This is a genomic window from Anaeromusa sp., assembly GCF_028691475.1.
Classification (GTDB): domain Bacteria; phylum Bacillota; class Negativicutes; order Anaeromusales; family Anaeromusaceae; genus Anaeromusa.
Genome location: NZ_JAQUZF010000004.1, coordinates 1 through 57,671 on the forward strand (window position 1 = coordinate 1; position 57,671 = coordinate 57,671).

The 57,671-nt window shown below is 52.5% G+C and carries 48 protein-coding genes and 1 riboswitch (1 of these 49 running past the window's edge); of the genes, 17 read left to right on the forward strand and 31 right to left on the reverse strand.

Annotated features, from left to right (window positions below; translation table 11 throughout):
• The first annotated feature begins 478 nt into the window (after positions 1-478).
• The 8 genes from phoU (at position 479) to metF (ending at position 8,508) form a co-directional block, all read left to right on the forward strand.
• Positions 479-1,141 carry a phosphate signaling complex protein PhoU gene (phoU, locus tag PHF27_RS01300; RefSeq protein ID WP_300065112.1) on the forward strand — a complete coding sequence of 221 codons (663 nt, stop codon included), beginning with the start codon at positions 479-481 and terminating at the stop codon, positions 1,139-1,141.
• The gene (locus PHF27_RS01305; protein ID WP_300065114.1) at positions 1,138-1,806 is read left to right on the forward strand and encodes an MgtC/SapB family protein; all 669 of its coding nucleotides are present in this window, start codon (positions 1,138-1,140) and stop codon (positions 1,804-1,806) included. The genes phoU and PHF27_RS01305 overlap by 4 nt, the downstream gene beginning before the upstream one ends.
• A gap of 258 nt (positions 1,807-2,064) precedes the next feature.
• A complete protein-coding gene (locus PHF27_RS01310) occupies positions 2,065-3,444 on the forward strand; it encodes a sensor histidine kinase (RefSeq protein WP_300065116.1) in 1,380 nt (459 codons plus the stop codon).
• 1 nt (position 3,445) lies between these two features.
• Positions 3,446-4,522: a cache domain-containing protein gene (locus tag PHF27_RS01315; RefSeq protein WP_300065118.1), complete on the forward strand. Its 1,077-nt coding sequence runs from the start codon at positions 3,446-3,448 to the stop codon at positions 4,520-4,522.
• 233 nt (positions 4,523-4,755) lie between these two features.
• Positions 4,756-4,864, forward strand: a riboswitch (SAM riboswitch).
• 76 nt (positions 4,865-4,940) lie between these two features.
• The gene (locus tag PHF27_RS01320) at positions 4,941-6,107 is read left to right on the forward strand and encodes a homocysteine biosynthesis protein (RefSeq protein WP_300065120.1); all 1,167 of its coding nucleotides are present in this window, start codon (positions 4,941-4,943) and stop codon (positions 6,105-6,107) included.
• A gap of 1 nt (position 6,108) precedes the next feature.
• Positions 6,109-6,552, forward strand: coding sequence for a 4Fe-4S binding protein (locus PHF27_RS01325; RefSeq protein WP_300065122.1), 444 nt, complete (start codon positions 6,109-6,111; stop codon positions 6,550-6,552).
• Entirely contained in the window at positions 6,549-7,298 is a 750-nt protein-coding gene (locus PHF27_RS01330) for a UPF0280 family protein (protein WP_300065124.1), read from the forward strand. The genes PHF27_RS01325 and PHF27_RS01330 overlap by 4 nt, the downstream gene beginning before the upstream one ends.
• Before the next feature lie 352 nt (positions 7,299-7,650).
• Positions 7,651-8,508, forward strand: coding sequence for a methylenetetrahydrofolate reductase [NAD(P)H] (gene metF / locus PHF27_RS01335; protein ID WP_300065126.1), 858 nt, complete (start codon positions 7,651-7,653; stop codon positions 8,506-8,508).
• Positions 8,509-8,651: 143 nt separating this feature from the next.
• Here metF and PHF27_RS01340 read toward each other — a convergent pair whose 3' ends face one another.
• Positions 8,652-9,962 carry an amidohydrolase gene (locus tag PHF27_RS01340; protein ID WP_300065128.1) on the reverse strand — a complete coding sequence of 437 codons (1,311 nt, stop codon included), beginning with the start codon at positions 9,960-9,962 and terminating at the stop codon, positions 8,652-8,654.
• A gap of 196 nt (positions 9,963-10,158) precedes the next feature.
• Between PHF27_RS01340 and PHF27_RS01345 the strand changes: the two genes are divergently transcribed.
• The gene (locus PHF27_RS01345) at positions 10,159-13,113 is read left to right on the forward strand and encodes a flagellin (RefSeq protein WP_300065131.1); all 2,955 of its coding nucleotides are present in this window, start codon (positions 10,159-10,161) and stop codon (positions 13,111-13,113) included.
• 301 nt (positions 13,114-13,414) lie between these two features.
• Entirely contained in the window at positions 13,415-14,641 is a 1,227-nt protein-coding gene (locus tag PHF27_RS01350) for a PLP-dependent aminotransferase family protein (RefSeq protein ID WP_300065133.1), read from the forward strand.
• Positions 14,642-14,663: 22 nt separating this feature from the next.
• Here the strand turns inward: PHF27_RS01350 and PHF27_RS01355 are convergent, their stop codons facing one another.
• The 5 genes from PHF27_RS01355 to PHF27_RS01375 all read right to left on the reverse strand — a co-directional run bounded on the left by PHF27_RS01355 (position 14,664) and on the right by PHF27_RS01375 (position 18,293).
• Positions 14,664-15,140 (reverse strand): GNAT family N-acetyltransferase, encoded by a 477-nt coding sequence (locus tag PHF27_RS01355; protein ID WP_300065135.1) that lies wholly within the window; start codon positions 15,138-15,140, stop codon positions 14,664-14,666.
• The gene (locus tag PHF27_RS01360; RefSeq protein WP_300065137.1) at positions 15,127-15,597 is read right to left on the reverse strand and encodes a MarR family transcriptional regulator; all 471 of its coding nucleotides are present in this window, start codon (positions 15,595-15,597) and stop codon (positions 15,127-15,129) included. Before PHF27_RS01360 ends, PHF27_RS01355 begins: the two co-directional genes overlap by 14 nt.
• A gap of 139 nt (positions 15,598-15,736) precedes the next feature.
• Complete coding sequence (locus PHF27_RS01365) at positions 15,737-15,985, reverse strand: hypothetical protein (protein WP_300065139.1); 249 nt, start codon at positions 15,983-15,985, stop codon at positions 15,737-15,739.
• A gap of 245 nt (positions 15,986-16,230) precedes the next feature.
• Positions 16,231-16,689, reverse strand: coding sequence for a DUF188 domain-containing protein (locus tag PHF27_RS01370; protein ID WP_300065141.1), 459 nt, complete (start codon positions 16,687-16,689; stop codon positions 16,231-16,233).
• A 14-nt stretch (positions 16,690-16,703) separates the two neighbouring features.
• Positions 16,704-18,293, reverse strand: a complete 1,590-nt coding sequence (locus PHF27_RS01375; protein ID WP_300065143.1) for an autotransporter outer membrane beta-barrel domain-containing protein — start codon at positions 18,291-18,293, stop codon at positions 16,704-16,706.
• 264 nt (positions 18,294-18,557) lie between these two features.
• On the opposite strand from PHF27_RS01375, the gene PHF27_RS01380 reads away from it, so the two are divergent.
• Both PHF27_RS01380 and PHF27_RS01385 read left to right on the forward strand, forming a co-directional pair.
• Complete coding sequence (locus PHF27_RS01380) at positions 18,558-20,048, forward strand: hypothetical protein (RefSeq protein ID WP_300065145.1); 1,491 nt, start codon at positions 18,558-18,560, stop codon at positions 20,046-20,048.
• A gap of 112 nt (positions 20,049-20,160) precedes the next feature.
• Entirely contained in the window at positions 20,161-23,388 is a 3,228-nt protein-coding gene (locus tag PHF27_RS01385; RefSeq protein ID WP_300065147.1) for a S8 family serine peptidase, read from the forward strand.
• Between the two features lie 9 nt (positions 23,389-23,397).
• On the opposite strand, the gene PHF27_RS01390 is transcribed toward PHF27_RS01385, so the two are convergent.
• The 4 genes from PHF27_RS01390 to PHF27_RS01405 all read right to left on the reverse strand — a co-directional run bounded on the left by PHF27_RS01390 (position 23,398) and on the right by PHF27_RS01405 (position 26,507).
• Complete coding sequence (locus PHF27_RS01390) at positions 23,398-23,823, reverse strand: VOC family protein (protein ID WP_300065149.1); 426 nt, start codon at positions 23,821-23,823, stop codon at positions 23,398-23,400.
• Between the two features lie 171 nt (positions 23,824-23,994).
• A complete protein-coding gene (locus tag PHF27_RS01395) occupies positions 23,995-24,888 on the reverse strand; it encodes a dihydrodipicolinate synthase family protein (protein ID WP_300065151.1) in 894 nt (297 codons plus the stop codon).
• Between the two features lie 31 nt (positions 24,889-24,919).
• Positions 24,920-25,573 carry a hypothetical protein gene (locus tag PHF27_RS01400; RefSeq protein WP_300065153.1) on the reverse strand — a complete coding sequence of 218 codons (654 nt, stop codon included), beginning with the start codon at positions 25,571-25,573 and terminating at the stop codon, positions 24,920-24,922.
• A 112-nt stretch (positions 25,574-25,685) separates the two neighbouring features.
• Positions 25,686-26,507 carry a class I SAM-dependent methyltransferase gene (locus tag PHF27_RS01405; protein ID WP_300065155.1) on the reverse strand — a complete coding sequence of 274 codons (822 nt, stop codon included), beginning with the start codon at positions 26,505-26,507 and terminating at the stop codon, positions 25,686-25,688.
• Between the two features lie 319 nt (positions 26,508-26,826).
• On the opposite strand from PHF27_RS01405, the gene PHF27_RS01410 reads away from it, so the two are divergent.
• A complete protein-coding gene (locus PHF27_RS01410) occupies positions 26,827-28,011 on the forward strand; it encodes an amidohydrolase (protein WP_300065157.1) in 1,185 nt (394 codons plus the stop codon).
• 61 nt (positions 28,012-28,072) lie between these two features.
• Positions 28,073-29,629: an AbgT family transporter gene (locus tag PHF27_RS01415; protein WP_300065159.1), complete on the forward strand. Its 1,557-nt coding sequence runs from the start codon at positions 28,073-28,075 to the stop codon at positions 29,627-29,629.
• Between the two features lie 88 nt (positions 29,630-29,717).
• Here PHF27_RS01415 and PHF27_RS01420 read toward each other — a convergent pair whose 3' ends face one another.
• The 21 genes from PHF27_RS01420 to PHF27_RS01520 form a co-directional block, all read right to left on the reverse strand.
• A complete protein-coding gene (locus PHF27_RS01420; protein WP_300065161.1) occupies positions 29,718-30,743 on the reverse strand; it encodes a phosphotransferase in 1,026 nt (341 codons plus the stop codon).
• Complete coding sequence (locus PHF27_RS01425) at positions 30,740-30,949, reverse strand: hypothetical protein (protein ID WP_300065163.1); 210 nt, start codon at positions 30,947-30,949, stop codon at positions 30,740-30,742. Before PHF27_RS01425 ends, PHF27_RS01420 begins: the two co-directional genes overlap by 4 nt.
• Before the next feature lie 133 nt (positions 30,950-31,082).
• Positions 31,083-32,342 carry a C4-dicarboxylate transporter DcuC gene (gene dcuC / locus PHF27_RS01430; protein ID WP_300065165.1) on the reverse strand — a complete coding sequence of 420 codons (1,260 nt, stop codon included), beginning with the start codon at positions 32,340-32,342 and terminating at the stop codon, positions 31,083-31,085.
• 581 nt (positions 32,343-32,923) lie between these two features.
• The gene (locus PHF27_RS01435; RefSeq protein WP_300065167.1) at positions 32,924-34,501 is read right to left on the reverse strand and encodes a DHA2 family efflux MFS transporter permease subunit; all 1,578 of its coding nucleotides are present in this window, start codon (positions 34,499-34,501) and stop codon (positions 32,924-32,926) included.
• Between the two features lies 1 nt (position 34,502).
• The gene (locus PHF27_RS01440; protein WP_300065169.1) at positions 34,503-35,552 is read right to left on the reverse strand and encodes an HlyD family secretion protein; all 1,050 of its coding nucleotides are present in this window, start codon (positions 35,550-35,552) and stop codon (positions 34,503-34,505) included.
• A 5-nt stretch (positions 35,553-35,557) separates the two neighbouring features.
• Entirely contained in the window at positions 35,558-36,181 is a 624-nt protein-coding gene (locus PHF27_RS01445; RefSeq protein WP_300065171.1) for a TetR family transcriptional regulator, read from the reverse strand.
• A gap of 246 nt (positions 36,182-36,427) precedes the next feature.
• Positions 36,428-38,050, reverse strand: a complete 1,623-nt coding sequence (locus PHF27_RS01450; protein ID WP_300065173.1) for an amidohydrolase — start codon at positions 38,048-38,050, stop codon at positions 36,428-36,430.
• Between the two features lie 22 nt (positions 38,051-38,072).
• Positions 38,073-38,480, reverse strand: coding sequence for a hypothetical protein (locus tag PHF27_RS01455; protein WP_300065175.1), 408 nt, complete (start codon positions 38,478-38,480; stop codon positions 38,073-38,075).
• On the reverse strand, positions 38,480-41,152 hold the full coding sequence (locus PHF27_RS01460; RefSeq protein ID WP_300065177.1) for a UvrD-helicase domain-containing protein: 2,673 nt from the start codon (positions 41,150-41,152) through the stop codon (positions 38,480-38,482). Before PHF27_RS01460 ends, PHF27_RS01455 begins: the two co-directional genes overlap by 1 nt.
• Positions 41,153-41,487: 335 nt before the next feature.
• The gene (locus PHF27_RS01465) at positions 41,488-42,108 is read right to left on the reverse strand and encodes a helix-turn-helix transcriptional regulator (protein ID WP_300065179.1); all 621 of its coding nucleotides are present in this window, start codon (positions 42,106-42,108) and stop codon (positions 41,488-41,490) included.
• A gap of 319 nt (positions 42,109-42,427) precedes the next feature.
• Entirely contained in the window at positions 42,428-43,027 is a 600-nt protein-coding gene (locus PHF27_RS01470; protein ID WP_300065181.1) for a YitT family protein, read from the reverse strand.
• A 79-nt stretch (positions 43,028-43,106) separates the two neighbouring features.
• Entirely contained in the window at positions 43,107-44,561 is a 1,455-nt protein-coding gene (locus tag PHF27_RS01475; protein WP_300065183.1) for an EAL domain-containing protein, read from the reverse strand.
• 333 nt (positions 44,562-44,894) lie between these two features.
• Positions 44,895-45,518, reverse strand: coding sequence for a hypothetical protein (locus PHF27_RS01480; RefSeq protein WP_300065185.1), 624 nt, complete (start codon positions 45,516-45,518; stop codon positions 44,895-44,897).
• A 201-nt stretch (positions 45,519-45,719) separates the two neighbouring features.
• Positions 45,720-46,592, reverse strand: coding sequence for a hypothetical protein (locus tag PHF27_RS01485; RefSeq protein WP_300065187.1), 873 nt, complete (start codon positions 46,590-46,592; stop codon positions 45,720-45,722).
• 51 nt (positions 46,593-46,643) lie between these two features.
• On the reverse strand, positions 46,644-47,030 hold the full coding sequence (locus PHF27_RS01490) for a response regulator (protein ID WP_300065189.1): 387 nt from the start codon (positions 47,028-47,030) through the stop codon (positions 46,644-46,646).
• Positions 47,031-47,260: 230 nt separating this feature from the next.
• Positions 47,261-49,960, reverse strand: a complete 2,700-nt coding sequence (locus PHF27_RS01495; protein ID WP_300065191.1) for an ATP-binding protein — start codon at positions 49,958-49,960, stop codon at positions 47,261-47,263.
• Positions 49,932-50,099, reverse strand: a complete 168-nt coding sequence (locus PHF27_RS01500; RefSeq protein WP_300065193.1) for a hypothetical protein — start codon at positions 50,097-50,099, stop codon at positions 49,932-49,934. Before PHF27_RS01500 ends, PHF27_RS01495 begins: the two co-directional genes overlap by 29 nt.
• Positions 50,100-50,290: 191 nt before the next feature.
• Positions 50,291-52,183 (reverse strand): ABC transporter permease, encoded by a 1,893-nt coding sequence (locus PHF27_RS01505; protein ID WP_300065195.1) that lies wholly within the window; start codon positions 52,181-52,183, stop codon positions 50,291-50,293.
• A complete protein-coding gene (locus PHF27_RS01510; RefSeq protein WP_300065197.1) occupies positions 52,170-52,934 on the reverse strand; it encodes an ABC transporter ATP-binding protein in 765 nt (254 codons plus the stop codon). Before PHF27_RS01510 ends, PHF27_RS01505 begins: the two co-directional genes overlap by 14 nt.
• A gap of 22 nt (positions 52,935-52,956) precedes the next feature.
• Positions 52,957-53,970, reverse strand: coding sequence for a sensor histidine kinase (locus PHF27_RS01515; RefSeq protein ID WP_300065199.1), 1,014 nt, complete (start codon positions 53,968-53,970; stop codon positions 52,957-52,959).
• Positions 53,967-54,641 carry a response regulator transcription factor gene (locus PHF27_RS01520; RefSeq protein ID WP_300065201.1) on the reverse strand — a complete coding sequence of 225 codons (675 nt, stop codon included), beginning with the start codon at positions 54,639-54,641 and terminating at the stop codon, positions 53,967-53,969. Before PHF27_RS01520 ends, PHF27_RS01515 begins: the two co-directional genes overlap by 4 nt.
• Positions 54,642-55,080: 439 nt before the next feature.
• Between PHF27_RS01520 and PHF27_RS01525 the strand changes: the two genes are divergently transcribed.
• The 3 genes from PHF27_RS01525 to PHF27_RS01535 form a co-directional block, all read left to right on the forward strand.
• On the forward strand, positions 55,081-56,121 hold the full coding sequence (locus PHF27_RS01525; RefSeq protein WP_300065203.1) for an AbrB family transcriptional regulator: 1,041 nt from the start codon (positions 55,081-55,083) through the stop codon (positions 56,119-56,121).
• Positions 56,122-56,522: 401 nt separating this feature from the next.
• Entirely contained in the window at positions 56,523-57,041 is a 519-nt protein-coding gene (locus PHF27_RS01530; RefSeq protein WP_300065205.1) for a hypothetical protein, read from the forward strand.
• A 2-nt stretch (positions 57,042-57,043) separates the two neighbouring features.
• On the forward strand, positions 57,044-57,671 hold the beginning of the coding sequence (locus PHF27_RS01535; RefSeq protein ID WP_300065207.1) for a hypothetical protein. The gene runs 923 nt beyond the window's last position; only the first 628 of its 1,551 coding nucleotides appear in the window; its start codon is at positions 57,044-57,046; its stop codon lies off the right edge, out of view.

A 57,671-nucleotide genomic window follows, 5' to 3' on the forward strand; every position in this document is an offset into this window, starting at 1 on the left:
CGCAAAAACCACTTCACTACCAGCCTAGCCTGTCTAGCCAAAGAATCTACAAAAACATATATCGAGAAATACTGCGATTAAAGAAGAAAATCGAAGCTACTGCTTGTTTATTAAGGGAGTAACAGAGGTAACAGAGAAAAGCCAGAGGGAAATGGAAATTTGAACAGGAGAACCGGAAGGTACGTATGAGGGTTACGAAACAATGTTATTGGACAGGATTCGAATCCCTCCGCCGCTGTGGCGGCACCTCCCTTTAACAAGGGCGGCAAAGCTAAAGTCCCCCTTGCCAAAGGGGGATGGCCCGCAGGGCCAGGGGGATTTTAAGCGAACGCTGTGGCCCTGTTCAATCCTCTATCTTCTCCCACTCAAAAAGACGCTGCTGTCTTCCAAGACGCAGGCGTCTTTTGTCTTTTCAGGCAGGATGCCTGCCTCCTGTGTCGAACTAAAGAATAAAGAAAATAAAAAGGAGGCCCGCGCCATGACCGACCAACTTCGTCTTACGGCAGACGTTTGCCAACTTCACAATATGGTACATACTGCATTGCGCGACGCCTTGACTGCGCTGCTTACCCTTGATACCACTCTCGCCCAAGAGGTTCGGGAAAAAGAAAAAGAAATTGACCGCACCTCGATTCGTCTCGACGAAGCCTGCATCGCTTGGCTGAACGAGCACCCCTCGCCGTCTGAAGTATCTCGCGCCGTCGCCAGCGTCAAAATCATCGCTGAGCTGGAACGCTTGGGCGATTATGCCAACAACATCGCTAAAATGGTGCGTCGGCGTTTTTGCTGCTACGACATGGCGCCTTTTGAAAATGTACTGGCCTTGATTCGTTTGATGATGGAGCACGCTTTGTCCATGCTCCAAGACATCATGCAAGCCTACGGCCAAGCGGATGCCGAACTTCTTTTAGTTTCCGCCCTGCACGAAAAAGACAATATTGTCGATCAGTTGTGCCGCGACATTTACAAAGAAATCATTATGGCCGCCATGGTCCATCCCTGGACACTGGAAGCAGCCATCGATCTGCAAATCGTCGTTCGCTTCATCGAACGCGTAGCCGACCGCACTACCAATATTGCCGAATGGCTCCACTACGCCGCTTGCGGTCAACGCTTTCAAAAGGAGGCTTCCGGCTCGTGATTATTGACGACTTAACCGCCACGCTGCGTTTGGTTCTCTCTTTGGTTCTGGCCGGTGTCATCGGCTACGAGCGCAGCTACTTCCATAAAGCAGCCGGTCTGCGCACGCACATTCTTGTGGCGCTGGGCTCTTGCTTGATTATGATTTTATCTATGAATCTTTACGGCGGCGTCGAAGGCAAAACTAATGCCGACCCCGCCCGCCTAGCCGCACAGGTAGTCAGCGGCATCGGCTTTCTCGGCGCCGGCACTATCATGAAGGAAGGCGCTACCATCAAAGGCCTGACCACCGCAGCCAGTCTTTGGGTGGTAGCCTGCGTCGGCCTCGCCGTAGGCAGCGGTTACTACTTGGGAGCTATTGTCACTACCGTCCTCTCCGTAGTGACCTTGACTTGGCTGTACCGCGTTGAATCGCACCGCGCCACAGGACCGAGCGAAGCCGTGTTGGTCATTCATTCGCTGGATAAGCCGGGGCAAATCGGCAAAGTGGCTTCCTGCCTCAGCAGCGCCGGCTTGACTGTCACGGATATGCGCCTGGAAAAAGGCGACAAAGGCCACACAACCTTCTTCGTCGCCATTAAATCGCCGGATCCGTCTGTTACCAAAACCGCTCTTAAAGATTTAAGCCTCCTCGAAGGCATTACTGAAGCGCAACTCGCAGAGTAGAGGATTATTGAACAAGAGAACCGGAGTGACCAGAGGGTACGCAAGAGAAATAATAAATTTTTTGTAGCCCTCATTCACACCCTCCCGTGACTCTCGCGACTCTTGTTCAATCCAATCGCTACCGTCTACCCCCTTTACTTGTTAAAAAACATCGTACCCCGAACCCCCTCATTCGTATCCTCCCGTGACTCCCGCGACTCTTGTTCAAAACCTCGTTCTCATTCCCCGTATCTCTAGCAGAGAAAGGCGTGAGGCAGCATGTCCAAGGACGAAATTGGCCAATTGGCGGAAGCCCACCAAGTCATGTTGTCCGGTATTACCAGCGTCATCAGCCGCCTGCAGCAGGTCAACCAAAACCTAAAGCTTAGCGAAGAGCGCTGGCAGTTGGCGCTGGAGGGCAGCAGCGACGGCCTGTGGGACTGGGACATCCCCACAGGTCTTGTTTTTCTGTCCTGTCGGGCGCAGCATCTGCTGGGATTGGAACAGACGGACAAGCTTCTCCCCCTGCGTCATTGCCTGCAGCAGGTCATGCCTGAGGACCGCAAACAGCTTTCCTTATTGATTCGCCGGCATCTCAAGGGAAAATATCCTTTGCTGCGGGCTGAATTTCGTGTTGCTACCGCCGAAGGCCCCTCTTGGCGTCTTCTCAAAGGAGACAGCTTGCGCACAGAAGATGGCTGCCGCCCTTTGCGCATGGTGGGCTCGCTGTCTAATATCCAGTACCGCAAAAACGCCGAGCGGCAGCTGCGCGAAGCCAATGAACAATTAGAAAGCAAAGTCCAGGAGCGCACGCAGGCGCTGGCGCAAAGCAATCAACAATTAACGCAAACCCTGGAACATCTGCGCAGCGCGCAAGAGCATGTACTGCAGGCGGAAAAGCAGGCCGCTTTAGGCATTTTGGTCAGCGGCATCGCCCACGAGCTCAACACTCCCCTGGGCATCAGCATTACCGCGTCGTCCCATGCCCAGCAAGTACTGCAGGAAACGCAGGAATTTCTGAACGCCCCTGCCGTCAGCCGCCAACAGTTGCAGGGCCACATGGAATTGTTGGCGCAAAGTCTGCAGCTTTTGGAAGACAATCTGGGACGCAGCGCCGATTTAGTACGCCGGTTTCGCACGGTGGATGTGGAAAACAGCAGCGCTTCTCAGTGGTTTGATGTCAAGCAATACCTCTACGCCATCGCCCACAGCCTGGAAAACGAATTGAACTACACGCCGCATCACCTGTCTATCTCCTGCCCGGATCACGTGCAGCTCTTCGGCCCCCCCACCGCCTTTTCCCAGATTATCACCAACCTGATCCGCAACTCCTTGCAGCATGCTTTTCCAAATAAACAGACAGGCGAGCTAACCCTAGAAGTCCGCCCCGCTGAAACATCGCTGGAACTCATCTACAGCGACAACGGCGTCGGCATGACCCCGGAGGTGCTGGCTAAAATTTTCGATCCTTTCTTCACCACGAAACGCGGCCAAGGAGGCACCGGCTTAGGCCTGTATATCTTATATTCTTTAACAACCAAAAGCTTTCGCGGCAGTGTTACCTGCCAAAGTGAACCAGGGCAAGGCGCGCGCTTTCTTTTCTCCTTCCCCTTAAAAGAAGGAGCAGCGCCAGTGACGCCGCTGCAAGGAGGAAGCTAACATGGGCATTCGCATCAAGCTAACCCTCCTATTTTCGCTGCTTCTTACAACCAGTTTGGTGTTGGCCAGTTTGGTGGAATATCAGTTTGCCCGCCAACAATTGCTGCTGCACCTGCAAAAGGAAAGCAACGCCATTACCCAAGCAGAAGTAGCTCGCCTTGATTTCTGGCTGCAGCGCAAAGCGATTTCCTTGGAACAAACCGCCAGTTTGCTGCCGCTTCTCCCGCGTTCGCCGGAAACCTTGCAACCATTATTGGCGCGTCAAATGAGCCTTGACAGTGATATTAGTGATCTCTATTTCGGCACGGAAAACGGCGAGGTTGTTGACGGCTCCCACTGGCAGCCTCCATCTGGCTACGATCCCCGAAAGCGCCCCTGGTATCGCCAAGCGCTTTTATCCGCCGACAGGGTCTTCATTGAACCTTATATGGATTTAGTAACCAATCAATACACTATCTCCATCGCCAAGCAGGTCCGCCTTGATAACCAAGAGCTGGCCGGCGTCCTCAGCCAAGATGTGCCGCTGTCTCGCTTCTTGGAATATATTCGTCATATCCAGCCTTTTGACGGCGGCTATGCGTTTTTGCTGGATCAGCGCGGCATCATTCTGGCCCACCCTGACCCCAGTTTGCAGTCGCTGGACATCAATCAAGCGGAACCGCTGCGTTCGCTGCCGCCGCAAATGCGCAGCGACCTGCTGCGAAAAAGCGAAGGCTTTCTGGAATATTCCTTCCAAAATGAAGATCGCTTAGCCTATTTCGGAAAGCTTCCCAGCACAGGCTGGACCTTGGTCATTACCTTGCCGCGCAGCTATCTTGACGAACCATTGCGCGAGCTCTTGCTGCGCTACCTCTTTTTAACGTGTTTCGCACAAATTTTAACTCTCTTTTGCATTCACCGTTTGGCGAATCAATTCATTCGCCCCTTGGAATCCCTCACTCTGCAAGCCCGCCAGGTTTCCGGCGCTGTACAGCGGCTCCAGGATCGCCTGGATGCCGGTGAAAATCCGGCCCAGCTCTCCAACTGGCTGCAAGAAGAGCCTCCAGAACGAACTACCGGAGAACGGAACTCAGAGTAACAGAGTAACGGAGAAAAGCCAGAGAAAAAGCAAAAAAGCAGTAACCCACCCCCTTGGAAAAATGTAATTCTCGGTACTCCCTCTGCCTTTCTCTAATACCTCTGTTCCTCTGTGTAAACGTTCCCCATACCCCGATCCCAAGCCCCCAGGAGAAAATTGTCCCGGAAAGCCTTGACAAACAATACATTTGCGCCGTATTATTAGTTCTAGTTACAAAAAACTGTATAGAGTAACTCTTATCAAGAGCGGTGGAGGGACTGGCCCTTTGAAACCGCGGCAACCGGCCTCCCGAGGCGTCCGGTGCTAAATCCAGCGGAATGCATGCGTTCCGGCAGATGAGGGAGAGCATTACCGCCATTACGCGTCTCTTTTCTTCTGAAAAGAGACGCTTTTGCATAATAAGAAGAGGAGGCCTACTATGTCCACGCAAAAAAGCTATGAAGAAATCAACGAGCGCATCCGCAAAGGCCAGGCGGTCGTGCTCACCGCAGAAGAAGTCAGCAAAATGGCCCAAGAGCAAGGCGTAGCCGCCGTAGCCCGCAAGGTCGATGTCGTTACCACCGGCACCTTCGGTCCCATGTGCTCCTCCGGCGCCTTCTTAAACTTCGGCCACAGCGAGCCTCCCATCCGCATGAAGCGCGTCTGGCTTAACGACGTGCCGGCTTATGCAGGTATTGCCGCCGTAGACGCTTATATCGGCGCTACGGAAGTCTCCGACAGTGACGAGCACTACGGCGGCGCCCATGTCATTGAGGAGCTCATTGCCGGTAAAAAAGTGCATCTGCGGGCTACGTCTCCCGGCACGGACTGCTATCCCCGGCGCAGCATCGACACCTGGATCTCTAAGGACGATTTAAACGAATGCTTCCTCTTTAACCCCCGCAACGCCTACCAAAATTACGGCGCCGCCACCAATACGTCCGAGCGCATTCTCTACACCTATATGGGCATGCTGCTGCCCCGCTGCGGTAATGTTACTTATTCCACCGCAGGCGAGCTCAGCCCGCTCCTCAACGATCCGTATCTGCGCACCATTGGCCTGGGCACGCGCATCTTCTTGGGCGGCACCGAAGGCTATATCGCCTGGAACGGCACACAGCACAATCCCTCGCGTCCTCGTAACGATTGCGGCATCCCCACCGGAGGCGCAGCCACCTTGTCGCTTGTGGGAGACCTCAAAGCCATGAGCCCGGATTTTATCCGCGCCGCAGTCTTTGAAAAATACGGCATCAGCCTTTCCGTGGGCGTCGGCATTCCTATTCCGGTGCTGGACGAAGACGTCGCCAGGGCGGTCTCGGTAACTAATGCCGACATCGAGACCTCTCTTTTCGATTACAGCGTACCCTCGCGCAACCGCCCCGCTTTGGGAACCTACACCTATGCACAGCTGCGCAGCGGCAGTATCTCCTTCAAGGGCCGCAGCTTACGCACCGCGCCCATGTCCAGCCTCCCGAAAGCGCGGCAGATTGCCGGACAGCTCAAGGACTGGATTGCCGCCGGGCGTTTTGAAGTCAGCCGCCCTGTAGCGCCATTGCCGGAAACAGCGAAACTGAACAGCCTGGAAATCCGCAAGGAGGGTGAATAACATGCCGGCTACTGAACGAATTTTACTGAATTTCACCGCCGAGTCTTACGATAAAGCCATCGCCTACCATTTGGTCAAAGACTTTGAACTGAAAATCAACATTCTCCGGGCGGAAATCACCCCCGGTGAAGAAGGACACCTGCTGCTGGATCTGGTGGGAGAAGACGCCCAAATCGCCGCGGCCCTGGAATTTCTTACGTCCGAAGGCATTGAAACCACTTCGGTCCGCCGCCAGATTCGCGTAGACGCAGAACGCTGCACCCATTGCGGCGCCTGTACGGCAGTCTGCTTCTCCAAGGCGCTGATCTTAGAACAGCCTTCTTGGGAGCTGTCCTTCCGCCCGGAAAAATGCATTGCCTGCGGCCTCTGTCTGCAAGCCTGTCCTATGCGAGCCATCCGCCAGGGAATGGTCGCGCCAGCAGCGCAAGAAACGCCGGAAGCATGAGTTCCTTTGAACCGCGCTGGTACCGCAAAGAGCTGCACCGTTCCAGCCTCGCGCCATTTGCCGTGCGCTTTCGCGAAACCGATCTTTGGGTAGCCGTGCCGCCGCGTCAAAACACACCGGCCTTGCGCCAATGTTGCGAAGAAGCGGCCACCGCCCTTTGGGAAGAACTGCACGCTTATATCTTAAAAGACCCGGTATTTTTGCATTCTCTGACGCCCCATACGCCGCATTTCGGCGCACCGCCGGTAGCCCTGAAAATGGCGGCCGCTGCCGCCAAAGCCGACGTAGGCCCCATGGCTGCCGTAGCCGGTGCTTTTGCCGAGGAAGTAGCCCAGCAGTTGATGCAAAAATTTAAAGTCCAAGACATTATCGTCGAAAATGGCGGTGACATTTATCTGGCCACTACCGAATCCAGGCGCATCGCCATCTGGGCCGGTCCGTCTCCCCTCTCAGGGAAATTGGCCCTTGAACTGGAACCAAACCAATCACCCCTAAGCCTCTGCACCTCTTCGGCCACTGTCGGTCCTTCCCTTAGCCTAGGCCAAGCCGACGCCGCCACCATCTTGGCTAAAAGCGGCGCGGTCGCTGATGCCTACGCTACGGCTGTCGGCAACCAGGTGCGCTCCGCCGCCGACATTGAACCCGCCTTGGCCTACGCCGACGCCCAAGAAGACATCCTGGGCTGCGTTATCGTCATTGGCGACCGCATCGGCGCTATCGGAGAAGTCCGGCTTTCACCGTTATAAGGAACCAACAAGAGTCAAGGGAGAACCGGAGGGCACGAAGGAGGGTTACGGTTCTCTTATTCACTCCAAACCAATCGAAACCTGCCTTTCAGAAGCCAGAAGAGATTGCCGCGCTGCGCTCGCAATGACCCGCAAGCCAGCCTGGCACTGTCATTGCGAGGATCGCCAGCAACGCAGCAATCTTCCTGCCAATATCGTTTATTTTTTTCTAACCTCTCCATACCCTCACTCTACTCCCTTTACTCCTGTTCAATTTCGCATTTCTCTTGCGTGCCCTCCGGTTCTCCGATTCTCCTGTTCACACCTCGTTCCCCGCCACTCCTCATTATTTTCTTATAGAAAGGACTTTTATATGCTGATTCACGAACTGTTTCAACAAAAAAAACCAGTTGTTTCTTTTGAGATTTTCCCGCCCAAGCCAGATTCGCCGCTGGAGTCGATTTTCCAATGTATCGAAGAGCTGCAGCAAATCAAGCCGGACTTTATCAGTGTCACCTATGGCGCTGGCGGTTCCACCCAAGGACGCACGCTGGAAGTAGCCCGTCATATTCAAGATGACCACGGCATCCCCGCTTTGGGTCATCTTACCTGCGTCGGCGCCACACCCGCCCAAAGCCAAGCGGTTTTGGACGACTTTGCCGCTCACGGCATTCAGAATATCCTGGCCCTGCGGGGCGACAAGCCTAAAGACGCGCCGCCTGGCCCTTTAAACTGCTACGCCCAGGATCTTGTCCGTCTGATTCGCGGCCGTAACCAGCCCTGCAGCATCGCCGCAGCCGCCTACCCGGAAGGCCACCTGGAAAGCCCTAACCGCGAAGAAGACTTAAAACACCTCAAGGAAAAAGTAGACAGCGGCGCTGATTTTCTCATCACCCAAATCTTTTTTGACAACGCCATGCTCTACCGTTTCTTGGACGGCGCTCGCGCCCACGGCATCGCCGTCCCTGTCACCGCCGGCATTATGCCGGTCTTCAGCCGCGCGCAGGTGGAACGCATCTGTTCGCTCTGCGGCGCGTCCCTGCCGCCGGCGCTGCTCCTCATCATGGACAAGTACGGGCACCAGAAAGAATCCATGGAAGAAGCCGGCCTGGAATACGCCAGCCAGCAAATCGAAAGCCTCCTGCAGCACGGCATCGAAGGCATCCATCTCTACACCATGAATCGTCCGCATCTGGCACGCACCCTGGCCTGGAACACGGGACTGCGCTGAGATAATTGAACACTACAAACAACAGGCAAGCTGCGCCCCACGAGCGCAGCTTGCCTGTTTCTTTATAGAATTTATAGGCGACTTTGAGCACAATTTTTCGTACTTTTCTGCCTGCACTTACTTTTTTAAACTCGTTTTAAGAGTTAAGCTTCTTCCTGCTCCCGCAGCAGCTCCGCCGCGGCGCTGGCCATAAACTGCATCGCCTTTCTTAGGCAGGCTTCGTCAATATCGAAAGCCGAATTATGATAGGGAGCCGCAGCGGCGGCGCCGTAAATGACAAACGCCGCCTGGCCGCCCTGCTGCTGCACGCGCTGCATATAATAGGAAAAATCCTCGCTGCCATTGAGCGCATGGAACGGCGCAATCTTATCAAAAATACCCAGCCTACGCCCCAGCCGCTCCAAGCGATCCGACAAGTCCGGCGAATTCGTTGCGCTGGCCGCACCGCCGGCTTTGGTAATGGCAACGTCAATATCGTACATTTGCGCAGCCCCTTGCAAGATTCGGTACGCCGCGGTACGCACGAAATCGTCAATCTCGGACGTTTCGCCCCGAGTCTCCACCTTGAGCAGAGCCTGGCCGGGAATGACGTTGCGGCCGCTCCCCGCCGTCAACACCCCGACATTCACTCGCGACGCGCCCTGGCTATGCCGAGAAATGCCTTGAATGTTCAAAGCCGCCGTGGCCGCAGCCATCATGGCATTCTTGCCGCACTCCGGCGCGCCCCCTGCATGAGCGGGCACGCCCGTAAAGACAGCGTCAAATTTACTTGTCGCCAAAAAATGCCCTACATGGCAGGCAATGCTCCCCGCCGGCGCTTCCCCCGTATGAGCGCCCAGCATATACTGGACGTCATCTACTACACCTTTGTCCACAATGGCTTTGGCGCCGCGCGTTCCTTCTTCTGCGGGCTGAAAAATCAGCTTTATCGTCCCTGCCAGCTCTTCTTGCAAGGATGCCAAAATTTCCGCCACCCCCAGCCCTACGGACGTATGCGCATCATGGCCGCAGGCGTGCATCAGCCCCGGATGAATAGAGGAAAACCCTTTTTGACAAGGACGATGCTCTTCCGCCGCCGTTTCGGCAACTTCGTTGCAGTCCATATCAAAACGCAGTGCCACCACCGGCCCGGGCCGAGAAAAACGCAGCGTTCCCACGACCGCCGTACGGCCGCCTTCCATTTGCTCCACAAGATCCGGGTCCGCGCCTTCCGCCACCGCCCGCTTGGCATGCGCCGCCAACACGTCCGCCTCCGGCACGCCCATACGGCTCTCCTCGCGCAGCACTTCCTTGCCGATGGCCACTTCATACCCTAGGGCACGCAGTTCCTGAATCACTAAGGAAGCTGTACGATATTCCGTCCAGCCCGCTTCAGGATGTTTGTGCAAATCCCGTCGCCGCTGTATGGTCTTTTCTTCTAAGAACTCCGCTAACATTGCAATTTTTTTATCCATAAACGCCACACCCTTATTGAATAGTTTAGGTGAAATTAACTTCCATTTTTCTTTGCAGAAACCCTTCTAACTCTATTTTCTTATTTTCTTTCACTAAAAGCAGGAATTAGCTGTTTTTTTTCGAAGTTATAAAAATCACATAATCTGTCTGTTTTCCGTCATTTTATCGTATAGCAACTGTCTAAGGAGTTTTTTTGTGAGAATTCTCGATACTACTTCTGCCTTACATGCTGTAAACCAGCTAAATAAGAATACCGCCGCCAGTACTAAGATGCTGCAAAAATTAGCCAGCGGTTATCAAATCAACTGCGCTGCAGATAACGCCGCCGGCCTGGCTATCAGCGAAAAAATGCGCGGACAAATCCGCGGCTTAGAACAAGCTGCCCGCAATATCCAAGATGGCATGAGCTACCTGAATACAGCTGACGGGTATTTAGAAGACATTCAGAATCCTGCCTTGCTGCGTTTACGCGAATTGGCAGTACAAGCGTCTAACGGAATCTTAACGCAAAGCGACCAACAAGCTATTCAAGACGAAGTAGATGAAATTAAAGCGCATTTGCAGCAAACCTTTCGTTCTGCTCAATTTAATACAATTCCCATTTTTGCCCAAGACATCAAAAAGATAAAAACACCCATTCCAGGCGTTTTGTCCGGGGACACTCTCATTCGCCAATATGGCTTAACAGTGACCACCGATAACAATGATCATCTCACCTTTCGTTTAGACGATGCTGAGTATGAACTTACCTTAAATCCCGGTTATTATACCGCCGACCAACTCGTCACCTCTTTGAACAACAAATTTGCAGCTGCAGGAACCGACATAACCGTTTCCTTTGAAAAAGACAGTCTTGTCTATCACTCTCCCACTAAAGTTTTGGACAGCCTGGGCGGCTCCATGATGGAAATCGACTCTCCCCTTGCCTATACTTCCATCATCTACGACAATCGCAATAAGGGCCACATTCAAGGTTCCTATATACAAGGCCGGGAAGATCTCTCAGACGGTGTAACAATCAACAGTACCAACAATACCCTTTCCTTTCGCCTCGGCGATGCCGGAACCTATACAAATGTAACCATAACCTTCCTGGACGGCACCTATACGGCCGCCCAGATCGCAGATACCTTGAACAATTATTTTACAGCCAAGACTTATCCCATCACCGCTTCCCTAACCAGCGGCAAATACCTTAAAATCCAACATGATCTCTGCGGCAGCGATTATACCCTTGACCAATGGGGCGGCACAGCCAAAGCGGTCATTTTGGACCAACTCGTTACCTCAACAATTAGCGAGTCCTACAATAACAGCCCGCCTGATGCCAAAGCCATCTTTACCGGCTATGGCACGCTGCCTGGCAGCCTTGATATTCAAGCCGGAAAAAACGATACTTTCCGTTTTTCAGTTGACGGCATCTCTCACACATTAACTTTGTCTGCCGGAACCTACTCGCCAGCAACCCTTGTAGACCATCTGAACAGCTTGTTCACCGCTAATAGTATTTCGGTAACCGCCGCACTCAGCGGCGGCAAGCTGCAGCTGACCTACACCGGCTCCGCCAGCGGCTCCATTGGCGGCACCGCTGGCACGGCCGCCTACACATTGCTTGGCGGTACTGCCATCGCCCCAACAGAATCTCCAGGCACCTATTATTTTGTAGAAGGCAGCACAGAACCTCATGCAGGCAATCATGCCAGCGTCTCCGGCCACACCGCACTAAATAACGGCGTGCAAATCGTTGCTGGCTTTAACGATACGCTGACCTTCAACCTCAACGGCTCCCCCCAGAGTCTTACGCTGGCCGCAGGCTGGTATTCCTCCGGCGCCCTGGTCAGCGCCCTCAACAGCGCCTTAGGCAGTCTCGATGTCACCTCTTCCTACAACGGATCTGCACTGGTCTTTACACACAAAATGGCTGGCGGCGGCTGCCCCCAGTTCCCGTATTCACTGAACAACTTTGCCGGCAACGCCTTGTCCACCCTCATGACAACAACGATGCCCTTCGACACCGCCGCCGGCACCAGCAGCACCTACAGCAGCGTAACCGGTGCAGCCAACATCGAAAACATCACCATCACCACTGGTGTCAACGACGGCCTCACCGTCACCGTCAATGGCATTGCTCATACCATCACCCTTGATTCCGGCACGTATGCGAAAGCCGACCTTTTAACCATGCTGAATGGCAAGCTGGCCGCAGGAGACCTCGGCGGTACCATTGAGGCCCTGGCCTCCGGCAGCAACATGCAGCTAAAAGCCCTTACTCCCGGAACAGGAACTACATTCAACTCTGTCTCGGGTACATCCAGCAACACGCTTTTTCGAGCAACTACTACGTATTATAACAATGCAAGCGCCTATTCGCCCAGTGAGGATGATACCTATATCGACGGACGCCTCAACTTAGCAGAAGACACAATAACCATCAGCTCTGGGAAAAATGATGTCTTAGCTTTTGACCTGACTACCGACGGCGTTATAGAACGCAAAAGCATCACCCTGGCCGCTGGCGAGTATGATCCCGCTTCGCTGGTATCCATGCTCAATCAAAAGCTGCAGGAAGCAGGCCTCGACGTACAAGCATCCGTCAAAAGCGTAACTACGCCGCAAAAAACAATGCCTGTTTTGTCGCTTACCTATGAACCGGGAAAAAACGGCAACTTTGTCATTGACGGCGTTGGCGGCAGCGCTTCCTACAGCATTTTTTATCCAGGACCCTACAATCTTGAGTTCACAGGCGGCGAAAAACTCTATTTTCAGGTGGGCGCCAATACGGGCAATCGCTTTGATTCCGGCACCCAGCTCGTCATGAACCTGGAGGTTCTCGGCTTAAACCGGCTGGATATGACCAACTGGAGCGGCGCACAGCAAGCGCTAGAAGACATCGATACAGCCGTAGCCTCTGTTTCTGCCGCCCAGGGCCTTATCGGGTCCAAATATAACGCCCTGCAAGCTTTATCTGATAATGTCACCTTGTCCGCAGAAAATCTGCAAGCAGCCGAAGCTCGCATTCGCGACACGGACATGGCGAAAACCATGGCAGAACAAATCAAGCTATCTGTTTTAATGCAAGCCGGCACGGCCGCCTTGATTCAAGCCAACCAGCAACCGCAAACTGTATTGTCTTTACTAGAAAATCGTTAGTTTTTTTCCAAACAACGACATTTATGCAAGTACTTCTTACAGCTTAGCTTTAACGAAAACTTGAACAACAAAAAGCGGAACCCAATACTTTGTTGGGCTCCGCTTTTTATGCTTATGCGATTAAACAGATGTTTGTGTCGAGAGCAATAAACGTCATTTTGTTCTCGTTAACTTTTAAAATTGGACTCTTTTTGTAATTTTTAATTGGATATTTACGACTCACATTTTGGTGTTTATTATGAATACAAAGTACTCTATAGTCGCTCTTTTATTCTGACATACACGATGAGGAGGTTTTTGTATGAACACCATGACCGCTCCCTGTTCCCCGCCTTCATTTTCTTTTTCTAAGCGCACAGACGCCTTAAAAGCGTCCGAAATTCGGGAGATTCTAAAAATCACCGAACGAGAAGAAGTCATTTCTTTTGCCGGCGGCCTGCCGGCACCGGAACTGTTTCCCATCGAAGAGCTAAAACAGGTATCCCTGCAAGTCTTGGAAGAGTCCGGCCAAAAAGCACTTCAGTACTCTACCACCGAAGGATATGAACCGCTGCGCAGCCAGATCGCCCAGCGCATGCAGCAGAAATTTCGTACTTCCTTCCAAAGCGACGATATTTTAATTACCTCCGGCTCGCAACAAGCCTTGGATTTATTAGGAAAGGTATTTCTCGATGAGGACGACGTCGTACTCTGCGAAAGTCCCACGTATTTAGCAGCCCTCAGTGCTTTTCGAGCCTACCGCCCCCGTTTTATTGAAGTTCCCACAGACGAAGAAGGCATGGTTCCTGAAACCTTGGAATACATCCTGCAAACTACGGAACGCCTTAAATTTGCGTACGTCATTCCCGATTTTCAAAACCCAACAGGAAAAACCTGGTCACTTTCAAGGCGCCAGGCTTTCATGAACCTTATTAACAAATACCATCTGCCCGTCATTGAAGACAATCCTTATGGGGAGCTACGCTTCGAAAATAAAATCCCGCCATCCTTGCAAACCTTCGATCAACACGGTCTGGTTATCTCTTTGGGTACGTTCTCCAAAATCTTCTGCCCCGGCATGCGCATCGGCTGGATCGCCGCCCATCCGGAAATTAGGAACAAGTGCGTACTCCTTAAACAAGGCGTTGATCTATGCACTTCGTTAAAAACGCAAATGGAGATTTCCCGCTTCATCGATCAGTATGATTTTGAAGCGCGCATTCAACGCATCGTCTCCGTCTACCGCCAGCGGCGCAATGCCATGCTGCAGGCGCTGGATGACTTTTTGCCCGCTGGCGTCGCCTTTACCCGCCCCGAAGGAGGTCTATTCCTTTGGCTGCAGCTACCGGAGTCGATCAAGGCCATGGAACTTTTGCATGATTGTTTAGCACAAAATGTCGCCTTTGTTCCCGGCGATTCTTTCTTCCCTAACGGCGGCGTCACCAACACGCTGCGCCTCAATTACTCCAATACGCCGGAAGAGCAAATCCGCGAAGGCGTGTGCCGCCTGGCGCAGGCAATACAAAAAAGAACCAGAGCATTGGCATAAGCGGCTTCTCTGGTTCTGCAAACTATAAACTACACCGATAAAACCGGCTGTCCACCTTCATCACCGGGAATGAAGGTGGCAACTGTTCTTTCGCCATCTCTACAAAGCCATTTTTCTCATAAAAACGATGCGCCGCCAAAAATTTAACGGTTGTACCTAGATAAATTTCCCGCAAGCCCTGCTCCCGCGACCAGTTCAAAAGAACATCCAACAGCTTTTTTGCCGTTTGTTTAGCGCCGCGATAGTCTTTGTGCACAAACATTTTACGCAACGCCCCCTGCCCTGCGCCAATGTCGATCAGCGCAATCGTGCCCACTACAACGCCGTTATCTTCGGCCACCCAGAAATTCCCCTTCCCGGTTTGATAAAAGGAGCGTACCTGGCACAAATCCGGTTGGTCTTCCAGCGTAATGGCAATGCCGAATTCCTGCTGCTGAATAGGCACTATCAAATCCAAAACCCCTTGCTGGTCCGCTAGCTGATATTCACGAATTTTCATGCGAAGCGCCTCCTTTACTTGTCTTCCACTCCAGCCACTCGGCTTCGATATTTTCACGTATGCGCCGCAGAAGCGTTTCCACTAACGCTTGCTCTTCCTTGGTCATCCCTGCAAAGCAACAGGAGAGGTAGCGATTTTCCTCGGCAATCAGCTCTGGATATGCTTCTTGCGCTCGCGCGGTAGGAAACAGCTGATACATCCGTTTGTCTTCTGCATTTTGCACCTTGCGTACATAGCCCTCCGCCGCAAGCTTCTGCACCGCCTTCGTCGTAGTGGCTTTATCTACTTTTAAAAGATGAGACAGCTCCAGCAGGTGAATGCCTGGGTTTTCACAGATACGAGTCAAGAAAACAAATTGCCCTCGCTGGAGCGTAAGCTTTTTAAACGTTACATCACTGAGAGACTGCACGCACCGAGCGACAGCGCCGACCTCTCGCAAAAATTGATGAGTTAGCATGAAGCCCTCCTTCTTGGTTGAACTTTCAACTATATTTAAGATACCAAAAAACTAATTGAAACGTCAACTAATTTTTGAATAATACTCTGAAAAGTAAAAAACCTGGTCAAGAAAAGCACTGCTTTCTTGACCAGGTTTTTTACCATCTCCAAGGTTCCCAGGACTCCATGGCCGCTGTAATCTGCTCCGGCGTCGTCTTCTCCGGCAGATAATCCAGTTTCACCTGCCCGTTATGCCCGAATAGGGGCATATGCAGATGCACTTGATTGACTCCCGGCAAATCCAGCAAATATTGTTCCAACGCCTGCTTGCTCCCCTTCGGAATCCCCGTAATTCGCAGAACCAGGTGCGCCTCCCCCGGCGCGGAGCATCCACAGCCTTTACACATGTTCTTGCCTCCCTGCCTTTCTACACAACAAAAACAACAGCCGCCTATAAAAAAAACCACAAAGAAGAGACTCTCGCTGAAGTCCTTTTCTTAGTGGATATGTAGTGCAATGGAATCTAGCAACTAAAGAGCAATGGTATATTTTTACTTTTACTATACCGTTCAAAATCCTTGCCGTCAAGGTTCTCACTTTGACTTTATTGAAAAATTTTACTTTTTTGCTTACTACAAGACTCGCCCTCGCCTCAAGCCTTAGAATTCCCTTCTGCTGTCAATTGCTGCAACAAGCGCTCCAGCTCCGCCGCAAAACGAGCGTCATCCTCCGCCTGGCGTTTACGCGGCCCCTTCGTTCGCCCGCCGCCGCGGCGTACTTTCGCTTTGATTTCCCTCTCCTCCAACAGAAAATCCATTTTCTCGGATCGATACTCACTCCCAGAGGGGCTTAAACAGCACGCTTTCTTAGCCAGTACCAACGCCGCCAAACCCCAATCCTGAGTAATAACCAAATCATTCGCTTCCGTCAAGTTCACGATCTTCAAATCCGCCTCCTGCGAAGCATTCCCTACCGTGATATGCTGGTCCGAAACAATCTGATGGTTGAAGCTTGCCACCGTCACTACCGAAAGCCCCCAGCGAGCTCCCGCCGCCAAGCAATGCTGCAACACCGCTTTCGGACAAGCGTCTGCATCAATTATTAGTTTCATCTTTCCCTCCAACATTACCAAGATTTACTCAGCTTCCATTGTCCTTGAAGCCCCCGTTCACTGCCAAAGCTTTTTTCCACCTGCCCTTGGATCAGCCATCCTCCCGGCAGCGCTCGCTGCGCCCCTACGCTCAACACATACCGTTGCCGGCCGCCAAAGCTATGCGCTTCTTCCCCTGAAACAAGCGCGATCACATCGCCCTTAAATTCGCGGATATAATCGCCGCGAAGCCAAACACTTTGGGGTAATTGTTGCGCCGTCAGCGACGCATGGCGAACTTCCAAACCCGCACGCCCTTGCAACGACGCGCCCTGCTTGACGGAAACCGTCGCTCCCAGTTTATCTGCAAACGCCGCATGATCTACAGATACATATAAAAGCTGCACCTGCGGTTCTACTGTCAGTTCGGCCGTACGTCGCAGCGTAATCCCATGTTCCAGCGAAGCTGCCACCATGCTGCCTCCATAACGTTGACGCAAACCATAACCATAATAGCCGGGAACTTCATTATCAATGCTCAGATGCCCATACAAAAAAGATCCCTGCCAATACGGCGACACAGCACGCCCAATGCCGCTTCGCTGTACACCGTACACGCCGCCGTAGTTTGCCGACAGTTGATTCGTCACATTGGCAGCGCTCTGACTTAAACTGCCGCGTCCTTGTCCAACTACAAGCCCCCAGTAAGCCTGCTGATCCAGTCCGGTTTTTAACGGACGATCCCAGCCCAGATGCAAACCATAGGACTGATTATGAAAGGAATTCCCTGCGTTATCTACATATGCGCCATTCCTTCCATAGGGCTGCATCCACAAGCCCTCCGCAGACGCTTTATGAGTCCGCAGCTCCAGCAAATGCTGCGACACGTCGCCCAAAGCTTCTCTACCTAAACGCTGCGCGCCCACCAAAGCCTGACTGTAGCTGCTCAAATAATTAGGCGCGTACAACGCGTACACCAGCCAGTTCATCGTATTCTCCGACTGGCCGCTGCGCTTCCAGTATTGATAGGCCCCTCCGCTGCGACTTTCCCCGTTTTGGGACATCGGCGACGCCTCGCCGGCCACAAGCGTTGTGCCGGCCGGTACAGAGATAACGTAAATATCCTGCAAATCAGAGCCCCATTGCTTTAAAATAGCCTGACGGTTTCGAGAGTCCTCCACCGAATAATAAGACGGCGACCACCAAGCTCCCAAAAAGCCCTGGGCAATTTCATTTGCATTTTGATGATTGCCCCGGCGCAGGAGCTGCAGAGGCGCTGTCGTCTCTACAAGTCGCACCTGCGTATCCGTATAGCCGTTTTGGCTTGTAAAAGAATAGAAATTGCCGTACGAATTGACCGACGCAAACTTCGTAAACCCTGCATTAACCAGAATCTGGCGTTTCTGCTCCAATAGCGCCGCCGTTACTCCCGGCACAATCTTCGCCGCAGCCTGACCCGACACACTTTGGGTCGGCTCCAAACCCTGCGCTTGAATCTGCGCGTCAATAACCGCCAATTGTTCGTTCCAGACCGTCACTTGCGCTGCATCTGCCGCGGCAACGGACATAAATAACAGCTGTATGTATAGGCAAAAAACACCAATTCGAACCGCATCCTTGCGCATAAGCTCCTCCTTCGCAGAAAAAATTCCTCTCCGCCTGCTGCCCTGTACATTCTCGTCTGCCTGTGAGAATCCTGCAAAAGAAACACTGCTAACTTTATTTTCTGCACAGGAATCCTGCTTTTTCTCCAGAATATTGAGGTTCATAAGTAATTTCCGGCTCAGGGGTGGTTCAGGGGGACGGTTCTGCTGAACCAAGCCAGGGCCGCGTGGTTCACGAGAACCGTCCCCCTGAACCAAAAAACAAGAAAAAGCGAGGTTTTGAGCATGAAACATAGGGAAAAGGTCTTCACCGCGTTATGTGCGTTTTTTATACTCCTGAGCGTTCTTCTCCTTCCTGCCGCTGTCGTTTGCGCTGGCGACTCCGTCGAGAAAGACACCAGCCCCCAAGTTGCTCAATACTTTGAAAACGCCAAGAAAAACGAAGCCGAGCTTGTCGCCTTTTTGCACAAAATGCCCAAAGGCGCAGATCTGCACAATCATCCTTGGGGCGCGGTCTACACGGAAACGCTGCTAGACTCGGCCATCGCCCAAAACCTCGTTTTTGACTGCACGGCCAAAGCCTTTGTCAAAGAAACCACAAACCCCTGCTATACCGCGCAAGAGTTAAAACAAAGCAATTCTAAAATGGGCGAAGCTCTCTCCGCTCTTTCCCTGCGCAATCAACCGAAAGAAAAAGAGAATGGTCATGACCATTTCTTCGATTCCTTTGGGCGTTTTGCCGCCGCCGTACCTAGCGAAGAAGACTTGCTGCGCGAACAAGTAGGGCGAGCCATCAGTCAGAAAATCCGTTACTTGGAACTCATGACCGAACCGCCGCGTGAAGAAGAAGCGATTCGCACCTGGCTGCAGCAGATGGAGGCGGCGCGCCGTGAGACCATCTCCCAAGCCGGCGGCGCCTGGAATGTGGACGTAGCTTATATCGTTCCCATCAATCGCAACGCCCTGCCGGACTCCTTGCAAAGCGGACCATGGAACCAAGAAGTTTACGAGGAATTTTTCACGCAAGAAGTCCGTCAAGCGCTTACCTCGATTGTTCGTTTTTCTGACCAAGGCATCCGCAGCCTTACTTTTTTAGATCCTGAGGATTCCTGGATTTCCCGCACCCAGTTTACTGCGCAAATGCGTATTTTAGACCGCGAATGGCGCCGCCTGGTTGCAGAAAATCCAGCTAACGCCGATAAACTAAAGGTCAACCTTCATGCCGGCGAGCTTACTTTGGCTTATTCGCCGTATGAACCCATGCGCAACCGCATCAGCCAAAGCATCGCCTTGGGACATGCCTCACGCATCGGCCATGGCCTCAGCATTCAGTGGGAAGACGACGTCTACGGCCTGCTGCGTCAAATGCGGGACCATAAAACCGCCGTAGAAATCTGCCTAACCAGCAACGACGGCATCCTAAATGTCGCTGGCGGCGACAAGCATCCCTTCCGCTTGTATTGGAACGCCGATGTTCCTGTAACGCTCTGCACGGACGACGAAGGCATCTCCCGCAGCAATCTGACCATGGAATACGCCAGAGCCGCCCAATGGTTCGGCCTGAGCTACGGCCATCTCAAGTGGCTGGCCTTTAGCAGTCTTGAGTATTCGTACCTGCCCGGAGAGAGCCTCTTTATCAACGGCGACTTCAACCGCCTCAAAACCTCCCCGCCCCAAGGTTCCGTCAAAGCCGCCTTGGAACAGCAGCTGCGCGAGGATTTTCAGCGTTTTGAAGACGACATGGTGAAAAACATACGCCTTATGAAACGCCGCTAGGTTCACCTGGTTCAGGGGGACGGTTCTTCCGAGTCAGCCTGAGCGGTTTTTGGTTCAGGAGAACCGTCCCCCTGAACCAAAAACCGCGCACCAGCAAGAGGAGGTTTTATCTATGCCGTCAACAAACTGCTCTCGCCGCGCCTTGGCGCTGCTGATCGGTGCGTCTCTTCTTTTAAGCAGCACCGGCCACTGCACGAACGCCGACGCCTTTAAAACACCGGAATACTACGCCAGCACGGGATTGGAGTTAGTCAACGCCGCTGAAGCCTACGCCTTGGGTTATACCGGACGCGGCATTCTCCTTGGCATTAGCGACGAGTTTGCCTTGCTGTCGCATCCGGAACTTGCGAGTAAAAACCACTCTTTCTACATCGCCGGGCCGCCTATTGACTACGATTGGGTTCAATATCCCCATGGAAGTCATGTAGGCGGCATCATGGTTGCCGCAAAAAACAACGTCGGTATGCATGGCTTAGCTTTCGATGCCGATCTTCTCTCCGGAAATGCCTTTGCCAAGGAGCCTCTTGCTGCTGTTTACCAATACTACAACACCAATCCGCAAGTCCGTGTGATCAACAACAGCTGGGGCTTCAACTATGACATTGACGTCATTGGCGAAGGCAAAGAAGAAATCATTTACTTACTTAACCACGAAAGCGACACCCTGCCTACCTTGCGCAACAGCATCACAAACCACGACAAAGTACTGGTGTTCGCCGCCGGCAACCATGGTCATACTGCGGCCAGTGGCAGCAGCCTTCTTTCCTATCTGCAGCCGGAAACCGCCGGAAACTTTGTCAATGTCGTGGCTTTAAACAAAAACGCTTTCCACCTTGCTGAAAGCCGCACAGATTCACAAGCCTTAGCGGTTTTCAGTGATTTGACGAAATATGTAGAAGAAAACAGCATCGCCGCACCGGGCTGGGATATCAATTCTCTTAACTCCGCCACAGAAGGTTATCTCCTGATGAGCGGCACCTCCATGGCCGCCCCCTATGTCACGGCCGCAGTGGGACTTGTACAGCAAGCTTTCCCTTATATGACAGGCAAGCAGCTTACGGACACCGTACTCTCCAGCGCTAATAAAAGCTTTGCCCTGCCTTCGTTCACCTTAGTCGTCCAAGAAGATACGAAAGATCCCAAAAGCAACGCCGCAATAACCTACCCTACAAAGATGAATGTATTTTACTTCGGCCCGCGTCCAGCAGCAGGGCAAGTGCTTGCTGATTTAACCGCGTATTATCAGCAAAACCAAGCTTCACTCGCTTCCTTTTATGGCTATAATTCGCTAGACCAGTTTCTGGCTCTGCCCCAGCTTGTTTACGAAAACACGCCGCAGGAAATGGTCTTTGGCCAAGGCCTGCTCGATGCCGGGGCCGCCGTTCGCGGCCCTGGGCTGCTCAACGCCCGCCGCCTCGACGCTTCCAGCTTCAGCCCAGCCGCCGCTTACGGGAAAAACCAGGCTCTCTACGCCATCAATACTCAAGGATATAACAGCATTTGGAGCAATGACATCGGCGAAAAGCGCGCCGGACTTTTGGCTGCCGACAGCCCCTACGAAGACCTGCGCAGCATTTACGCCTACTACAAGCAAGGCGACGTTTTTTATGCTTTTTCCCAAGGCCAAGACTACATCAATTTCTACAATCAAAAAGCCGCTGCCAGCGGCCTGCTCGATTTGCCTGTAGGACTTTATAAAGAAGGCGGCGGCATCTTAGCCCTGACAGGAAGCAATACCTACCAAGGAAGCAGTATTGCCGCCGGCGGCACCCTGCAAATCGACGGCTCTGTCGCCGGCGATGCCTACATCCTCCCTGCCGGCACTTTGGCCGGTTCTGGTCGCATTGCGCAAAGCGTCTATAACCGCGGCATTTTGCAGCCAGGCAGCTACAGCCAACCAGGCACGCTTTCCATCGACGGCAATCTTGCCAGTTCCGGCCAACTGGCCATCGCCGTCCAAAATGGCATTGCCGCTAAAGTAGCGGTCACAGGCACTGCCGACATCAACGGAACTTCCTTCTGCGCGGTCCCTGGCAGCATCTACCGGCCCACTGCAAGCACCAGCCCCTATACCGTGCTGACCGCCAGCGCGGTCAGCGGCGCCTTCACCAGTTCCGCCTTTACCGGCCTGCTCAATGCCTCCGGCAGCCAAGACGGCAGCAGCGCCTATCTGCAGTTGACAAGGAACAACAACCTGGACGCAGTCAGCCCGCAGCAGCAGCAAACCTACGCGGCCGTAAATACTATGTACGACCGTCTGGAAGGCCAGTCGACGCAACGCCAACTGGACAGCCTCTACAGCCTGAACGCCGCCGCTGCAAAAACTGCTCTCTCCTCCATTTACGGAGGCGCCCAAGTCAACCAAAGCCTGCTAGTACAGCGCAGCTCTTTGGCCGCCAATGCCGTCACCGCCCGTCTAGACCAAACGCGGCAGCTGCAAAAATTCGAAGTCGCCGTTCCTGTCAATGGTCTCTCAGAAACCGAAGCCACCGCGAAAAGCGTCGTTTCCCTGCCTTGGGACGAACGCAACAGCTGGTGGTTCAAACTCAGCCGCAGCGGCGGCTCATTGGACGCCAAAAATGACATTCCCGGAATTCAAACCCAAGGCTTCGGCTTCACTCTCGGCTGGGACCGCGCCCAAAGCCTTGCCAGCCGCAGCGGCTGGTTTTTGTCCTACGAAAAAACAGACGCTTCCTCCGACCAGGCCAACAGCAACAGCCGCGACTACCGTCTGGGCTGGTACCGCGGTTACACCAGCGACACCTGGAGCATCGATACTCAGCTGGCCTACGGACAGCAGCGCAGCGAAAGCACGCGCACCCTGCAAAATCTGGGCCTGAACGCCAACAGCCTGTATCACAGCCGCACCTTCAGCGCCAGTCTGGCAGCCAACTACAAGACTTATCAGGAGGGACCATCCTCCTGGCGCACCATCCCTTACGGCGCTTTGGACATCACCCATTACCGCCAGGACAGCTATGCAGAAACAGGCGCTGGCGTCTACAATCAGCAGGCCGACGGCCTCACCAACACCTACAGCACCTTTGAGGCGGGCCTGAAGTTCACGCGGCCTCTGCCCCACGGCCGTCTCAGCGCCAAGCTTGGCTATAAGCACGTGCTCAGCGGCTACAATCCAGAAATGACAGTAACCTTCAGCGGCAATCCCCAAGACAAGCTGACCGTCACCGGCAGCACCCAGGATCGAAACTACCTCACCTGGCAAATAGCCAGCGAAGGCAGCTTAGGCAACAATTGGAGCCTAACCAGCCAGGTCAGCGGCGAAAAAGGACAGCACAGTCACTACTGGCAAGCCACTGCCATGCTCAAACGCGTCTGGTAACCTTTTAGTTCACGGAAGCACTAACGCATCTTTTTTATCCAATTCCAGATACGGATTCCAGGCCACTTCCCACAAATGGCCGTCCGGATCGGCAAAATAGCCGCTATAACCGCCCCAAGACACTTTCTGAGGCGCTTTAACCAAAACAGCGCCGGCAGCCCGAGCTTCTTTCAACACCGAGTCTACTTCTTTTTCGCTTTTTGCGTTATAAGCCAGAGTCAAGCCGGAAAACCCGGTCCCCGCTGCAGCGATGGTCGCATCGGCTGCCAATTCTTCCCGCGAATACAAGGCCAGCGCCACGCCGCCTAAATCAAAAAAAACGATGCTCTCCTGGCTCGCCGAAGAGGGCTTCCAGCCCAAGCCTTGTTGGTAAAATTCCCGGGATTTCGCTAAATCGCGTACTCCCAAGGTCACTAAATTCAATTTCTGCCGCATCGATTACCGGCTCCTCTCGTTTCCACTAAGTACCTCTTATTGTACCACGGAATGTTTCAGGGGGACGGTTCTCCCGAGTCAGCCTGAGGCAAATTGGTTCAGGAGAACCGTCCCCCTGAACCAGAAAAAACTCCCGGCAAGCATAAAAGCCTGCCGGGAGTTTTTTAATTCTTACATCTTATTGACGCTTTGCACCAGCTTCTCAATGGCTGCGATCTGCTCCGGCTGCAGCGCTAACGATGGCTCTTTGGTTACCGTCGCGATCTTCACGCCTCGGGCGGCTACGCCGCCTTTAATAGCCGCTATAAAGGGGGACGAAAGATCATAGAGGTTCATCAGCACGGAAATTTTAGCCTGTCCGGCAGCTACGCCGGCAAAATCCTGCTTTTCATACGCCGCCAGCAAATCCCGAAAAACGCCGGGAATGACATTGGTCAGACCGCCAATGCCCCCATCGCCTCCGGCGAGCAAGTTAGGAACCATGTACTCGTCATAACCGGACATGACGCAAAAATCAGGCCGCTCTTTTTTGACGATCTGAATGAGCTTGCGCGTATGGCTGATACCGTCAACCGTATCCTTGATCCCGATCACATGCGAAAATTCCTTGGCCAGGCGCAGCACCAGCTGCGGGTCCAGATTAACCGACGTCCGATCCGGGAAATTGTAAATCATAATCGGCATGGTGGTGTTTTTCGCCAGTTCCGCGTAGTAACGGTACAGCGCTTCGTTGCCCAGCTGGAAATAGTAGGGAGAAATGACAACTGCCGCATCGGCGCCCGCCTGCTGCGCATAATTGGTCAGCTCAATGACTTCCGCCAAGATGGTTCCCCCGGTACCGATCAATACGGGAACGCGCTTATCCACAACTCGTAAAACCAAATCGATAAATTCTTTTTTCTCGTCCATCGTAAGCGCGAAAAACTCGCCGATACTGCCCAAGAACAGAATGCCGTTGATGCCTTCGTCAATCAAGCGGTTAATGTGCTGCGTATTGCCGGCCTCATCGATTTTCCCCTGCTTGTCAAACACCGTAATCGCCGGAGTAATGGCTCCCTTGAACATGAAATCCCCTCCCTTTCCTCTACCTTTCGCTTTACGGCTGCCCTAAGAAAACGCCATTGCCGGCTGTTCCTGGCTGCCACTGAGCACGATCCGCAAATTTAACCCAGCCCTCTTCGCCAGTGCTTTTTTGCAAACAAAACCACATTTCTTCGCCGCGGTTTTCCACGCCCTTATAACCGGCCCACAAGCGGGCAATGCCTAAATCGCCGTTAAAGGGCAGCGAAGAAATACCGGAACCGGGCAGGTAAATCAGGTTATTCTTAAACCAAGCATAAAAATAACCTTCCCCGGCGTAAAAAAGAATGTACGCGGTATCCCCCGGTTTAGGAAGCTCTTTCCCTTTATTAGCCGCCAAGTTGGGCGCTATCGGCAGCTCGCCTGTGATTTGAATGCGTCCGTTATTCGGAAACGAATGCACCTCAAAGCCAACGACCTTGGCCCCTTCGCCAGCCTCTAACGAAGCTACCTTTTCGCTTTCCTCGTTAGCGCGCAAATGCAGCACCACCGGCGCTAACGGCTTCATATAAGCGCTGCCGGAAAATAAAATAGCCGGCGAATCGCCGATAATACGGTTATGCGTAATGACCACCGCTGGCGGCTCCACTACCGGCGCAGCCTCAACCGCACCGGTTGTCAGAAAAAAGCAGGCTGCCGCCAAAGCAAAAACTCTACGTACCCATTGCATATATAGTAACACTCCTTAGAAAATCCTTGTTTTATTCACAAGGTAGTCCCTTAGAAATTGTAGCAGATCCGCCTTGTTTAAGCTACCGCCGGAAGGCTATCCCATGCTATTTTCATTTTTCATCCACTCGCCAATATACTCTCGCAATCAACGACTCGGAGCGTTCCTCCACGCTGCCGGCCCGCGCCAGCGCCAATAAGCTTGCACGCAGCCTGGCTGCTAGCTCCTCTTCTGACGGGCAAACATCCTTAAAAAATGGCGCATACGTCCGAACCGCATCATCTAGAGACATTTCCCACTGCCAATTCTCTTGCTGATAGGTTACTTCCGGGTAATAACCAGCGGCAAACAACGTCGCCACGGTATAAGACAGCGTTTTCCCCCACGGCGCTTGGTAGGAATCGCCGAAAAACTGCCGCCCCAACTGCTCGCGGACGATATCGCGCCGCCTGGCAAAGGTAGTCAAAAAGCACGCCTTGCGACTGGCGCGGCAAAGAGCCAACAGCGCATCCACGCTGCTGATCCCTGGGCACATCGAAGCAAAGGTCAGATCGAAGGCGCCTTGCCAGCCTTGCGCTTGCAAATCAACCGTTTCCCAAATCGCCTGCACAAAGTCGGTTTTTCCCAACACGCCTTCTTGCTCTGCACGCTCTTTAGCATGGCGCAGCATATTGCCGGAGATGTCCGTTCCTACCACGCTGGCGCCGCATCTAGCAAACTCCAAGGCATATGCACCCGGACCGCAGCCAACGTCAAGCACGGTTGCCCCAGCGCACACTACGCCTTTTTCTTCCAAATAGGCCAGGGTAGAACGGACCCGGCCGCTGTCTCGCTCCTTCCCGGCAAACTCCGCCGCCCGCAAATTCCAAAACTCTTGGGCCTTTTTCCAATCCCCGTCTGTTTTCCATTCTTGCCGCAATTTCTCTAGCTTCATTCTGCCATTCCTCCTCCGAATGCGTACTCTTGCAATAGTTCCTTTTTTATGAAAAATATCCTGCTTAGCTTGGGCTATGCCGTTCATGATATCTTCACCGATCTCATCATTACCGTTTTATCTTTTTTCATTTTCTTTTTTTGCAAGATTGTTAAAATCTTCTTTTATTATTCTTCTCCTCGTGCTATAATGATCTCACATATTAGTATATTGGTTGTAAGCAATGAAGCTTTGATTTATTAAATCAAAGCTTTTTTTATCTTATTTTAGGAAATGTCTTTTATTTGGTCTTTATTGAAAAAGAGGAGGAGAGATTCCCATGATTCTTGAGCCTCAAATTTCTTTACCCTTTGCAATCGACTTGAGACGCCACTTCCATGAACATCCTGAGCTTAGCGGCCAAGAAAAACAAACCCGCGCTAAAATCCTCGAGGTTCTAGAAAGTTTGAACATTCCTGCGATGACGTTTCCTCATCATTATGGAGTGGGCGCCTATATCCAAGGAGATCGGCCCGGTCCTGTTATCGCCTTGCGAGCCGATATGGACGCCTTACCGATTCAAGAAGAAGTGAATGCGCCCTATCGTTCGCAAACAAACGGCGTCATGCACGCCTGCGGCCATGACGGACATATGGCCATTTTGCTAAGCGCCGCTGCATGGTTGGCTCAGCATAAACACTTGCTGGCCGGAACGATCAAGCTAGTCTTTCAACCTGCCGAAGAAGCCGCCCCCTTGGGAGGCGCCCGCTTTTTCCTAGACGACGCCTTTCTTAAAGACGTCACAAGCATTTACGGCTTGCATCTTTGGCCGGAGCTTCCTTGCGGTCAAATCGCTATCCGCGAAGGCGCATTCATGGCCGCTTCCGACCGTTTTCGTCTTACAATCCACGGAAAAAGCGCGCATGCAGCCTTGCCGCATCAAGGAGTTGACGCGATTTCACTCAGCGCCTCTGTCCTGCAAAGCTTCAGCACCATTATCAGCCGCCGAATGGACCCAATGGAAACGGCAACCATTTCCATTGGCACCATTCACGGAGGCGACCGATACAATGTTATTGCCGGTCAAGTCGTAATGGAAGGGACCGTACGCACCTTAAGCCATGACGTTCGCGAAAGCATTCCTCAGCAAATGAACGAATTAACTAAAGGCATCGTGCAAGGGTATCATGGTTCTTATGAGCTAGACTACCGCCGCGGATACCCGGCTCTTTGCAACGAGCCCGCCGCAACTGCATCGGTTCTGCAAGCCGCTCGCCAGTGCCTACCCGCAAAAGATATTCTTTCAACGCTCCCCCCTAGCTTGGGAGCAGAAGATTTCGCTTCCTATTTGCAGCACATCCCCGGCGCTTTTTTCTGGCTAGGCTGTTCGCCTTCCAACGGCGCCGTCCTGCATAGCCCGCATTTTGACATCGATGAAAACGCCCTCGCTATCGGCGCTCGCATTTTCTGCCGCTTGGCGTTAAATAGTCTTGCTTCTTCTGCTCAAAAGGAGGTGAGCGCATAGCTTCGCCGTAGTATCTTGCACTTGTAGGTTCATTATTTATTAAATCAAAGGAGGTACCATCATGTCTGCATCTACCGTCGCAACTAACAAAGGCTGGTTCCAAAAAACTCTGGATGTCATTGAATTTATCGGCAATAAATTTCCTTCTCCGTTTATTCTTTTTTCTTTACTCGGCGTAGCGGTGCTTATTCTCTCGGCGGTTCTAGACGGCACTTCCGTCACGTACATGGGCAAAGGTGGAAAGATGGTGGAGGCAAAAATCGTTACCCTGCTTAGCGCCGACGGCTTTCGCTACATCATTTCCGATATGATTAAAAACTTTACCAATTTCCCTCCCTTAGGACTGGTTGTCGTGATGATGATTGCGATGGGCTTAGCGGAAAAAACCGGCTTTGTCAGCGCCTTGGTTCGAAAAGCGCTTCTGGGAGTTCCCTCTTGGGCCATTACCGCTACCATTTTCATTATCGGTATCAACGGCAATCTCGCCTCTGACGCCGCAATGGTTTTTGTCCCCGCAGCAGCCGCAGCAGTTTACGCTGGCATGGGACGCAATCCAATTTTAGGCATGTCCGTAGCCTTTGCAGCTACTGCAGCTGGCTTCAGCGCCAATTTTCTCCCAGCCGGCACTGATGCCTTAATTGCCGGCATAACCCAAACAGCCATAGGCAGCGTTGCCGTTACCGCCAAATCCCCAACACACCCTCTGATCAACTACTACTTAATGAGTTCTTCCGTTATTATCCTGACTATTGTCGGCACGCTTGTGGCTGAAAAAGTTGTTGCTCCTCGTCTCGCCACAATTGAACTAAAAGAGTTCGGCGACGACACCAAAGATCATGCACTGACGCCAGAAGAAAACAAAGGTCTTAAATACGCAGGTTGGACCGCGTTAGTCTATGTGCTGCTTTTGCTGGCTTCCACCGTCCCTGAATGGGGCTGGCTGCGCGATCCAAAAACCCACACGCTTTTGCCGAAATCCGCATTCTTAGACGGAATTATCCCTATTCTGTTTTTCTTCTTCTTTTCTATGAGTACTGCTTTTGGCATCGGCAATGGCTTGATCAAAAACGAAGGTGACCTAACCCGCGCCCTCATTAGCGGCCTTTCTGGCTCTTTAAGCTTTATCGTCACCGCTTTTTCAGCTTCGCAGTTTGTCGCGTGGTTCAATAAGACCCAAATCGCCACGGTTGTTGCCGTCAAAGGCGCTAACTTTCTTCAATCCATGGAGTTTACAGGTATAGCTTTGGTTGTTTCACTCATCTTATTATCCGCCCTTGTCGATCTTTTTGTCATTAGCGGCTCCGCCAAATGGCTGGTACTAGCCCCAATCTTTGTACCCATGTTCGGCCTATTAGGTTATGAGCCAGCTTTAACGCAAGCAGCGTACCGCATTGGCGAAAGCTCCGTCAACTCGGTAACGCCTTTAAACTATTACGTGCCCGTCATGCTGGGTATTATGGCGCATTATATGAAAGATGACACAAAAGCAGGCATGGGTACGCTCATGGCTACCCAAATCCCTTACGCCCTCGCCTTTCTAGTCTCTTGGACTCTTTGGCTAGTTCTCTTTATAGTCTTTAATCTCCCCTTAGGCCCCGGAGCTAAGATTTTCTTGTAATCTCTCCAGGCAAGCCTTAAAAACAAAAAACCTTCTTTGGTAGCAGAGCTTCTTGGACTGCTGCCAAAGGAGGTTTTTTTATTTTCACTCAAGCTTGTACCAGCCGCCGCAAGCAAGCGGTCAGCTCGTTTATCTCCGTCATCTTCTTTCCACACAGCAGCAGTTCTTCCGCTAAACGCAGCACCAATCGCTGCCCTGCCGCCCGCACCTGTGGATCTGTCAATTCTTTGAAATCAAAAGGCAACCCCGCGTCGCACAGGCGTCCTACCGAAGCGCAGGCAATAAAACCAAGGGTATCGACCAAACGTTCTTGCCGGGAAAAACGGTTGTAAGGACTTTGAAAGGGATTGCTCTCCCCAAAATGCTCTTCCCAGGCCGTTTGAAAAGAATCGCCAAATTCCTGATAAATCTCTTCTATTACGTCCAAAAGATATGCCTGGTACGCCCTTTTCTCCGCTTCCGCCACATCGTTTTTGGCGTACAAAGCGGCATAACTCAAAACCAGACTGCTTAAAAGCCGCCCCAGGTCAAAGGCTACGGGCCCATAGGTAGCATACTCGGCATCAAATACTTTGATTTCCCCTTCACCTGCAAAAATATTGGACGTATGCAAATCAGAGTGAATCAAACATTGCCTCTGCCAGGCATAGCGCTCCTGCAAGCGTTCCACTTCCCGCCGCACCGGCGACAAGGCGCAAAGCTCCGCCAGCTCCCCCCGAACAAGCGGATTGACCGCTTCCAGCGGCGGCGTCAGCATGGCGCTTTGAAAAAACAAATGATTCCAAAACGGCTTGGTTTGCCCATCCGCAAAGGTCGCTTGCAGCAACTTCTTTTCTTCTAGATCAAGAAAAAACTCTGAGGTATAAAACGCGGTTGTCCCCAGAAATTTGCCTAGTCGCTTGGCAACTTCCGGAAACCGCCTGCGTTCCAGAATACTCTCGCTCCATAAACGAAGCCGCCCCAAATCTTCCATGATTAGCAGTTTGCGCTCATCATCCCAACGATAAATTTGCGGCGTCGTACCCGGGCAAAGACGCTCCCAAAAACGCAGCGCATACACTTCCACCGCCATGCGCGCTAATGGCAGCTCATAGACTTCCCCGTGAGAGGTCAAATTGACATGCGCATCAGCTGCTTAAGGATGACCGAGCTTCCGTCAGCCGCCTCCACGCGGGTAATCTCGTTCACATGACCGTCTACGCTGCGGCTGTCTCCTGCAAGACGCCTTGCACGAAGAGGCCCCTTCTTGCTAAATTCGGGCAACGCCTGCCGCACGTACGCCGCCGCTTCCTCCGAGCTGAAGATCTTATAGGCATCCATAGTCCGCCTTCTCCCTGCGTCATCGTTCTTTCTCTCTATGGTAAAAGCAAAGCCGCCCCCTGTAAATCCAGAAGGCGGCAAAGCCATAGCACGATCCTATTAAAGAACAAGAATTCACCAAGTCTTTCTACGGTTAGCGTACCGAGAAAACCAAGAGCACCGCGATCACGCCCAGCACCATGCCCGGCGCCGTCCGCTTGGCAATCTCAAAGGGATTGACCTTGGCAATGGTCGCGCAGACAATCAAACCGCCCGCTACGGGTGACATGGTCCGTCCCAAGGCGCCGGAAATGGTAGCCAGAGAACCCATGTCACTAATAGCCCAGCCAAATTGCGCCGCATGGGGCGTCACTGCACCGTTGAAGGCCAGCGCCGCAGCATCGCCGGAACCGCTTAGAATCGCTAAGAAGTACGGTCCAAAAGTCGCCGCATAAATAGCAATATCCTGGGAGGCTTTCATTTTCTCAATCATCGCACCGGTCAGACCAATAATCTGCATCCCCTGGGTGAACACAGCAGCCGCGATAATAATCCCCATAATATCTCCGTACGAATCGCCCATACCTTTAAAAAAGCCTTTGGAAATTTCCTGGGGATTCTGGAAGGTAGCCAAAAAGCCCAGCATAGCCCCGATAATCATGGCCTGCGGCACAGTTACCGTCGGAATCACGCCAAGCTGCTTGCTGCCCAATACCAGCAGCAGCAGCGGCAGCGCCGGAATAATGGCTTTTAAGAGATTGACCTTGAAAGCCTGACCATCTCCCTGGAAAGCAGCGGCACGCTCTGCGTCCGGGCCTTCCTTGCGCCAATACGCCACCATGGCCAACATCGGCGCGGCAATAGCCAGCACCACCAGCACCGCCGGCGCGTGGTTGGCAATGACCGTCATGACGTCCACCTGGGCCAGCTTCGCCACAAAGGGATTGTGGCTGAGACCCGGGCTCATGGTACTGCCGAAAGTCCCCGACATAACACAAGCTGCAGCCATAGCCGGATGCACGCCGGAGCGAATCAGCGTGGGAATGAGCACCGCCCCTACCGCAGCGGCGCAGCCAGCCGTACTAGGCAGGGCGATGTTCAGCACCCAGGTCACCACCACGGCGCCAGGCACCAAGATCGGCTTCACCCGTTTGAGCCCCCCCGCCAGCAAATGCACCAAATGCTTATCGCAATTGGTTACGCTCATGACATAGGAAAAACCCATAACCGTACAAATCGTCGTCACCAGACCCTCATTCACCATGGCCTTGGCAAACGCGTCCATCGCCGCCAAGGGCTTCCCTGCCGCCGCCGCCATGGCTAAACCGCCTAAAAAGAGCACCAATCTTGTTTCATAGCGTTTCACAATAGCAACGAAAGTAAGCAAGACAATAATAGCTCCCACCCAAATCATCTACCAATTCGCCTCCTTAAAAAATGTTTTTTCTATACGCACATTTGCAACCACAGTACGTTATTCGCCACATTAAGGATATTTCCTTTTTTAATTTTTGCGCAATTTGAAATAAGTATACAAAGTGCTATATAATTGCTGTTTCTATAACGCCACTAAACAGAAAAAGACCGCTACGAGATCTTTTAGAAGAGAACGTCACGCAGAACAGAGGAAAGCAGAGAAAGGCCCGAGGAGTAAAGTGAGGGAACAATGAGGCTACGGTGGCCGTGATTGTACTTGAGACTTTTATTGGAGCAAGACGGTCCGCAGGACGCAAAAACAGGGTAAGGCGGATGACAGTTTCGCCTGTTTGAGCGCAGCGAGTTAAAAAACTGCCGCCTTACCCTGCTTTTGCGAGGCGCGCGCAAATCTTGTCTCAAATACAATCATGGCCGCCGTTTGCACAGAAGCTCCCAGCCCTTGATAATTTTAGGTTTTCCAGCCATAAAAACTTACAAATGCTGGCGAAAAGAAAAAGACCGTACTCCCAAAAAGGATACGGTCTTCTCTGTAGGTTCCTTTGTTCCGCCAGTACCAGCCTAGGCTTCACTAGCCGCCGCTTTATCGGCTTCAACTTCTTTCTTTTTCAGGTTATTCGGCATGAAAAGAGCGCCTACGGCCATAAAACAGAGCAAGGTCGCCAAAAACAGGAAAGCGTCTCGGTACGCCAGAATGCCTGCTTGGTGCAGCATTTCCTGGTACAGCTTACCCATCGCCATCGGCCCGGCGTCGTTTGGCGAAACGCCCAACTGCAGCAGCGCCTGTTTCGCCGACGCTAACGCTTGGTTATAGACCGGTTCTGCGGCGCTCAAATGCTGTACCAAATACGCTTGTTCCCGCTGCTGACTGTGAATCATTTCGTTCGTCACCAAGGCAATGCCCACGCTGCCCCCCAAGTTGCGCATGAGAGAAATAATCGCCGAGGCATTACTGCTCTGCGCTGGAGGAATGCGCGAAAATGCCAGCGTCGTCACCGGTATGAACAAAAAAGGCAAGCCAATGGTCTGCAGAATACGAACCATCACAAACATTTCATAATCGCTTTGGGGCGTCAAAAGGCTGGTAGCCCACATACCGCCCGCCATCGTCGCCATGCCAAAAGCTACAAGATATCGCGCCTGTACGCGGTTCACCAGTTTGCCCACCAGGGGCATGAGGAAAAATACTACAAGCCCGCCGGGGGATAAGAGCAAACCCGCCAAGGTGGCGTCGTAGCCGTAATAGGTCTGCACCAGCATGGGCAAAAGCGCCGTCCCGGAATACAAGGCAAAGCCCACAAAAAACATCATCACGCAGGGCAAGCCAAAGCTGGGCATGGAGAGTAATCGAAGTTCCACCACCGGCTTCTCCTGCTTCAAAAGCCACATGACGGCCAAGACCAACGCCACTGCCGAAATAACGGCAAACAGCAGAATAAAAGAACTGTCAAACCAGTCTTCCTGCTGCCCTTTATCTAGAACAATCTGCAGCGCTCCCAGGCCTAAGGCAATCAATCCTAAGCCGATATAGTCGATCGAGGGCACAATCTGCTTGCGCGCCGTCGGCGGGTCTTCTACCAGCATACGCACTAAAAAAGCCGCTAAAATACCCACAGGAACATTCATGAAAAAAATCCAGCGCCAATTGAACTGATCCGTAATATAGCCGCCCAGCACCGGACCGATGATTGGCGCCAGCACCGTAGTAACGCCGGTAATGGCAAAAGCCAGGCCCAGCTTCTCCGGCGGAAAGCTGTCCTTGATAATGGCTTGCTGCGCCGGCTGCAAGCCCCCTCCGGCCAAGCCTTGCAACAACCGGCATACGATCAGCATGGACAGCGAAGTTGCAATGCCACACAAAAACGACGCCGCCGTAAAACCAAGAATGCAGACAATGAAAAAATTCTTCCGCCCCATCAACGCCGAGAGCCAGCCGGATAAGGGCAATACAATGCCGTTCGCTACAAGATACGACGTTAAAATCCAGGTGCTCTCCTCGGAGCTCGCCCCCAAAGAACCGGCGATATACGCCAAAGCCACATTGGCAATGGTCGTATCCAGCACTTCCATAAACGCCGCCAAACTGACCACTACGGAAACCAGAAAAGGCCGTTCGGGACGATGCATGGCCGCTTCCATCTTAAAGAACCGTTCCTTCCGTAAATACCGTGGGCTCTACGGACATGCCGGGCCCCAGATGGATGGAGCTTTCCGGCTGCGCTTCTAAAACGATCTTGACCGGTACCCGCTGCACCACTTTTACAAAATTACCGGTGGCATTTTCCGCCGGAAACAAGGAAAAATGCGCGCCCGTTCCCGCCTGCAAGCTGTCCACGCGCCCTTTTAGCGTAACGCCGGGGTAAGCGTCAATGCGTATTTCCGCCGTCTGTCCCGGGTGCATGCGCTTAAGCTGGGTTTCCTTAAAATTGGCCACAACCCATAACTCCGTCCCAACTAAAGAGCCCAGTTGCTGCCCCGCCTGGACGTAGTTTCCTAGTTCCACGCTGCGTTTGGTAATCCGCCCGTCCACCGGAGCAATAATTTTCGTATTTGCTAAATCCTGCTCCGCTTGCGCCAGCTCCACTTCGGCCTGACGCACCTGCGCCGACAGCTGCTCTGTTGTACTTTGCGCCGTAGCGATAACGCTGGACGCCGTTGACGCCGAACGAGCGTCGGCTTGGCTTTTTTCCAGCGCCGCCCGTAAGGAAGCTTCCGTAGCTACCGCTTGATCCCACTGCTGCTGTGAGCAGGCGCCTTCGCGAAAAAGGCTTTCCATACGCTGCCGGTCAGCCGCCGCTTTCTCCCAGTTCGCCTGCGCCGACGCCACCTGCGCCCGAGCCCCTTCTAAGCCAGACGGAGCGGAAATGGACGTCGTGGCCAGGCTGCTTTGCGCCGCACCAGCAGCCGCTTTGGCTGCCGACAAGGCCGCCGCCGCCCGATCCCGCTTAATCTGATAGTCCACAGGATCGATTTCTACCAGCACATCGCCGGCTTTCACGACTTGATTATCTTTAATATGTACCGCTTTGACATAGCCCTGAACTTTGGGACTCAATGTCACGATCGTACCTTCAATAGCCGCATTGTCCGTCGTAACCTTGCCGTCCTGCCAGATATACCAGCCGCTGGCTACAGACGCGGCCAGTAAAAAAAGCAAGGCAATCCGAAATAGTTTCTTTTTATCCTTCATTGCGCTCACCCATTCTCGTTTCCTTTTGTCTTTGAATCCACAATGCCGTATAAATACAGCTGAAACGCCTGCATCGCATATTTAGCATCCGAATCTTCCCCCAAAGGCACCATTTTTTCTGCCAGCGGTTTCGTGATGAAATAAAAATTAAGAATGCCCGCCATGGATATTGCCGCATGGGCCACATCCAGACCTTGCCGAAACAGGCCCTGCTCCATGCCTTCGCGCAACGTCTCCATGACAAATTGATATACTTCGCCTAAATGACGCTCCACGATCGGTCCGCCATAGGCAGTGGGCTTCAGCAGCTCTCTCATGATAAAACGAGACAAATAGGGCCGCTGCCCGTGAATGTAGGTTACTCGATTCGCATACATCTCCAGCTTGGCAATCGGCGTCGACGGCGTCTGCGCCTGCATCGTTTCCATGCTCTCGCGAATAGGCCGGAACTGCTCCTCCAATACCGCCTGATATAAGCCTTCTTTGCCTCCAAAATGATAGGATACCGCCGACACATTGAGCTTAGCCTGCTGCGTCAGCTCTCGTACCGATACAGCGGCAAAGCCTTTGCATGCAAACAAATCCGTCGCTATCGCCAGCAGCTTGGCGCGGCTGTCTTTATCTTCCATAGTTATTCGCCCCCCTAATTCAAACAATCGTTTGTTCGAATTAGCATAGCATGCTAAAGTAGATATGTCAATTAAACGAACCAGAGGAAGGTACGGAACACAGAGAATCAGAGAAAAGCCAGAGTAAACAGAGGTTTTTATGATAATCACTCACGACTCTATTTAAATCCTTGTCCGTCTCTGCGTCCCCTCTGTTACTCTGTTCCTCTCTGTTCCGTTTTCTTTCCCTACCGCCGGCTCTCTTGTTCAATCCTTATTTTTATAGCGAACCTGGCCGCCGACCATGGTCAGCAGCACCTTGGTCTTCGGCAACTCGTCCACGGGAACCTGAAAAACATCCTGCGACACCATAATTAAATCCGCCAGTTTTTCTGCTTTTAGCGAGCCTTTTTCCTGCTCGCCGAACTCCGCATAGGCGCCGCCCAAGGTATAGGCGCGCACGGCGTCTTCGAGAGTCAGCTTTTCTTCCGGCACCCAGCCTTCTGGATGCTTGCCATCCAGCGTCCGTCGCGTAACGGCTGTGTAAATCCCCTGAAAAGGGTCTAAGGGCACTACCGGCCAATCGGTCCCGAACGAAAGGGGCACGCCAGCCTCCAAGAGCGAGCGGAAGGCATAGGTCGTACGGCAGCGTTCCGCGCCGATGCGTTTTTCCGCCCAACAACCGTCATCCGCCACATGCCCCGGCTGCACCGACGCCAAAACGCCCAAACGCGCCATGCGTCCGATGTCCTCGCGACGCAAGTGCTGGGCATGTTCAATGCGAAAACGTCGATCCCTCGGCCCGTTTTCCGCCTCAACTTCTTCAAAAATATCCAGCAAGAGCTGATTGGCCTTGTCGCCAATAGCGTGCAGCGACGCCGCCAAACCGGCGCGATCCGCCGCGGCAAGGCGTTCTTTCATAATGCCTTCCGGCAGCATCTGCTCCGTCAACAAACCGCAGGTTTCCGGCGCGTCGTCATAAGGCTCGCACATATACGCCGTACCGGACCCCAGCGAGCCATCCACAAATCCTTTGAGACCGCCCAGGCGCAGCCAGGCATCGTCTGCGAAACCGTCTTGGCGCAGCTGCAGCTGTTTTTCCCACTCATGAATCTGGGTACGCGCATAAATGCGCACCGCTAAGGCCTGCTTTTTCTGAAAGCGCAGCAGGCACTCCCAGTCCAGCCAATCTCTCCAGGCCGTCACGTCCTGCACCGAAGTGACACCGGAACGAAGGGCGCAGTCCATCGCCGCCTGCAGCGCCTGATCGTATTCTTCCGGCGACGGAGCGGGCAGCTTCTCCTGCAGCAGTTTTACCGCATTATCCTTAAGAATACCCGTTGGCTCGCCTGTGTCCTCGTCCCGTAGAATTTGCCCGCCCACCGGGTCCGGCGAATTCTTATCAATGCCCGCCAGCCGCAACGCCGCGCTGTTGGCAAAAGCGATGTGCAAATCGCTGCGATGTAAAAAAACCGGTCTTTCCCGTGTAAAGGAATCCACCCAGGAGCGATGCGGCAGATCTGTTTGCGTCCACTGATCATTGCTCCAGCCGCCGCCTCCTAAGACAGCGTCGGACGGCAATTCTGCCGCCCGCTGCCGCACAGCTGCGATGAATTCTTCTTTGCACGTTACCGTCCGCAAGTCCAGCGACAAAAGTTGGAAGCCGCCAATCAAAAAATGGGTGTGGTTGTCGATAAAGCCCGGCAGCACCAGCTTGCCGCCAGCGTCTACGCAGGACGTTTTCAAGCCGGCCAGCTTCTTTATTTCTTCGTCTGCGCCCACCGCGACGATGCGCTCGCCGCGCACCGCCAAGGCCTGGGCCCAAGGCTGCTCCGCCTCGCCCGTCCATATGCGGGCGTTATAGAGCAGCCAGTCTGCTGCGTTTGTCATGAATCAAGTTCCTTCTTTCTTCTTACTCTACTTCTTCCGCCACCGGCGGCAGGCGGTCCAAAAGCGCCCGCTGCACGGCCAAGGATTCCTGCAAGAGCGATTTGCACTCCTTCACGTCCTGGTGCAGCGCCTCCTGCCCTCGGCTCAATTCTCCTATCTTTTCTTCCAACAACCGCACTTGAACTTGCAATTCATCTTGATCTTGGCGCAAGCTTTTGATCTCGCTTTGGACCGAAACAAAGCTGCCCAACTGCCGCTCCAAATGCTCAACCACGGCTTCCATCGGTTGATCTTCTTCAAAAGCGCTGGCCGCGTCCTGCAGCTCTTGCGCCAGGGTCTGCAAGGCAATAATCCGTTTGGTTACTTTCTTCAAAGCATTACTGCTTTGACTAAACTGGTGCAACAGCACCTGGATTTCCGTTTCTTCCATTAGGGTTTACCTCCTTCCGCTTTCGCCAGAGAAAGAAATTCCAATTCGTAGGCGCATTCCTCGCAGGCCTGTGTAAAGGCTTGCATTTTAGGCAGCCAATAGACTTCCACCGCCAGAGCCTCCATATCCTTTTCCCGGGAAATAGCCGCCATGACTGAAGGCAAGCGTTCTTCATGGGGCTCAAAATACCCTTCCACCTCTTCATAGGAGCGTTGCAAGTGCAGCATCGCCCGCAGCGCCGCCAGCTCATTCGTCGTATCCTTCGCCAAGTTCAGTACGCGCTCCCATTCGCCGGCCCGCTCATAATGCGTCAAGGCCTCTTCCGCCTGCCCTGCCGCCTCGGCTTCCGCCCCCAAGCAGCGAGAAGCGGAAACGCTATCGCCAGCTTGCGCGTACAAATCGCTGGCATCCAAGTAGTATTCTTCGCGCTCGCGCTCCCGCGCCTTTTCCAGCAGCGCCGCCGCTTCCGAAATTCCCTGCAAGCCAAGACGGGATGCATCAAACACGGCTACCTCTTCCAGCCAGTTCGCCAACGCCGCCAGCACCCCCGCCGGTGCGTCATCTTCATAGAAACACAGGCGTTCCTTGGCTCTGGTAATAGCTACATAGAGAAGATTAGCCTGATACCTAAGGCGCAGCTGCCCTCGTCCCTGACCGCCCAGCAGCTCCTCCCAAGCGTCCTTGGCCGAACTAAGCAAGCGATAAGCAATGATATAATCATCTTCCGCCCCTTTAAATTCCTGAACCGTATAGACGTTATGCCGTCCGTAACCGCCGGACAAAAGACGCTTCTTTTCTTGTTCATTGGCTACCAGCACCGTTACATAGCCGCGCTGTACATCCGCCGCCGCCGCCAAGAGTTCTCTGGCATTATCCGGCTGCGCCTGCAGCCATTGCGGTTTGAACGCCCCCGGCAAAAGCGGCTGCAGCAACTGCGTCTCTTCTTGGTCTGAAGCGCCGCACCAACGGCTGCGAAACTGCGCCAACGCATTGCCTAGAGCCACAATGGGCTCCCGGCAGCGATAATTTTTCGTCAAAACCCGCAGCTGCGTCCGCAGATGCCCGCGATAATGAAAAGGCATGCGCAGACGGCCAAAGTCGAAATACGTCGGGTTAATTGTCTGCTGCACATCACCGCTGAATAAAAAGGAATGAAAATCATGGTCGTTGTGCTTCTTGCAGGCCAGTAAAAAGTAGAGCTGCAGCTCACTTAAATCCTGCACTTCATCAATCACCAGGTAATCGAACTCCGGCTGCAGCCTTCCTGCCGCCAACCTAGCGAGACCTTGCCGAGCCATGTCGTTTTCATCCAGCAGCTGCTGGCTTTCCAGCCACTGTTGATATTGCAGCGCCACTTCATAAAGCTGCTCGCGCTGTTCCGCCCCAAAGAGAGAATGGTCCAGCGGCAGCTGCAAATACGTATCCTTCGGCAGCAAAGACATCTGATATATTTCCTGCTGCAGCCGCGCCAAAAGCGCCAAGGCTTCTTTTTTTACCGCCTTTGAAGGAGCTCCGACAGCGCCTTGAAATAAACCTTGGCTGCCGTCACGGCGCAAAATGCGCCACCAGCCGTGACCGTCTTCTTGCCAAAACCCAATGTCCTCCAGCCAGCGCGCCGTTTCTTCCTCTATTGAATACTTGCGTTGCAGCAACAAATCTTGCCGCAGCCAGTGACGCCCCATACCACCCTTTAAAAGCCCTCGAATCTCCTGCCAGGCGTCGGCAGCAGAGAAGCTGCTGGCGCTCCCATAGACCCGCCAAAATTGGCTTTCAAAAACCCGGAACGAGACTACGGCTTTTTCCCTAACGTCCAACCGTTCCCGACAGTAGGATGCTACACAATGAAACTCCGTTTGCGCTCGGACCGATTCCGACGCTCCCTCACACCACGCTTCATACAAGGCCTGGGTATCATCCCTCAGCCGCTTGGCATACGTAAAATAGCCCAGCTTAGCTTCCTGAGAACTCCGCGCCATCAGCTTATGCAGCCCCACGGTCGACTTGCCGGTACCGGCTCCGCCAGCAAGAAACAACGGCTCGCCTTCGCTAAGCACACAGTCATACTGCTCTTGGCTGAGATATAGCTGCCAGTCGCCCCGGCCTTCCTCTACCAAGCGAGCCAAGCCTTCATCGGTAGTTAAATACCAGGCGGCTGCATCAAGAATCTGCGGCACATTGCCCCAGTATTGCTGACTCCGGCGCAAAGCCTCACTTTCTCCGACTTCTTCGTAAGGTTCTTCGCAAAATGCCGCATCCTCCGCTCCGGCTGCAGCTGCAGCCGCTTGCAGCGAAACGCCTCGCCGCACCTGCGTATCATGCTTACAGTATTCTAAAAGCACCACGCTGTCCGATGCCACCTCCCGACGCAAACCGGGAATATCTCTAGCATACAAAAACAAAATTCGGTCGCCGCTGTTGACGCGAAATTTATAAACCGTCCGCGCGCCGCCCTGTAGTGAGCGAACATACATCCCTTTCGTCTGGGCAAACAACGGCCCTGAAAGTTTGGCTAAATACTCCGGCAGCCTAGCGGCGACAAAAGCCCGTTTCTCTAATGGTACGCTTTCCCAAAAATTGCGGGCCACCAACTGCCTGCGCTGCTCCGACAATCCCCAACACTCCTTGCTATGCAAAAAAAGGAAAGCCAACGCCGCCACGCTGCTTTCCCGCATTTCTCTCTACTGTGATATTATACGTTATCTCTCAAAATCCTGCCGCCTGCGCCAAGAAGGACCGATTTATTCTCCAAGTCTCCGTTCCCCTGTACTACGAAGAGATTGCTTCGCTCCGCTCGCAATGACGCGAAGCCAGCCTAACATCTGTCGTTGCGAGGAGCGCCGCGGCAACCTCTCGTCAATGTTCTCTCTGGCCTTTATCCGGCTTACTCTGTCTTCCGTACCCTGTAACCCCTCAGTCGATCCCTCCCGTGACTCCGATTCTCTTGTTCAATCCTGCTTTTTTCTCTGTTACCTCTGGCTTTTCTCTGTTACTCTGTGTGCCGTTCCCCTCAAGACCGCTCTTTTAGATACTTATAGATGGTAAAGCGGGACACATTTAATTTTTCCGCAATCGCAGGAATGCTTTTGGCAAATTGAAACGCCCCTTGCTCACTCAGAAGCGCAATCATCTGCAGCCGATCCTCACGGTTGAGCAAGGCTACGGGTTTTCCCAAACGCTGCAAGCAAGCCTCAAAAATGGAATCCAACGTAGGCGCCGAGGCATGAAGCTCCTCTTCAATCGGCGCGCCCACAGCCGTCAGTTCCGCCAGCACCGATTTTGCCAATTCCAGATGGGTATAATCGTAGTTGATGCCTATGGCATAATGATAATCTTCGCCGCGCAAATGAAAAGTGGAGCTTTTTAAAAGCCGCCCTTCCTTCGTTTTCCCCTGGCTGTTCACAAAGTCCCGGCCCTCAAAAAATTCGTCCAGCTTCTGCACGCCCAAAATAGACAAGCTGTCGCCCACCTGACGCTTAGTCACCTCGCCATGATAGATCGACACAATGGAGCTTTCTTTATTGTTCATATCATGAATTACCACTTCGCAGGACGGGCCAAACATCTGCGCCATTCCTGCCGCCAAGCGATCCAAAAATTCCAGAGCCGCTTCTTTTTGCAAAACCTTCACCGCCTTTGCCTCTATCATATCATTTCAAGACAAAAGTACGAAACGAAAATTGAACAAGAGTAGAGTGAGTAGATGGAGGGAACGAATGAGGCTACGGTGGCAGTGATTGTATTTTATACTTTTTGGAGCCAGACGGTCCGCAGGACGCAAAAACAGGAGACGCCGTTCACAAATCATGGTATAAAAAAAGCCGCTAAAAAAACGGCTTTCCATCTCTATAAACCGGATTACTCTTTCTATTCCATCGTACCCTCACTCTACTCCCTATACTCCTGTTTATAATATCATGGTATCCAGCTATCTTGTTCGTCCAACGCGTCTACGCCGCTTCGGCATGCGCCTCCGGCGTCCGATAGGAACTGGCGATGCGCTTTCTAAACAAGCTGATCACGCTAGACACCACCACAATGGACAGCGCTGAAAACAAGGCCTCTCCAGCACCGACCACTAACATACTGGAACCTACAATCACGGCATCAAAGCAAAAATTGAGCTTCCCCGGATCCCAGCCATAGCGCTGCTGCAAATACACAGTCAACACGCCGGTCCCTCCCAGCGAGCTTTGCCCCATAAAGAGCAACGACAGGCCTAATCCCGCTAGTACGCCGCCCGCAAGAGCTCCAAACAAGGGATCTAGTTGCATCGCCGGCAGGACACGCTCCACACCAGTCAGCAACACCACGGTCACAACCGACAACAAGGTGCTAGCCGTAAACTTCCAACCCAGCCGCTTGAGCGACAAAATGTAAAACGGCGTATTCACCACAAAAAACAGGCCGTCAAAAGGAATCTGCAGCCAATAGGCCAGGTTAAGGGCCAAGCCTGTCGTGCCTCCGGTGGTGATATGCGCATACTTAAAAATCAAAATGCCCAGACTTATAGACAGACAGCCCGCCAACACCGTCAAAATCCGTTTCATAAAACAACAGCCTTCTTTCAAAATGGAATACTTCCATCTTAAAAGAAGGCACATCTGTTGTCAACATTTTTTGTAATCATTAAACAGTTTGTTGATTCTTATTCTCCCGCGCCCACTCCAGCGCCGCGTCCGCCGTCAAAGGGCGCGCAATATAATAGCCCTGCACTAAATCAAAGCCGCAAATTCCAACACTCTGCCATTCTAGCTCGGTTTCCACTCCTTCGGCGACTACCTCCATATCCAACGCATGCATCATCTCCACAATGGCCGCGATATACTGCAGATGACGTTCATCGTCGCCTAAATTTTGCACCAGCGTACGAGAAATTTTCAAAGACTCAAAAGGTAACCGCAACAACTGCGCCAAAGAGGAAAACCCTTCGCCAAAGTCATCCATGGAAAGAGTTAGGCCTTGTTGCTTCAACTCATGCAAGCTAGTTACCGCTTGCCCGATCGAAGCCATGAATACGCTCTCTGTAACCTCTAAAATAATGGCGCGGCGATCTTGCAGCTTAGCGCGCAAAAGGTCTTCTACCATACCGCAAAAAGCTTCATCCTCTAACTGCTGCGCCGATACATTCACATGCACTCGTATCTGGCCCAAGCCTTGCTGCCTTAATTGGTCTGCAAACCAGCAAGCTTGCTCCATCACCCACTGCCCAATGAGCGGCATCAAGCCGCATTGCTCCGCCAGCGGAATAAACTTACCTGGCGGCACCTGCCCGTATTCTGCACTACGCCAACGCAGCAACGCTTCAAAGGCCACGAGATTTTTCGCAGCATCAACAATCGGCTGGAACGCCAGACTAAACTCGCGATTAACAATGGCGCTGCGCAAGGCGTTGGACAAAAACAGCTTCTCTCTGCTTTCCTGCACCAGTTCCCTTGTACACATGCGCCAAGCATTTTTACCGCTGTCTTTGGCTTCATACAATGCAGCATCGGCATTTTGCAATAATTCTTCCACAGTCAGACCATCCCGCGGATAGGCGGCAATGCCCATACTGGCCGTTATATGCAAAGGATGCTCTCCCTCGGTTTCACCATCCTCAATCGACTGCAGCAACTCTGACGCAACTAGTCCTGCCTCTTGACAGTCCGAAGAGGAAAGCCATAGGCCGAATTCGTCGCCGCCCAGCCTGGCCACAATACCGCTTTCCGGCACACGACACTTGAGCGCAGCCGCCACAGCACAAATAAAACGGTCTCCTTGGCTATGCCCCAGGGAGTCATTGATTAGCTTCAAGTTGTCCAAATCCAACAAAAAGACGTAGCCGCCCAAGAGAGTTTCCCCTGCCGCCAGCTTTTCCTGCAGCTGTTTATAGAAATTTCGCCGATTGGGCAGCCCGGTCAATTCGTCAATATAGGCCAGCTCATACATATACTCATGGTCTTGCGCTCTAGCCAACGCCGCCGACACAATGTTGGCGTACTGCCGCAAGATGGAATCGGTTCTGACGTCAATAACCGCCATCTTTTGCGACCACGCCACCACCAATACGCCAACAGCAGCTCCGCCAATCTGCAACGGCAATCCTAAACAGCTGCCTATAGGAAATAATACACTTCCGGAAGGCTGTATTGGCGCCATAAGAAAAAGTGCTAACGCAGCCTTTTGACGGAAAATACGGAAATTGAACAGAAGAATCGGAGGCGCGCGCAAATCTTGTCTCAAATACAGTTACGCCGCCGTTTATACAGAAGCTCCTAACCCTTCAAAACCCTTTCGCGTCTTTCGTGTGTTTCGCGGTTCGTTATCCACAAACCCTTGCCATTCCTCCTTTTGCAGCCGTAAAAGCTTATAAATTCTGCTATAAAAAAAGCCCAGACGTCTTTAAAAAACGCCTGGGTTATCGCTTAAATTTCTCTATTTATTTTCTGTATTCGCCGCCACGCGTTTCACATTAGCAAATTTCTCCGGTACCACGGCATCAAACTTGCTAAAAAACTGATCCAACGCCTTCATGCTGACCGACTTGTTGCCAAGGGCTCCGATCATGGTATTGTCCTGCCCCATTTCAACAAATTTGCCATTATATAAGTATAGCCCTGTATGCCTGTCAATAGCCTTTACCGGAATGGAAGCAGTCACTTTCTTGCCCACCGTAAAGAAGGTCATCACATCACGAACCGTAAACGGCTCTATTTCCACTACCAACAAGGCATCGGCGTCGGAATCTTTGGCTACCGCCAAAATATCCGCCCGCTCCGCCATGGTAACGCTTTGGATGCCCATGGACGCCAGCTTGTCCTTATACGCATCGCCAGCCACCAGAGTCCAGCGGCCTGCGGCTACTTTTTTCATATGTTCCAGGATTTTCGCGTCAATTTCGGCATCATAATCAGTTTTAGCATTATTTACATAGAGAAAAGCCACCCGCGGCAGCTTGCTGTTTTGCTCTTGTGACGCTTTACCTGCGTCTTCTGACGCCCAGACCGTTCCCATTCCCAAAATCATCATCAATACAAACATAAGGCACACTTTTTTCATTTAATTCTCTCCTCTTGTTAATTTTGGACACATCTCAATTCAGTAAATAGCTTTGTATTTTATTTACATTTTACTGCTTCTATGTTCTTTCTCGCTTTAGGCGCTAAATCCTGTCTGCCAACAAATAAAACCGGCATTCTTGTCACAAGGAACCAAGAATGCCGGTTTTCATTTGTTTTTATATCAGAAACTATCACTAAGTTATTGTACGGCAAACAACATTTCCAACGGTCCAAAGGAGGTGCCAATGTCCAAACGATAAATACGGCTTTGCAATTCACAGCCAAAGGGGTTAGCCTGCTGCGCCTCCAGGTCCGCCCAGACGCCTTTGCCGGAAAGAAGTCCGCAGAAAACACCGTTATGTACATTTAAAAACTCTCCGACACAATCCAGCGCCAATTCGTCTACTTTGTTCAGTTGCTCGCCGTAAAAACGGCTGGCCAACTCCAGCAAGGCTTTTTCCCTCAGCCTCAGGCCGGTAAAAAAGCTTTTATCTCCATAAATTTTTTGCGTAACCACATACCCGGCGCTGTTGACCGACAGTTTCGTTTCTTCTTCACAAGGCAAATACGACGGCACATCTAAAAACCGCTCCATATTACGCAGCAGCAGCCCCACATAGGCTTCTAAATAGATAGCTGCATCTTCTTCCACTAAAAAAGGAAACAACAAATGCAGCGGATACGGCAGCGTCGCGTCATAGCCGGGTTCCATGCCGTATTCGCTGCGAAATTCCCGCAACGCCTGCTCTAGCTTTGCTAATGGCAGATACCCTTGATCGGAAATAGTCTGCAGCAACGCCAGCGGCTCTTCTTGCTGTTGCGCCAAAAGCTGCTCCACCTCCTCCTGGTTTAAGTACCCCATCTCTACCGCCAGCTTGCCAAATAGCTGATCGCAGCGCTGTTGCAGAGCATGCACCTCTTCCACCTGCGCCGCCGTCATCAACCCCTGATTGACCGCGAGGGTTCCCAATTTAACTTTGACCTGCTTTTCCTGGCGGATGGCGTTACAAAGCTCTTCCGACGCCAGCAAGCCCCTATTTAACAAATAATGCCCAAAAAATTGATTTAACATACTCTCTCCTCGCCAGGACTGCAAGTCTTTGCTTGGCCTAGAAATCCTTTTCTAGCCATGAGCCGCCTCTTTTGTAGTTTCACTTAACAGCAGGCGCACCACCGACTGCAGGTTTTCTTCATTGATCGGTTTGACGATATAGTTTTTTGCTCCCAGCTGCAATGCTTCAAACACCGCATGCTTTTGCCCCAGCGCGCTGATGACGAGAATATTAGCCGCAGGCTCCTGCGCTTTTAGCTGCCGAATGGCTTCCAAGCCTCCCATACCCGGCATGGTCAAGTCCATGGTCACCAAATCCGGACAACATTGCGCATACTTTACCAACGCTTGCTCGCCGCTGGCGGCCTCCTCTACGATTTCACAGTCAATCTTCTCCAACATCCTCCGTAAGGTTTTACGCATCATCAGGGCGTCGTCCACAATCATCACTCTGGCCATGTGCTTCTTCCTTCCCTTCTTTAAGGGAACCGCAAATTTACTCGCATCTCCTTCAAAGCGGTTCTTTTCCCGTCAGGCGTCGTCAGAAAGCCTCGGCAGAAAGCCTCGGCAGAGCGCCGCTATGCCTGCTTTTTCTTCCTCGCCTGACAGAAAAAGCTTTCACTTTGAAAGAGCGCTCATTAAATCAGCAGCTCCCTGTGTACTTATTGTCTCTTTAAAATGCAGTCTTACTAGTAAATGAGGCTTAGGGACAGACTGCCCGCCGGTGTTTCCAGCACCCACGTAGATGTCTGCGAGTGCGAATACTTGGCGGAAGCGTCCTCTGCCAACAGGCTGAGCAAAGGCTCCACATTCACTTCGGCCGGACCTTGTGGCCAGGCTTCTAGGGCTTGGCGAAAAAGCTGTTGGGCATACTGCGAGAGCACATTCTCCAGCTTGTCTTCCGCCGCCGTCCTAACTCTCGCTTTTATTCCAGCCTGCACAATCTTTTCGTCGGCGCTCAGCAGGATCTTGCCCGCAAGACCGCCTTTGACATTCAAAAAGGAGGACACTTTGCGCAGCTGCAGATTTCCTTCGGACGCACTGTCCAAATAATGAATGCGCGTTACCGCTAGGCCGCATTGCTCTTGCAGCAGCCCTTCCGCCGCCTGGAGCAGCGGTTTGGCCAAATCTCGTATGGAAAGCGACTCGGCTTCTTCCGCCTTTTCATAGGGCAGGAAAAAGGAAAACTCCGTGCCTTCACCCAAAACACTGCGCACAGTAACCATCCCGCCCAGCTTTTCGAGCTCCATACGCACCGCCGCTAAACCGACGCCGCGTCCAGCCAGTTCATCCACCTCTTCGGCTGCGGAAAAACCGTCAGCAAAAATAAACCGCAGCCACTCTTCCGGCCCCAGCCGCTGCACGTCCGCCAAGGAGCACAGCCCTTTTTCCAACGCCAAATCCCGAATGACTTTGGGATCCATACCTCGGCCATCGTCGGCGACAGTAATGCAAACCCCGCCTTCTTCCTCTCGAACAGAGCAGGCAATAACGCCAAGCTCATCCTTGCCGCTTTCCAAGCGTTCTTCCATCGTTTCCAAGCCATGCATGACGGCATTGCGAAAAACATGCCCCATCGACTTGACAAAATCATAGTACCGCGCCGGATCCACCATCATCGTCCCGCCATGGACCGCAAAAGAATGGACCGCTTTGCCATGGCGCTCGGCCAAGCCGCATGTGTATTCAGGAAAGGATTGCAGCAGCTCCTGCAGCGGCTTATAGCGAAGGCGACGAATAGCGGTCAAGAGCATGCCGCATTCTTCCGGCGACAGTGCCGCTTGCATCTTCTCTTCGAGTTCCAGCAACCTCTCATTGTCAATAACCAAAACATTTTTCCGTTGGAAAAAATCCTGTCCCAGCTTATCTTCCAATACTCGCACATCTTCTTGGAGCCAGCTCAGCATCCGCTCCGGCGTAAAGCCAGCCAGATTCTTTTCCAGCTCGCTTTTTTCCATATCCGCCCCTTCCTGCGTCCGAATCGCCGCCAAGCGATCCTCCATCTCATGCAAGAAGCCCATGGTTTGACGCAGCCGCAATTGACCGAAAGTGCCTTTGAAGGTATGAACTACGCGAAATAAATCCGCCAATACGTCGGCCGGTTCTTTTTTGCTGCGCAGCAGCTCCGCCATACCTTCCCGACAAAAGAGAGTATATTGATTGACCGCGGCAAAGAAATCCGCCGCATGGGTCACCACCTGCACAATCATCGCCAGCACGTCGCGCTCCGCCTGCATTTGTTCCTCTAGGGCCTTCTGCGCCGTCCGATCGGTCAGGATCAGCATGATTTTACGTGACCCTCCTTGCTGCCCTCCTTCAATAACCTTGTATGTAACGCTGATATACCTTGCTCCAAGAGAAATAGCTTCCGGCAAAAGGGAAAAGTACGTTTCCTGCAAAGCAGCGCTGTTTTCCGCCAAGATCTTCGCGAGCACCGCAGCTACAAACACTTGCTGCGCCTCCGCCTCCGGGCAAAGAAGCGCACAGGCGTTTTCTCCCGCTATCTCCCGGCGGAAGATGGCGGTGCATTCGGCGCTATATTCCTTGTCGATTTGCAGGTCGCCGCCAAAAGACAAAAAGCCCTGGCCGGCGTAATCCAGCAAGTTTTGCAGCGCCGCCGTCCGCTCTTTAATCTTTCCTTCCAGCTCCAGGTTCCACCGCTCCAACGTTGCGTGAGATTGCTGCACTTCTTCGTACATCCTTTGCAGCGAATCCAAAGTGCGATTGATTTCGCAAGTCAGCTCGCCCATTTCGTCATTTGCATCACTGCGCCCTCGCGCCTGCAGACCACCTTTGGCTACGCAGGCCATCAGCGAATTTAACTGATACATCCGTTTGCGCACTGACATATCAAAGCCGCAGAATAAATATCCCAACAAGAGCAGAATGCCGCCGGCAAAAACACTAACGGCGTTACGGTAGCTTATGTAGGCATCAATGCGCAACGCCAGCAATTCGTCAATCATTTGAAAGGTCTCGTCCTGCGTCCGGATCGCTTCTTGAACGGCTCGCGTCCCTGTAGCTTTCAGCAGTTCCCGGGATATAGGGAGGCCTTGCTGTCCAATGGTTTTCTGCTCAAAATTCCAGGCAAAAATAGGCGCCGCATCAACCAGCGCGGTTGTCACCGGCTGCAGACGGCTGCGTACCGGCTCGTTATGCCGCAATACCTGTTTGACATTGTAGTCCACCAGATCCAAATCCGAACGGATCAAGCCTACATACTGCAAAAACTGATTTTTTCTCTCTCTTGAGAGAGCCTGGCTGAACAGTTCTACCTCCAAGGTCTGCGCCGCATTCAAACGTTCCAACAAATTCGGCATTTTCCGCAGAACCATATCTACCAAATACGACGTATCGGAATCAGAATCTAAGGCTAAATTGGAATTCAATATTTTTATTCAGCTCCGATACCAGCAAATACATCAAAACCGCTGACTGCAAAACGATTAAAACGCCGATCACGGCAAATTTATAGGCGTATTTCAAGCGGTTCATCCAGCGAACCGCCGGCTCTATAAGTTTATTCATGCCTGCAACACCTGCTATTATTTATTCTGATCCTGCAATTCTTATTGTAGAAGGTCCGGTCCCGGCAAAGGTGAACTTCCCGTAAATTTTTAGTTAAGTTTTCGTTCCATAGCTTAAAGTGTAAGTATCCTTACGTCAAAAAATCGCACCGCGAAAAATTTTCGCGGTGCGATTTTTTATCGGGCACAAGCTTATTCTGCTTCCAACCCCCGGATGCAGGAATGAATGGTAAGAAAATAGTACCCACAGTACACGACCGTATAAATCCCCATATTCAAAAGGGAGGAGCTCAGCACCGATACTTGAAACACGCTGCCGAACAGAAAGAAGGCGACAAAAGCATGAAAAATGGCCAAAAGCCAGGAAAACGCCACACAAGGAAAGAGCTGCGCCGCCAAAATCAGACGTACCTCTTCCGCGGTTACCCCCAGCCCCCGCAGCAGCTCATAAAACTCCTTATTCATTTGTATCTGGCTGAGAAACTGAAAGGAAAGAATGCTGCAGCTGGAAGAAATCACAATGGTGCCGATAAAAAGTCCCATAAACAGAAAAACGCCCCAAAGCTTTACGGCCTGGTGAAAATCGACATAAAAAGAGCTCAACTGCGCTTCTGCCGGCACCACGCGGTATATGTCATCTGTCAGTTCCCGGCTTTCCCGCAGATTATCGACCATATACGCCTTACCCCGTAAAGACGGCGCCCAAGGGCTCCATTGGGCATAGGTCTCATCCGACACGATTAACGCCGGTCCGCGCGCCGATTCATTCAATACCGGCCACGGCCAATGCTTCACCAGTAAAATCGTGCCTGCTCTGCCCAAATCTAAATTCCTCCCGGCTGGCATCTGCTCCTCCGGCTCCCGATAATACGAAAGATAGATGCCCTCTTGAGGGCCCAACGCCGGCAATGACACCTCCAAGCCCTTGGCCGCCGCCGCCCGGGCGAAGGCTTCCCTCGACACTACCTGCAACTCTGCTTTTTCATGCCACCCTGGCAGATCTTTCTCTGTCAACGGCAGCAGCAGAAACCGCACATCGACTTCTCTTTCAATAAAATGCTGCGGATAACCGTCGATAATAGCGCGCACTTTGGCATCCACCTGAAGGTCGTCGCTCATATAAGCAAAAGAAAAAGGCATTTGCGCCATACGCTCCTGCAGCAACTCCTGGTAAATATGATAACTTAAGCCCACAGCCGTTAAGGTCGCAGCACCCAAAAGGGTAACCAGCGTCAACAGTTTTACTTGACCGCGCAAAAATACGTTTAATTGATTCACTGCTAAAAACGGCACGAGATGAAAAAAGCGGTCCTGCTTCTTCAACCGCTGCAGCAAGCAGGGCAAAAAATAACGAAATGCCGCGTAGGTTCCCTGACATAAAAAAAGCACCGCCAAAATCACTTGGAGCCAACAAATCTCATGCCCCCGCTGCCAAGGCAAAAGACCATAGCCGCAAAGCAGCAACAGTGGCATCCATAGGGCCTTGCAGCCGCACGGTTCCGTCCGCGACGGCGTCTCCCTACGTTTATACAGCATCGTTCCCAGAGTCACCTTTGCCAGTAAAGCATAGCCATACAAAGCTGCAACCATAAACAATGCGCCAAAAATCGCTATCGTCCGCCCAATAGCAGCCAAACTAATTTCAAAAGGCACTGCGCCTGTAAAGCCAAGAAACCAAATCAACAACAGTTGAAAGAATTTAGCCATAACCACGCCAAAGACAATACCGATCAATAGCGCCGCCACTCCCGCCAAAAACGTTTCAAAAAAAATCAGCTTTCCCACTTGATGGCGCGTCATGCCTACAAGACCGTAAATCGCCAATTCGCCCCGACGACGACGCAAAAAGAAAGAGGTCGAAAACCAGATGGACAAAACAGCAAATAAAGCCACCGCTACGGAAGAAAGATTAAAAAAAAGTTCTAATTCCTGTTCGCGTTCTACGACCATGCGAACCGCCTGAGAAAAGCGCAAAGACGCAAAAAGATAGTAAATGGTAATATTGAAAGCCATGGAAAGAAAATATACCGTATAGTTTTCCAGATTGTTGCGCACATTTAAAAGCGCCAGCTTAAATAAGGTCACGCCCGTCACCTCCGAGCATGGCTAACACATCCAAAATGCGCTGGAAAAATTCCCGTCGGTCGCCGCCATGGCGCAGCTCCGTAAAAATCAGACCATCTTTAATAAACAAAATACGCTTAGCGTAGCTGGCTGCAAAAGGATCGTGCGTCACCAAAAGCAAGGTTGTCTGATATTCTTCATTGAGTTCGGTTAGCACGCGCAGCAAATCCGCCGTGGCCTTGGAGTCCAGCGCGCCAGTAGGCTCGTCCGCCAACACCAGCCGCGGCCTGTGAATGACAGCCCGCGCCGCAGCCGTTCGCTGCCGCTCGCCGCCGGAGACTTCCTGCGGAAAATGCTCCAATACCCGCTGCAAACCCAAGCGCTCCGCCAAGTAAGCCACCCGATTTTCCATTTCCTCCACAGGCATCTTCGCCAGTAATAACGGCAACAGCATGTTTTCCTTCAAAGTCAGCGTAGCCAATAAATTGGCCTCTTGCAAAATAAAGCCCAGCTTTTGCCTTCGCAGCATCGCCAGCCCCTCTTTTTTCATCCGCTGCATATCCAGGCCTTCCAAAAACACGCTGCCCGACGTTGGCTGGTCCAGCATTCCCGCCAGGTTCAAAAGCGTCGACTTACCCGCGCCGGAAGGCCCCATCACCGCAATAAACTCCCCAGGCATCACTCGCAGCGACACATCATTTAACGCGACTGTTGCACCGCCTTTAGCGCCATAAATCTTAGTAACATGCTCCATTTCCAACACTGGACTCACAGGCCTCCTCCTTTCCCGCACCTTACCAAGAAAAATCAATAATCAGGCGCGTATATTCTCCTTCTTTAGACTCCACTTCTAAACGGTGCCCCAGCTTGTCCGCCAACTGCGCCGCCAAATAAAGCCCCATGCCGGTAGCATGCTGAAATTCTCGACCATTGCGTCCAGTAAAACCCCTGTCAAAAATGCGCGGCACATCCTCAGCAGGAATGCCGATACCGTTATCCTCCAAAAGCAGCCGCCAATGACGGCCTTTGCCCTCGGAAAACACGCGGATGCAGCCTCCCACTGTCGTATATTTCAGAGCGTTGGATAAAATTTGATCCAAAATAAAACTCAGCCATTTGCGATCACTTAACACCAACCCCGGCAATTCGCGCAAATCCAGGCGAATCCGCTTGGCGATGAAGGTTCGCGAATGACGCTTCACGGCTTCTTTGAGTACCTGCTCCAGACACACTTCCTGGATCAAATAGTCCTTAGCAAAGGACTCCATTTTGGCCGAATAGAGCACCCTTTCCACGCCGGCTTCAATGCGATCCAGCTCTTCTTCCAAGCTGGACAGTAACTCTTCCGGCGCTTTATCCGCCGCCCCTTCCAAGAGCAGGCGCGATACGGCAATCGGCATCTTCGTGTCATGCACCCAGGTAGCCAGAAATTCTCCCTGCTGCTGCCGTTCTTGATGCAAGCGGCGATAACGACGCTCCTGCGCCGCAAAAATGCGTTGCAAAAGCTCATGATATAGCGCCTGCTCTCGATTGGCCGGCCGCGGCAGCGGCGGCATTACCGCATCCGCCAGCCCTTCTTCGTCCGCCAGTACCTCCTGCAGACGGCGCAAGTGCCGCCGCCGCACAGCAAAGTCACACAGCCAGTAGAGCAGGAAAAGGAACAGGCACACGCCAATCATATATACCACATTCCCAGAATCCATATGCAACGTATTATCAAGCGCCGTCATCGCAGCGACAAAAATAGTCACGCAAACCAGACACGCCGCAAGCCCAGCTTGATCGCGCGCATAATCACGCCAATTCATAGAAGCACATACCCTTGTCCCTTGCGGGTTTCAACCCAGTCTTCCAGGCCCGCGTCGCTCAGTTTGCGCCGCAGGCGGTTGATGTTGACCGTCAAGGTGTTATCATCGACAAAATTTTCATCCTCCCAGAGAGCGCGCATAATCTTTTCCCGGCTGAGCACCTCGCCGCCATGTTTGATCAAAAGATGCAAAATACGCAGTTCATTGCGCGTCAGTGTGATCTTCTTATCCTGATAATGAAGCTCTCCCTCTCCCAAATGAAGCACCGCCCCCCGGTGCTCTACGGTTTCTCCCTCTTCTTTGCCATAGGAATACGTGCGCCGCAATAGGGCCTGCATTTTGGCCGCTAAGACATCTAGGGAAAATGGTTTTTGTACAAAATCATCGCCCCCCATATTTACGGCCATAACAACATCCATGTTAGCGCCTCGGGAGGAAATGAAAATAATAGGCCGTTTGCTGGTGCTGCGAATTTTGCGGCACCAGTAAAAGCCGTCATACATCGGCAAATTAATGTCCAGCAGCACCAAATGGGGGTCCTGCTCCTCTACCGCTTCCATAACTTTGGAAAAATCTTCTACGCCCTTCGTTTCAAAGCCCCATTTGCGCAAATTCAACAGGATCAAGTCCCGCAGCTTACTATCGTCTTCGACCACCAATATCCGAAACATCCGCAGCCCCCCTTTTATTCCAGCCTACTCGGCAACCTTCTTTATTATTACTATTATACCGTCCCTGCTAGCACTAGGAAACCAAAATGACTTTTTCCCTACAGTTTCCTCATAGGACGGTGACATCTCCACCGCCTTGCGCTATACTCAAGGAGATTGCTGAAATCGATAGGACGGAACACAGAGTAAGCAGAGAAATTTTATCGGCCCCTGAGAGATTGCCGCGTCGCTGCGCTCCTCGTAACGACGTGATAAGTTGGCTGTCGCTACCAAACAAATTTATTGCCGTTCTCCTAACTTTTGTCTTTGCGAGCAAAGCGAAGCAATCTCTTGCAATATCCTTTCCTCTCTCTGTTTCCTCTGGCATTCCCTCTGTTCCTCTGTGTTCCGTCTTCTCCGTATTCTCGTCCTATCGCTTGAAAGGGGTCCTTTACTCACTATGTTTCTCATGTTTCAAACCGGCCTTATCGCTACTTGCGGAGGCTTTTTATTCTTTTGGCTGAACATGCCGCTCCCCTGGACTCTAGGTCCGTTAGCGGCGGTGCTCCTCTGGCGAGCCTTGTTGCACCGCCCGGCTGCTTGGCCGATACAGGTTCGTAACGGCGGCATGCTCTTTCTGGGTTACGCCATGGGCGCTCCCTTCACGCCGCATACGGCGCAGGCCATTTTACAGCAGTTGCCTGCCATCTGCCTTTCGACCGTTTTGGTGATCGCCATTAGCCTCTGGATGGCCTCTGTAACGGCTCGCTACACCGACATCAGCCTGTCCAGCGCCTTTCTGGGCAGTACGCCCGGCGGACTGACGCAAATGACCGCGTTAAGTGAAGAAATGCCGCATACAGATCCTGGCGTCGTTACTTTCTTGCAGACTTTTCGTCTTTTGGCTACGGTCTTCACGGTGCCGTTTTTGGTTTTGCACGGCCTGGCGGATCACGTGGATGTCGTTGGCGTTGTCCTGTCCGGCAGCGCCGAAGAACTGCTTATTGCCTATCTGCCGCCGCTGGGTTTGGCTATTGGCGGTATGCTTATCGCCACAAAGCTGCACTTACCCACGCCGCAGCTGCTGGGTCCCATTCTAGGCACAGCCATCTGGTCTTTGCAAGGATACACAACACCGCCTTTGCCGTCGGAACTGCTGAAAGCCGCCCAATGGTGCGTCGGTACTTACATGGGCCTTAACATTCCTTTGGTAGCGCTTCCTTCTTGGAAACGCCTAGTGCCCCTAACAGCGCTGTCCGTCGCCCTGCTGCTCACCGCCACCTTAGGCATTGGCCTGGTTCTCTCCAATCTGCATGGTTATAGCCTGGCTACGGCCTTCATCGCCACCGCTCCCGGCGGCATGGCGGAAATGGGCCTCACCGCCATGATGGTCCACGCAGATCTTTCCATCATCATCTCCTACCAGCTATTCCGGCTCTTGTTCATCCTCCTCGTCATCCCGCCGTTCTTCCAGTGGTACTTCCGGCACAGGAATCAATAATTTATTCACATCTCACGCCAAAGCGGTTCTTTTTCCGTCAGACTTTGTCAGAAAGCCTCGGCAGAGCGCCGCTATTGCTGGCCCTGCTAATTTATTCGTATCACACGCCACGACAATTCTTTTTCCGCCTGGCTGCGTCAGAAAGCCTTAAAAGAGCGCCGCTATTCTCGCGCCCTTCTTTCTTGCCAGGCGAAAAAATCTCTTGCCCTGGTGGTGCACTCATTAAATCAGCTGAGCCTTTGGTGTTTAATTTAATGGACTCTTCATACCCTCCCTATACTCCCTATACTCCTGTTAAAAAACCGTACCCCGTTCTTCTCTTGCGTACCCTCTCGCGACTCCCGTGACTCTTGTTCAATCTCCGTGCTCCTACCTAATATCAACGAAAGAAGGAATCTCTTATGTTACAACGTCTTTTACCGTTTTTGCTTCTGGCCCTGCTCGTTTTAACCCCTGCCGCCCAAGCGGCGGAACTGCCTGGCGACAGCGCTTTTGTGGCCACAGCCCTTTACATTGACGCCGGCGACCGGGATATCCCCGGCCTGGATCTTCTCAATAAAGGCCTGAACCAAGTACTACGCATGCAGATGAGCTCCTTGCTTCTGGGCAGCGAAGTCTACGTAGGCACCGATGTGCTCCGGGACTTGAATCGCCACGGCATCACTAACGCCGCCAGCGCCCAAACGACGAATCTCACCTCTTATTGCGTAGACCGCCAGGTCAAAAACGTCATTTTGTTTACCGTCAACCCCTTAGACATGGTAGTAGACTGCAAGGCCTTCACCGCTATAGATGAGCAATTTGTCGTCGACAAGCGCATGACCCCGCCTGAAGGAGGACTTATGAGCACCTCCTATGATCGTCTGGCCGCTTTGTTCACCACCGAGCTGCCCGCGATTGTCGCCACCTTGAAAGGCTAATCATGAAAAACATCTTTACTGCGCTCTCTTCCACGCGCATGTTCTGGACCCTCGCAGGCATGTTGGGCCTACTTCACTTCTTTTGGATGCTGACTTTGCCCTTTTGGCCTTTTACCGACCTGCCTAACCATTTGGCGGTCGCCGCCATTTACCGAGACTATGACGCCCCGGACAGCCTGTACCGGAATTATGTGCTGCTGGAGCGTCTATTTCAACCGAATACGTTTTTCCCTTGGTTTTGCAGTCTCCCGGTCTTTGCTAACGTAGAGCAGGGCGCTCGCGTTTTCTATGGCCTGTACATATTGGCATTGCCCCTATCCGTCTGGAGTTTGCTGCGCCGCCTCGGCGGCGATGGACGCGGCGCCGTCCTCTCCCTGCTTTTGCTCTACCATTACAGCGTCACCTGGGGCTTTGTGGGCTATACGGCCTCTTTGCCAGCCTTCTGCGGCGCCTGGTCCTGCCAGCTAGCCTGGCTCCGCGATGGCAAAAGCAAGCATCTGCTGCCGCTTAGCCTGTTCTTAGTGCTGCTCTTTTTTCTGCACGGTCAGACCACTCTCTTTGCACTCTTCTTTCTCGGCCTGCAGGCCGCCTACAACCGGCGCAGACAGCTTTCATCCCTTGTACCATTGG

What these genes read in the sequence shown, in the direction of transcription:
- phoU (WP_300065112.1), top strand. Translation starts at nt 479, where the DNA reads ATGACCGACCAACTTCGTCTTACGGCAGACGTTTGCCAACTTCACAAT.
- PHF27_RS01310 (WP_300065116.1), top strand. Translation starts at nt 2,065, where the DNA reads ATGTCCAAGGACGAAATTGGCCAATTGGCGGAAGCCCACCAAGTCATG.
- PHF27_RS01315 (WP_300065118.1), top strand. Translation starts at nt 3,446, where the DNA reads ATGGGCATTCGCATCAAGCTAACCCTCCTATTTTCGCTGCTTCTTACA.
- PHF27_RS01320 (WP_300065120.1), top strand. Translation starts at nt 4,941, where the DNA reads ATGTCCACGCAAAAAAGCTATGAAGAAATCAACGAGCGCATCCGCAAA.
- PHF27_RS01325 (WP_300065122.1), top strand. Translation starts at nt 6,109, where the DNA reads ATGCCGGCTACTGAACGAATTTTACTGAATTTCACCGCCGAGTCTTAC.
- PHF27_RS01330 (WP_300065124.1), top strand. Translation starts at nt 6,549, where the DNA reads ATGAGTTCCTTTGAACCGCGCTGGTACCGCAAAGAGCTGCACCGTTCC.
- metF (WP_300065126.1), top strand. Translation starts at nt 7,651, where the DNA reads ATGCTGATTCACGAACTGTTTCAACAAAAAAAACCAGTTGTTTCTTTT.
- PHF27_RS01340 (WP_300065128.1), bottom strand. Translation starts at nt 9,962, where the DNA reads ATGGATAAAAAAATTGCAATGTTAGCGGAGTTCTTAGAAGAAAAGACC.
- PHF27_RS01350 (WP_300065133.1), top strand. Translation starts at nt 13,415, where the DNA reads ATGAACACCATGACCGCTCCCTGTTCCCCGCCTTCATTTTCTTTTTCT.
- PHF27_RS01355 (WP_300065135.1), bottom strand. Translation starts at nt 15,140, where the DNA reads ATGAAAATTCGTGAATATCAGCTAGCGGACCAGCAAGGGGTTTTGGAT.
- PHF27_RS01360 (WP_300065137.1), bottom strand. Translation starts at nt 15,597, where the DNA reads ATGCTAACTCATCAATTTTTGCGAGAGGTCGGCGCTGTCGCTCGGTGC.
- PHF27_RS01365 (WP_300065139.1), bottom strand. Translation starts at nt 15,985, where the DNA reads ATGTGTAAAGGCTGTGGATGCTCCGCGCCGGGGGAGGCGCACCTGGTT.
- PHF27_RS01370 (WP_300065141.1), bottom strand. Translation starts at nt 16,689, where the DNA reads ATGAAACTAATAATTGATGCAGACGCTTGTCCGAAAGCGGTGTTGCAG.
- PHF27_RS01375 (WP_300065143.1), bottom strand. Translation starts at nt 18,293, where the DNA reads ATGCGCAAGGATGCGGTTCGAATTGGTGTTTTTTGCCTATACATACAG.
- PHF27_RS01380 (WP_300065145.1), top strand. Translation starts at nt 18,558, where the DNA reads ATGAAACATAGGGAAAAGGTCTTCACCGCGTTATGTGCGTTTTTTATA.
- PHF27_RS01385 (WP_300065147.1), top strand. Translation starts at nt 20,161, where the DNA reads ATGCCGTCAACAAACTGCTCTCGCCGCGCCTTGGCGCTGCTGATCGGT.
- PHF27_RS01390 (WP_300065149.1), bottom strand. Translation starts at nt 23,823, where the DNA reads ATGCGGCAGAAATTGAATTTAGTGACCTTGGGAGTACGCGATTTAGCG.
- PHF27_RS01395 (WP_300065151.1), bottom strand. Translation starts at nt 24,888, where the DNA reads ATGTTCAAGGGAGCCATTACTCCGGCGATTACGGTGTTTGACAAGCAG.
- PHF27_RS01400 (WP_300065153.1), bottom strand. Translation starts at nt 25,573, where the DNA reads ATGCAATGGGTACGTAGAGTTTTTGCTTTGGCGGCAGCCTGCTTTTTT.
- PHF27_RS01405 (WP_300065155.1), bottom strand. Translation starts at nt 26,507, where the DNA reads ATGAAGCTAGAGAAATTGCGGCAAGAATGGAAAACAGACGGGGATTGG.
- PHF27_RS01410 (WP_300065157.1), top strand. Translation starts at nt 26,827, where the DNA reads ATGATTCTTGAGCCTCAAATTTCTTTACCCTTTGCAATCGACTTGAGA.
- PHF27_RS01415 (WP_300065159.1), top strand. Translation starts at nt 28,073, where the DNA reads ATGTCTGCATCTACCGTCGCAACTAACAAAGGCTGGTTCCAAAAAACT.
- PHF27_RS01425 (WP_300065163.1), bottom strand. Translation starts at nt 30,949, where the DNA reads ATGGATGCCTATAAGATCTTCAGCTCGGAGGAAGCGGCGGCGTACGTG.
- dcuC (WP_300065165.1), bottom strand. Translation starts at nt 32,342, where the DNA reads ATGATTTGGGTGGGAGCTATTATTGTCTTGCTTACTTTCGTTGCTATT.
- PHF27_RS01435 (WP_300065167.1), bottom strand. Translation starts at nt 34,501, where the DNA reads ATGGAAGCGGCCATGCATCGTCCCGAACGGCCTTTTCTGGTTTCCGTA.
- PHF27_RS01440 (WP_300065169.1), bottom strand. Translation starts at nt 35,552, where the DNA reads ATGAAGGATAAAAAGAAACTATTTCGGATTGCCTTGCTTTTTTTACTG.
- PHF27_RS01445 (WP_300065171.1), bottom strand. Translation starts at nt 36,181, where the DNA reads ATGGAAGATAAAGACAGCCGCGCCAAGCTGCTGGCGATAGCGACGGAT.
- PHF27_RS01450 (WP_300065173.1), bottom strand. Translation starts at nt 38,050, where the DNA reads ATGACAAACGCAGCAGACTGGCTGCTCTATAACGCCCGCATATGGACG.
- PHF27_RS01455 (WP_300065175.1), bottom strand. Translation starts at nt 38,480, where the DNA reads ATGGAAGAAACGGAAATCCAGGTGCTGTTGCACCAGTTTAGTCAAAGC.
- PHF27_RS01460 (WP_300065177.1), bottom strand. Translation starts at nt 41,152, where the DNA reads ATGCGGGAAAGCAGCGTGGCGGCGTTGGCTTTCCTTTTTTTGCATAGC.
- PHF27_RS01470 (WP_300065181.1), bottom strand. Translation starts at nt 43,027, where the DNA reads ATGAAACGGATTTTGACGGTGTTGGCGGGCTGTCTGTCTATAAGTCTG.
- PHF27_RS01480 (WP_300065185.1), bottom strand. Translation starts at nt 45,518, where the DNA reads ATGAAAAAAGTGTGCCTTATGTTTGTATTGATGATGATTTTGGGAATG.
- PHF27_RS01485 (WP_300065187.1), bottom strand. Translation starts at nt 46,592, where the DNA reads ATGTTAAATCAATTTTTTGGGCATTATTTGTTAAATAGGGGCTTGCTG.
- PHF27_RS01490 (WP_300065189.1), bottom strand. Translation starts at nt 47,030, where the DNA reads ATGGCCAGAGTGATGATTGTGGACGACGCCCTGATGATGCGTAAAACC.
- PHF27_RS01500 (WP_300065193.1), bottom strand. Translation starts at nt 50,099, where the DNA reads ATGAATAAACTTATAGAGCCGGCGGTTCGCTGGATGAACCGCTTGAAA.
- PHF27_RS01515 (WP_300065199.1), bottom strand. Translation starts at nt 53,970, where the DNA reads ATGAATTGGCGTGATTATGCGCGCGATCAAGCTGGGCTTGCGGCGTGT.
- PHF27_RS01520 (WP_300065201.1), bottom strand. Translation starts at nt 54,641, where the DNA reads ATGTTTCGGATATTGGTGGTCGAAGACGATAGTAAGCTGCGGGACTTG.
- PHF27_RS01525 (WP_300065203.1), top strand. Translation starts at nt 55,081, where the DNA reads ATGTTTCTCATGTTTCAAACCGGCCTTATCGCTACTTGCGGAGGCTTT.
- PHF27_RS01530 (WP_300065205.1), top strand. Translation starts at nt 56,523, where the DNA reads ATGTTACAACGTCTTTTACCGTTTTTGCTTCTGGCCCTGCTCGTTTTA.